Origin of the sequence: Paenarthrobacter nicotinovorans, from assembly GCF_021919345.1 — a bacterium.
GTDB classification, from domain to species: Bacteria; Actinomycetota; Actinomycetes; order Actinomycetales; family Micrococcaceae; genus Arthrobacter; species Arthrobacter nicotinovorans.
Genome location: NZ_CP089293.1, coordinates 448,401 through 505,666, shown reverse-complemented (window position 1 = coordinate 505,666; position 57,266 = coordinate 448,401). Strand labels below are relative to the sequence as shown.

Genomic DNA, 57,266 nt, shown 5'->3' with positions numbered 1-57,266 from the left:
GCGGCCCAGTCAGGTGACAACGCGGCCCCACGCGGCGGCGTCGTCAAGAGATCCGGCTGGCGCGTCACCTTTTTGGTCGCGGCGGCCGCAATCCTTCTCGGTGCCGTCGTGCTAAGCCTGGGTGTCGGTGCGAAGCTCATCCCGGCGTCCACCATTTTCCAGGCCTTCACCAACCCGCAGGACACCGCCGATCACGCGATCATCCTTGAAAGCCGGTTGCCGCGCACTTTGATGGGGATCGCTGTGGGAGTCGCCTTGGGCATGGCTGGCGCGCTGATCCAGGCCATTACCCGGAATCCACTGGCCGATCCCGGCATCCTCGGGGTCAACGCGGGTGCCTCGTTTGCGATCGTGGTGGCAATTGGTGTCTTCGGGGTAGCTACCCTGAGCGGCTACATCTGGTTCGCGTTTGGCGGGGCCATCCTCACCACCGCCGCGGTCTACCTGATCGGAACCTCAGGACGGAACGTGGTGAATCCCATCCGGCTGACACTGGCCGGTGTTGCCCTGGGCGCCGTCCTCACCGGCATTGGCTCCGGACTCACACTCCTGAACCCCAAGGCCTTTGACCACCTGCGCTCGTGGAGCATCGGCTCACTGGACACCCGCAGCATGGAGTCCGTTGCCACGGTGGCACCGTTCATGGGCGTGGGATTGCTCGTGGCGTTGTTCTGCGTCCGCGGCCTCAACGCTCTGGCACTGGGAGACGACCTCGCCACTTCCCTTGGCGCCAACGTCAACCGCACCCGCATCCTGGGCGTCGTGGCCATCACCCTCCTCAGCGGCGCAGCCACAGCAGGAGCTGGCGCCATCGGCTTTGTGGGACTCATGGTTCCCCATGTGGCCCGGTGGATCGTGGGCCCGGACCAGCGGTGGATCATGGCCACGACAGTCCTGCTCTCCCCCATCCTGCTGCTGGTATCGGATGTTGTTGGCAGGGTTGCCGCACCCGGTGAGCTACAGGTAGGCGTAGTGACAGCGTTCATCGGCGCGCCTGTACTCATCGCCTTGGCACGGCGCCGGAAAGTGAGCGGGCTATGAGCCGCCTGGACCCAGGGAAGAGGGTCGACTTCGGCCGGCCTGTTGCTGTGGTCCGCAACCGTTCGCTGAGCCTCCGGCTGGATATCCGCAGCATGCTCGTCTGCGTTCCGCTGCTTCTGGCCGCGCTTGCAGTAGCCGTGGTTTCGCTGGCGACGGGTGACTACGAGGTCCCGGTACAACAAGTACTGCAAGCCTTCACCGGCGATGCCCCGGGGCTCGCCCAAACAATCGTCATGGAATGGCGCCTTCCCCGGGTCCTGGCGGCGCTGGTGTTCGGTGCGGCGCTTGGCATGAGCGGCGGCATCTTCCAGTCCATGACGCGCAACCCGCTGGGCAGCCCTGACATCATCGGCTTCAATACGGGTGCCTACACCGGGGCGCTCATTGTGATGCTCACGGTGGGTGGCAGTTATGCGGGAGTTGCGGCCGGCGCCTTGGTGGGCGGAGTCCTCACAGCCCTGGCCGTCTATTTGCTGGCCTACCGCCGTGGTTCCCAGGGCTTCCGACTCATCATCGTGGGCATCGGCATCAGCGCCATGCTTGCTGCGCTGAACCACTGGCTCATCCTGCAAGCCGAACTCGAGGCCGCCCTGGCGGCCGCCGTCTGGGGAGCCGGGTCCCTCAACGGCATCACGTGGGAGCAAGCGGCGCCGGCCGCCGTCGTGGTTGTTGTGGTTGGTTTGGCCACGCTGGCCGTGGCGCGTCGCATGCAGCTCCTGGAAATGGGCGACGACGCCGCCCGCGCATTGGGCGTCCGGGCCGAACCCACCCGTTTGCTGCTGCTCATCCTGGGCGTTGCCCTGACGGCTGCCGTCACTGCAGTGGCCGGTCCCATCGCCTTCGTGGCCCTCGCCGCTCCCCAGCTTGCCCGGCGGCTAACCCGGAGTGCCGGCATCACATTGCTGCCTTCCGCGGTGATGGGTGCCTTCCTGCTGGTGTCCAGCGACCTCGCAGCGCAGCGTCTCTTCGCTCCGATCCAACTGCCAGTCGGGGTTGTGACGGTGTGCATCGGCGGTATCTACCTCGTTTGGCTGCTGGCCAGGGAAGCAAGGAAATCATGAGCCTCACCACTGCTGCACCGCAGCTCCACGCAGAAGCCCTGACCATTGGCTATGAGCAGCGCGTCATCTCCGAGAACCTCAATGTGCGCATCCCCGAGGGGAAGTTCACGGTGATCGTCGGGCCCAACGCCTGCGGCAAGTCCACGCTGCTGCGGGCGCTCGCCCGGCTCATCAAGCCCCGCAGCGGACAGGTGCTGTTGGACGGAAAATCCGTGACGTCGCTGCCCGCAAAGGAACTGGCGCGCCGGCTCGGGTTGCTCCCCCAGTCCTCCATCGCCCCCGACGGCATCACGGTCGCTGATCTCGTGGCCCGCGGCCGGTACCCGCACCAGAAACTCCTGCGGCAGTGGAGTGTGGAGGACGAGTCCGCGGTAGCGGAGGCCATGGAAGCCACTGGAGTCTCGGCCCTGTCCGGGCGACTGGTGGACGAGCTCTCCGGCGGTCAGCGGCAGCGCGTGTGGGTGGCCATGGTGCTCGCCCAGCAGACGCCGCTGATGCTCCTGGACGAACCCACCACCTTCCTCGATATTGCTCACCAGATCGAGCTGCTGGAACTCTTCCGCGAGCTCAACCTGGACAAGGGCCACACACTGGTTGCCGTGCTCCACGACCTCAACCACGCCAGCCGCTACGCGGACCACATCATCGCCATGAAGGACGGCGTGGTGGTGGCCGAAGGCGCCCCCGCCGACGTCATCACCGGGTCCTTGGTGGAGGAAGTGTTCGGGATGGCCTGCAAAATCATCGATGACCCCGTGACGCACACGCCGCTGGTGGTCCCGCTGGGACGCCCGCGGCACTCAGCCGTCACGGACTGACGCCCTTAACGACGACGGCGACCCTCGCCTTTTGGTGAGGGTCGCCGTCGTCGTTTGCTTGGCTTTAGCGGGCTTCGAGCGCTGCCTTGGCCTTCGGGTCCGAGTCGTTCAGGAACTTCTCGATCCGCTCAGGTTCTTCAGCTTCACCGATCGCCGAAGCGGCCCGGCCCAGTGCGTAAAGCGCGCGCAGGAAGCCCTGGTTGGGCTCGTGCTCCCACGGGATGGGTCCGACGCCGCGCCAACCGTTGCGGCGCAGCGAATCGAGGCCGCGGTGGTAGCCGACGCGGGCGTAGGCGTAGGACTCGATGGTCCGGCCCTCCGCCCAGGCTTCCTCGGCGAGGATGGCCCACAGCAGTGACGATGTGGGGTTCTGCGCCACGAGGTCCAGTGCTTCCTTGCCGAGGGCCAGGTGCTGGTAGATCTCGTTCTCGGCGGGCAGGAGCGTGGGCTCCGGCCCCATCAGGTTCTTCCGGAATTCGTCGGACATCAGAAGGTCTTGCCCACCGATCCGAGCTGCTGGGCGGCTTCGACGATGCGCGCGGCCATGCCGGCTTCAGCGGAAGCACCCCAGACCCGGGGGTCATAGGTCTTCTTGTTGCCCATTTCGCCGTCGACCTTCAGGACGCCGTCGTAGTTGGAGAACATGTGGCCGGCAACCGGGCGGGTGAACGCGTACTGGGTGTCGGTGTCGATGTTCATCTTGATGACACCGTAGGAAACGGCGTCAGCGATTTCCTGTTCCGTGGAGCCGGAGCCGCCATGGAACACGAGGTCGAACGGGTTTTCCTTGCCGATCTTGGCGCCAACCTCAGCCTGGATCTGCTTGAGCAGTTCGGGGCGGAGCTTCACGTTGCCCGGCTTGTACACGCCGTGCACGTTGCCGAAGGTCAGGGCGGTCAGGTAGCGGCCGTTTTCGCCGGCACCCAGGGCCTCGATGGTGGCGAGGGCATCCTCGGTGGTGGTGTAGAGCTTCTCGTTGATTTCGTTCTCAACGCCGTCTTCTTCGCCACCAACGGTGCCGATTTCGACCTCGAGGATGATCTTGGCAGCAGCGGCGCGCTCCAGCAGTTCACGGCCGATGCGCAGGTTCTCGGAGAGGGTCTCGTGCGAGCCGTCCCACATGTGCGAGTTGAAGATCGGGTCCTTGCCGGCCTTGACGGCTTCCTCGGAAGCGGCCAGCAGCGGCAGAACGAAGTCCGCCAGCTTGTCCTGCGGGCAGTGGTCCGTGTGCAGGGCGATGTTGACGTTGTAGTTCTTGGCAACTTCGCGGGCGAACGCGGCGAAGCCGAGGGAACCGGCAACCATGTCCTTGACCGAAGCGCCGGACCAGTAGGCTGCGCCACCGGTGGAAACCTGGATGATGCCGTCCGATTCGGCCTCGGCGAAACCGCGGATCGCAGCGTTCAGAGTCTGCGACGACGTCACGTTGACCGCAGGGAAAGCGAATCCGCCAGCCTTTGCGCGGTCGATCATCTCGGAGTAAATCTCTGGGGTTGCAATGGGCATGGTGACTCCTATGCTGAATTCGTCTGTGGGTTGGTAACCCTGGAGTAGACCGCTTACGGCTAGCACCCATCCTAGCGATATCCGCGGGGGCGCCGTGTTTCGGGTCACTGGGGCTCTTAACACTTCCGCCGAGTTGGCATTTAATGACAATCCCGCGCGGGCAAAGTCATAGGGTCGTTGCAACGCTCTGATTGATGGAGCGTTTTATGGTCAAGTTGTTCCCCAAGGCTGCGCGTACTGAGTTTCTTGATTTGGTGTGTGCGGGGATGCCTGTTCGTACTGCTGCCCGGCGTGTCGGGGCGGTGCACGCTACCGGGCACAATTGGTGGGTTCAGTCTGGCCTAATGATGACCGTGAACCGGGGTGCTACCGGAGGTCTTGCCGATCCTGCTCCTTCAGTCGGGGGCCCTGGCCGTGCGTTGGGTCTGGAAGAGCGAGGCATGATCCAGATGGGTGTGCGGATGGGCCTCAGTTACGCGAAGATCGGCGCATTGATCGGGCGGGATAAGTCCGTAGTTTGGCGGGAGGTCAAACGCCACACGAGCGCGGACGGGAAGTACTACGCCTCGGTCGCTCACGCCAAAGCGCATCAGGACAGGCGCCGTCCCAAACCCTTCAGGCTGGCCAAGGACGAGGGTTTGTGCCGGCTGGTCGGCGTCTGGATGGATGACGGGTGGAGTCCGAAGCTGATCTCCTCGATGTTGGCGTATTACTTCGGTGACGATCAGACTATGCAGGTGAGCCACGAGACGATCTACCAGGCCCTTTACGTCCAAACCCGCGGGAACCTGCGGGCGGACCTGGCCGAAAAGCTCAGCCTGAAACGCAAACAACGCATCCCCCACGGCACTGACCGGCGCGCCAACAGCCCCTATAAAGAGGCCTTCAAGATCAGCCAACGTCCCGCCGAGGTCCAGGACCGGGCAGTGCCCGGGCATTGGGAAGGTGACCTCATCATCGGCGCCAACGGGACAGCGATCGGAACCTTGGTGGAACGCTCAACCCGGTTCACGATCCTGCTGCACCTGCCAGGGGACCACACCGCGGAAACCGTTGCCGCCGCGATGATCCGGGAGATGGCCTCCCTCCCGGATCACCTGCGCCGGTCGATCACCTGGGACCGCGGCACCGAACTGGCCGACTACGCAAAAATCCAGACCGCTCTCGATACGACGATGTACTTCTGCGACCCGCACTCGCCCTGGCAGCGCGGCACCAACGAAAACACCAACCGGCTCCTGCGGTTCTGGTTCGAGAAAGGCACTGACTTTTCAGTGCACACCCCCGAGGACATCCGCCTGGTCGCAGCGAAACTCAACCGCCGCCCCAGACCAACACTGAACCTCGAGACCCCAGCCAACCGGCTAAACCAGCTGCTACAAGCGGCCTAACCCCCAGCGTTGCTCCCACCAATTGACTTTGCCGCGCTGCGATTGTCATTAAATGTCACCTCGCGCGCCAGCCGCGGCTCTGGAGGGCACGGCGGACTTTATGGACGACGGCGGGCCGCTCACCTTCGAGGTCATGCTTGGAAATCCGGACTTCCAGCCAGCCAAGGGCGAGCGACTTCTCCTGGCGCTCGATATCCCGCAAGTGTTGCTCCGCGCCGCCATGGTGTTGGCCGTCGTATTGGAGGGAGACCAGGTACTCAAGGTAGGCGGCATCCGGCCACAGCACGGCCTGGCCGAACTGATTGCGGATCGCGTGGTTGAGCACGGGTTCGGGCAGGTTGGCGTTGACCAGGGCCAGGCGCATCCGCGATTCGGGGGCGGAGTCGGCGCCGACACGGATGAGTTCCAGTGCCGCCCGAGCAGTCCGCACTCCCCGCATGCCCGGATGGCTTCCCACGGCATCTTGCAACTCTGCGATACTGCACAACGCTTCCTTGGGCACCGGGAAATCGGGGCCATGAGAGGACACGAGGTAGTCGCCGGCTGCAACCAGGTCCTCCACGGTGGACAACGCGGCCAAGTCCAGCCACGTCCGCGCAGGCGAGGTGACTCGGACGCCGTCGTACTCCACCGTTTCCTCCGGAAGGAGCGTGAGGAGGTGTCCCGCCACGTTGACCCTGCGGGGAAAACTGAATCCCCGGCGTCGTGCAAGGTAGATGCGCCAATCCCCGCTGAGCCGGGCAGGCACCGGAATACCCCAGAGCCGCGCCGCCGACAGCGAGACGAGGATGGAGGAGTCATCCAGATCCGTGTAGGCGCGCAAGGCGGCGGCTCCGGAAGCATCGGACGCAGCCGGGACACGAATTCCCCTGGAAACCAGCACCAAGTCCTTGGCACGTGTCCGTGACCGGGTTACCCCGGCCTTGTCCGATGCGTGCACAGAGAAGGAACCCGTGGCCAGATGATCCGGAAGTGGTGCCCTGCGCATGCCCCATTCTTGCTGGTCCGCCGGGTGCGCATCGGGTTATCCACAGCCTTAGCCGCACGCACCCCGCCGAGGTGGCATTTAACGACAATCCCGAGCAGGCGGTTTCAGCTTGCTAGTGCAACACCATCGATTAGTTTGGTCAGTCTTTCAGTTGGGGTGTCCCATTGGAGTGTTTGACGCGGTCGGATGTTGAGCAGGTGCTGGGTGTGGGCGAGTTCTTCGTCGCTGACCTGGTTGAAGTTCGTGCCTTTGGGGTGGATATCGCGGACCAGTCCGTTGGTGTTCTCGTTCGTGCCGCGTTGCCAGGGTGAGTGCGGGTCACAGAAGAACAGCTGGCAGCCGGTCGCTACTGTGAACTTGGCGTGTTGAGCCATTTCCGTGCCTTGGTCCCAGGTGATCGTTTTAAGGATCGCCTGGGGCAGGGTGTGGATCATTTTCTGCATGACCTCGATGACCGTCGCGCTGTCCCTGGCTCCCGGCAGCCGGCCCAGCAAAGTGAACCGTGAGGAGCGCTCGACCAAGGTGACGATCCCGGAGTTACCGGGACCCACGACCAAATCACCTTCCCAATGGCCGGGCACGGCCCGGTCCTGGACTTCGGCGGGCCGGTCGCTCAGCCGGGCCCCTTCAAGCCAGGGCCTTACGTTCCTGGCAGGCAGCTTTGATTGGGGCTTACGACCGGTCCGGCCCGAACGTAGGGCCTTCTCCACGGCAAGTTCATGCCGCAAGGCACCCCGGCCCTGCACGTAAAGGGCTTGGTAAATTGACTCGTGGGACACGTGCATCTCCGGCTGCTCGGGGAACGTCTTCTTCAGGTCCGCAGCGCTCTGTTGAGGTGAGAAACGCTGGTTCAAGCGTGCCACGACCTCCTTCCACACCGCCGTTCCCGCAGAGAGCTTCACGGGCCGGTTCCGTCTACGGCGGACCAGTGCCCGGTGTTGGGCAACCCCGGCGTCGTAATAGCGCCGGGCCCAATGCTCGATACTGTGTCGGCGGATCTCCCGGGACACCGTTGATGGATGCACGCCCAACTCCTTGGCGATCTGTCGCATGGAACGCGGCTCCGGCAAGCCCAGACAGGCCTTGATATAAGCCCGGTCCTCCAAAGTCAGCCGCCGGTACCTTCGCTCCTTATCCCGCGAAAGCACCTCCGAAGCCATCGGAAGACGCACGCCACCACCAGGGCCGGAGATAAGTTCCATGCCCGCTAGTTTCGCCCATTGCGACACCGCTTGCCGGGACACCCCAGCCGCGGCAGCACTTCGTCCCGTGTCCTCACCCGCCAGCAAGTGCTCATACGCACACGCACGAACCGACCACGGCAACTTCTTGACCATGACACCCCTCCAACTACAGGGGTGTTGCACTAGCCACCTGAAGACGCCGCACCGGGACTGTCACTAAGTGCCAACTCGGGGAAGCTACGAAACCGGCTGTTGGAACACGTGGCGGCGCACCCACGCGTGCATGGCGATGGCCGCCGCGGAGGCCGCATTCATGGACCGGGTGGAGCCGAACTGCTCAATGGACAGGGTTGCGACGGCGGCATCGTGCACCTCAGGCGTGAGGCCGGGGCCTTCCTGCCCGAACACCAGGACGCAGTTCTTCGGGAGATCGTACGTTTCAAGCGGTACGGAATCCGGGAAGATGTCGATGCCGATCACGGCAAGCCCCTCCCCCTCGGCCCACTGGACGAAGTCCTCAACCGTGGGGTGGTGGCGGACGTGCTGGTAGCGATCGGTGACCATGGCCCCGCGACGGTTCCACCGCCGTCGGCCAATGATGTGGACCTCCTTGGCGAGGAAGGCGTTGGCGGTCCGCACCACGGTGCCGATGTTGAGGTCATGCTGCCAGTTCTCAATGGCGATGTGGAAATCGTGCCGCTTCGAATCGAGGTCGGCGACAATAGCTTCGTGCTTCCAGTAGCGGTACTGGTCAACCACGTTGCGCCGGTCGCCGTCACGCAGGAGGTCCGGATCCCAGTGCTCGCCAACGGGCCACTCGCCTTCCCAGGGCCCGACGCCGACCTCCGCCTTCGCTTCGGCCTCGCCTTCTGCGGTGGTCCCCTCCGGGGATGCGGCAGGGGCGGGCAGGGCTGTGTTGGGGGGAAGGTCAGTCACCCCTCAACTTTAGCCCTGCCGTTTCCCCGCTTGGGCCCGTGCCCCGATTGAGCCCCTGGCCCGCTGAAGTGCGGGTTCCTAGCCCATCTTCCACTTGTTGATGCGGTAAGAGTTACCCAGCTGCTCGAAGAGACCCGGGTGCGCGTCCCAGTAGGTCTTGTGTCCGCTGACACCGAGCATCTGCGGAGTGCCCCATGGCGTCACGGAGAACAGGTTCACTGCCTGGATGGCCTCGCCGCGGGCGTTGGTGCAGGTGAATCCGACAACCACAGCCGCACCACGACGGAACTCACGGATCTCCGGCCTGGAGGTCTTGAAGTCCGAGGCGCACTTGTGGCCTACCAGGTTCTGCGGCAGTTCAGTGGCTGTCATGCCCTTGTACCGGGCCTCGATATCTTCCAGGGCCTTCTTGATTTCCGCCGGATCCTTGCCGAACTTGCCTTCCTCGGATTCAGCGAAGAAGGCATAGGCGAGCGCGATCCCGTCGCCGTCGGTCTCCACCGTGCCTTGGGCCTTCTTCTGGATCTCTTCGCCCGTGGTGGGGTCCTTGGTGATGCCGAATGATTCGTCGTGGGTCCACTCGGCCAAGTACTGGAAGGACGATTCGCCCGTGACCCATTTGCTGAACAACGGGTCGCCGTCCGCTGGAACGTTGCTGGGGCCCGCGAAGTTCTCCCATGCTGACGGCAGCGGGATGGCCCCGGCCGGGATGTCGGTGGACGCCGACGCGTCACCGGAAGGCTCAGCCTCAGCGGACGGATCCGCAGACGGCTCAGCGGCCGCATCCGACGCCTCGTCCGAGGACGTCACCGAAGGCGAAGGCGAGTCAACGGCAGTCGGCTTGGTCAGGGACGGAATCAACCAGGTGAACGCAACTACCAGGGCAATGATCACGACGACGGCGACACCGCCGAGGATCAGGAACAGGGACTTCCTGTTGTGGTCACCCGGGTTCTGGCCGGGTCCAGTTGGCTGGCCCGGGTAGGGGCCGCCGGGCGGTGGGAAACCCGGCTGGTTGGGGTTGCCAGGGTGGCCCGGGTAACCCGGCTGGTTGGGGTTGCCGTGCTGGGCCTGCTGCAAGGGGAAGGCCTGGGTGGGATCGTGCTGTGCAGGAAAAGCCTGCGTCGGAAAAGCCTGCGTCGGCGCGTCCTGCGGCTGGGCTGGCTGCGGCTGTGCTGGCTGCGGCTGGGCTGGCTGCGGCTGGCCTTGCTGCTGGGCTTCCGGCTGGTACATGGGCTGCGCTTGCCCGGGCTGGTACTGGCGGTACTGCTCTTTGCCCGTGTCGTAGCGTGGCTGCGGTACGCCGTCCGGATTGTAGGGAGGCTGGGGTACCCCGTTGTTGTTGCTCATGGCAAGGCCCTTTCACATGCTGTGGGCACCGGAACATCCTTGCGGACACAACCGGTGGTCTATCCGGAACGAGGGACCTGCTGAAGCGGACGGCGTGGTGCTCACCGTGTCGATCCCCCGACCCACGGTGCCGGCGCGCAGCCACCAGCGTAGTGCAGGACGTCGAGGACGGCACAAGTCAAAGCCGATATCCGCATGGGCAGAACTACCCAAATAAGCAGAACTACGTGATGTCCGGCAGCCCGAATGATGAAAGACTGGGAAGCAGTGCATGAACAACCCCAGCCGGAGGCAAATATGGCAGAAGAAACCACGCCCCACCCGTCCACGTCGGTTTACCGTAATGGCCACGAGATCGAATGCTGGCTCACGGACATGGACGGCGTCCTCGTCCACGAAAACCAGGCCATCCCCGGCGCAGCCGAGCTCATCCAGCGCTGGGTGGATACGTCCAAGCGCTTCCTGGTGCTGACCAATAACTCCATCTTCACCCCGCGCGACCTCGCAGCCCGCCTTCGTGCGTCCGGCTTGGAAGTCCCCGAAGAGAACATCTGGACCTCCGCACTCGCCACAGCCCAGTTCCTCAAGGACCAGGTGCAGTCCTCCGATTCGGGCAACCGCGCGTACACCATCGGCGAGGCCGGCCTCACCACCGCCCTGCACGAAGCCGGATTCATCCTCACGGACACCGACCCCGATTTCGTGGTCCTCGGCGAAACCCGCACCTATTCCTTCGAAGCGATCACCATGGCCGTCCGCCACATCCTGGCCGGCGCCCGCTTCATCGCCACCAACCCGGACGCCACCGGCCCTTCCAAGGACGGTCCCATGCCCGCTACAGGTGCCATCGCGGCCATGATCACCAAGGCCACGGGCCGCGAACCGTACATCGTGGGCAAGCCGAACCCCATGATGTTCCGCTCCGCCATGAACCAGATCGATGCCCACTCGGAGACCACGGCCATGATCGGCGACCGCATGGACACGGACATCGTGGCCGGCATGGAAGCGGGCCTGCACACGGTCCTGGTGCTCAGCGGAATCACGCAGCGCGAGGAAATCGTGTCCTTCCCCTTCCGGCCCAACCAGATCCTGAATTCAGTGGCCGACCTGAAGAGCCAGATCTAAGAAGGAACCACCATGGCTGTGCTCAATCTGCGTCCCCTGGCCGGGGGACGGATTCTCAGGGGGAGCCAGCCGTTCGGCTTGGATGCCGCGGCAACGTCAGGGTTCCTGGTGGAACACGGCATCCAAGCCATCGTTGACCTGCGCAGCGAGCTGGAGCGCTCGCTGGTTCCGTGGTTGGTTCACGACGGCGGCGGCGGGCCGGCCGCTGCAGCCCCACCCGCCGTCGAACTCATCCATAACCCACTGGACCCCAACGCCATCGCGGGGTCGCTCCAAGCCGTGGAGACGGCCGAGGACCTGGGCGAGCTGTACCTCGGCTGGATCCGGCTGCGGCCCGAATGGGTGGCCGACGCCCTGCGACCCGTGGCGCGTGGCAAACGCACGCTGGTGCATTGCTCACTGGGCAAGGACCGGACCGGCGTGGTTTCCGCGGTCGGGCTCCTGGCAGCAGGCGGGACCGAGGACGACGTAGTAGCCGACTATGTGGCGACCACCGCCAACCTGCCGGACGTCCTGGAGGTCATGGCCGAAACATGGCGGCTCAGCGTCCCATCAACTCCGGCAGAGTATTTCAGCCCCGACCTCATGATCCTGCAGAGCCCGGAAGCTGCCATGCGGCACTTCCTGGCCGGATTCTCCAAGGAATTCGGCGATGTCGGCGGCTTCCTGCGTGAAGCGGGCCTCACCGCCGTCGAGGTTGAAGCGTTGCGCTGAACGCTCCAGCCACCTTACGCAGGCCTGATGATCTTCCCATTGGGCTCCTGGTACGACGGTTCCTCCGGTTCGGGCGGCAGGGGCAGGAGCTCATCCTGTACCTTTTCCAGCAATGGCCGGTATACGCCGGCGTTCCACTGCGGACTCGCGTGCGCCGGCCGTGCGCCCTCGGTACTCAGGGTGGGCAGGGCCATGTTGGCGCCGAAAACCTTGCTCCATCCCGCACGCGCCGATTCGTAGTCCACGGTGCCGTCCTTGGAGTTGCCCATGAACGCCATCTTGGCGCCGCCGATCTTGCCCGCGAACCGCAGCCCGTCAAAGTGGTAGATGTAGGCCGACTCTGTCTGGATCAGCACGCTGGAAGGCGCGATAGGCGAAAGCTGTTCCATCGTCTGATCGAGGATCTGCCGCCACGTGCGCTCGTCCTTGTGAACCACGCGCTCCCCCAGCTCATAGCCCCCGCGCAGCACCGAAGGAATGCGGAAGCCGTTCTCATAAAGGAACACAACGCCGTCGAACCAGCTCTGGTCAAGGACGTCTGCGCGGCTGAACGGACTCGAATCCAGGACGATCACCTGCGTTTCCACGCCATGGAGTTCCAGCAGGCGTGCAGCAACCTGGGTCGCGAGCATTCCGCCAAAGCTGTGACCGTAGAAGTACAGCTTCTCCAGTTCCAGCTCGCGGACATGCAGGATGATTGCGCGGACTACTTCATCGACGTCCAGGCCCAGATTGGAATATCCGACGGCGGCCAGGCGGCCGCGCTGGTGCAGTGCAGGACGCAGCGAGTTGAGGATCCACTGTGCTTCTTCCCAACTGGTTTTGTACCCGGGAAAGAGGATCCAACTGGCTTTGGGAAAGTACAGGTCCGAGTACGGATCCGGAACCCGAAGGATCTTGGTGGCCCGGCGCTCCGCCTGGACGCGCCTGGTGAATAGCATGTCCCCGGCCAGGGCTGCGGAAATGCCGGCGTAGGTCAGGAAATTACGGCGGGACGTCTTCTTGAGCCGGGCAGCGTAAGGCAGGATCCGGGCCCAGGAGCCCGGATCCCCCGCCGTTTCAGGTTCCGGAGTTACCGGCGCGGGAGGGTTTTCAGTCACCTCCGGCGGCGCCGGCAGCTTCCCTACTTGAACGTCCACGCAGCAAGCATAGGCTTCGGCGGCACTGCCTTACATCCCCGCAGTTTGCGCACAGCCGGTGCCCTTAGGATGTGCTCTTGCAATCAGTAACCGGACGGAATCTGTTTAGTCCAGGCCCAGTTCGTCCTTGCCGAAAGCGAAGAGGTACGGAACGCCGGTTTCGGCTTCGATCTTCTCTTTGGCACCGGTGTTGCGGTCCACGATCACAGCCACGGCCACCACGTTGCCGCCCGCCTTGCGGACACCTTCGACGGCGGTCAGCGCGGATCCGCCGGTGGTGGACGTGTCCTCGAGGACCACCACGTTGCGGCCTTCGACTGAGGGACCTTCCACCTGGCGGCCCATGCCGTAGGACTTCTGGGCTTTGCGGACGACGAAGGCGTCCACGGCACGGCCGGCATCGGCAGCAGCGTGCATGACAGCGGTACCGACGGGGTCGGCACCCATGGTGAGTCCGCCTGCGCACTCAACCGCAACGCCGGCGTCGTCGATCATTGCCAGCATGACCTGGCCTACCAGCTTGGAGGCCTCGTGGTGCAAGGTGATGCGGCGCAGGTCGATGTAGTAGTCCGCTTCCTTGCCGCTGGAGAGGATAACCTTGCCGCGGACCACCGCCAGCTCTTTGATGAGTTCAAGAAGGCGGGCACGGGCAGCAGCAGTGTCGACTGCAGGGAAACTGGTGGAAGTCATGGCTCCTAGTTTAGTGTGCCGGTGCAGCCGTGGTTGCCCTGATGACCAGGCGCGGATCCACGATCTGGTCCCGGGTTCCCGCTTTCCCCTCCAGCTGGTGCAGCATCTCTTCCATGGTTTTTCGCCCGAGTTCTTCGAAGTCCTGCTTGATGGTGGTCAAGGGAGGCATGAAGAACCCGGCCTCCGGCTGGTCGTCGTATCCCACCACGCTGATATCGCCTGGTACGTGGCGGCCGGCTTCCTGGAGGGCGCGGAGGACGCCGACGGCCATCTGGTCATTCGCTACGAATACAGCGGTTACGGAGTCGTGGTCGATGAGTTCCCGTCCGGCCTGGTATCCGGATGCGGCATCCCAGGCACCCTGGAGCAGGACGCTCGCCTCGAGTCCGGCCGTGTCCATCGCCTCCCGCCAGCCCTCAATGCGCTCCGCCGCGTCAATCCAGTGCGTGGGCCCGGAAATGTGGGCGATGCTGCGATGCCCCAGCCCGATCAGGTGTTCCACGGCCAGCCTGGCTCCCAACCGCTGGTTGAGGGACGCTCCGGTGAGCTGGTTTCCCGCACCGGCGCCTACGGCCACGATCGGCACAGGGACTGAAACGTCATGCAAGGCCGCAAGGACATCGGGATGCGGAACCAGGATGACGATGCCGTCCACGGATTGGCTGCGGAAGTGGCCCATGGCGTCGTTGATACTGTCACTGGTCACTTCGCGAAGATTCGCGATGCTGACGAAGTACCCGGCTTCCCTGCCCGCCTGCTCGACTCCAAGCAACGTGTTCGCGGGCCCGAACTGCCCCGTTTCGCAGGCAAGGACACCAATGGTCCGCGACCTCCGCGTCACCAGGCTCCGTGCTGCGGTGTTCCGGCGATAGCCGAGGCGGGCTATCGCCGCTTCCACCCGTTGCCTGGTGTTGTGGCTGACGTTCGGGTGGTTGTTCAGGACACGGGAAACCGTTTGGTGGGAAACCCCGGCCATTTTCGCCACATCCCCCATCACCGGGGGCCGGCTCGGTGAGTCGGGGGCGGCCCCGGGCAATACCCGGGGCCGCAGTGTTGGCGGTTGCTCACCGCGTGGCATCAGATGCTACTTCGCGTCGACGCCCACAGGCTCCGCCGTGGAAGCGGGTGCCGCTTCGGCAGCTGGAGGCGTGGTCTTCCACTTGAACCGGCGGCCCATGGAGGAACCTCCGCCGGCACCGGTCCGGTTCTTGTTGAAGATGTCGAAGCCGACAGCCAGCAGGAGCACCAGGCCCTTGATGAGCTGCTGGTAATCAGTGCCCAGGCCGAGAATGGACATGCCGTTGTTCAGGACGCCCATGATCAGGCCACCGATCATGGCTCCTGCCACGGTGCCGATGCCGCCCTGGACAGCTGCGCCGCCGATGAACGCTGCAGCGATGGAGTCCAGCTCGAACCCGGTACCGCCAGCAGGCTGTGCCGAGTTCAGGCGGGCCGTGAAGACCAGGCCCGCCAGCGCGGCCAGGACGCCCATGTTGACGAAGAGCCGGAAGGTGACCTTCTTGGTCTTGATGCCGGACAGCTCGGCGGCGTGGAGGTTGCCGCCAATGGCATAGGTGTGGCGGCCAAAGATGCTGTTGCTCATCAGCGCCGAGTACAGGATCACAAGGACTGCCAAGACAACCAGGACAATCGGGGTTCCACGGTAGCTGGCCAGCAGGAAGGTGATGATGAGCATCAGGAGTGCGATGAAACCGTTCTTGACGGCGAACCACGCCATCGGTTCGTTCTCCAGGTTGAACTTGCGGCGCACCCGGCGTTCCTTCAAAGCTTGGAAAAGGATGGCTGCCGTACCGCCGACACCCAGGATCACGGTCAGCCACTCAAGAACGGACGTGCCACCGGAGATGTCCGGCAGGAAGCCGCCGCCCAGGGCGCGCAATTCGTTCGGGAACGGGGTGATCTGCTGGTTCTTGAGGGTAATCAGGGTCAGGCCACGGAAGATCAGCATGCCGGCAAGGGTGACGATGAATGCGGGGATACCAACGTAGGCAATCCAGTAACCCTGCCAGGCACCCACGAGGGCACCCACCAGGAGGCACGCCGGGATGGCGAGCCACCAGGCCCAGCCCCAGTGCACGATCATCACACCGGCCACGGCGCCGATGAAGCCGGCAATCGAGCCCACGGAGAGGTCGATATGACCGGCAATAATGACCATCACCATGCCGATGGCAAGGATCAGGATATAGCTGTTCTGGACCACCAGGTTGGTGACGTTCTGGGGCTGAAGGAGGATGCCGTCGGTGAGGACCTGGAAGAGGATGACAATCAGGATCAGGGCGACGAAGATGCCAACCTGGCGGAGGCGGCTTGTGAGGAAGCCAAGGGATTCTCGTAGGGCGGACATGGTGGCTATTCCTTCTCTTGAGTCATGTAGTGCATGAGGGTTTCCTGGGTGGCTTCGGCGATGGGGACCTCGCCGGTGATGCGGCCCGCTGAGAGCGTGTAGATCCTGTCGCAGATGCCCAGGAGTTCCGGCAGTTCGGAGGAGATCACAATGACCGCTTTCCCCGAGGCCGCCAGCTCGGCGATGATCGTGTAGATCTCAAACTTGGCGCCCACATCGATCCCACGCGTGGGTTCGTCCAGGATGAGGACGTCGGGGTCGGAGAACATCCACTTGCTGAGCACCACTTTTTGCTGGTTCCCGCCGGAGAGCTTGCCCGTGATCGCAGCGACCGAAGGCGCTTTGATGTTCATGCTCTTGCGGTAATGGTTGGCCACCGTGGTTTCCTGGTTGCCGTCCACCCAACCGCGTTTGGCCAGCTTGTTCAGGGCAGCCATGGAGATGTTCCGCTTGATGTCTTCAATCAGGTTCAGGCCGTAGTGCTTCCGGTCCTCGGTGGCGTACGCAATTCCGTGCTCGATTGCATCCGAAACCGTGGACGTGTTGATCTCCTGGCCGTACTTGTAAACCTTGCCGGAGACCGCACGGCCGTAGGTACGGCCGAAAACGCTCATCGCGAGCTCGGTCCTGCCCGCACCCATGAGGCCGGCCAACCCAACAACCTCACCCTTACGGACCGTCAGGTTGGCGTTGCTGACCACCATCCGTGAATGGTCCTGTGGATGCTGGACCGTCCAATCCTCGATGCGGAGGACTTCTTCACCGATGTTTGGGGTCCGGTCCGGATACAGGCTTTCGAGATCGCGTCCCACCATGCCCCGGATGATGCGTTCCTGGGTGATCTGTCCCTGGTCCAGGCGCAGTGTCTCGATGGATTTGCCATCGCGGATGATGGTGACGGCGTCGGCCACTTTGCGGATCTCGTTGAGTTTGTGGCTGATGATGATGCTGGTGACGCCCTGGCCTTTGAGGTGCAGGATGAGGTCCAGCAGGTGGTCCGAGTCTTCGTCGTTCAGCGCCGCCGTGGGCTCATCGAGGATGAGCAGCTTCACCTCCTTGGAGAGCGCCTTCGCGATCTCCACCAACTGCTGCTTACCCACGCTGATGTGCTGGATGGGCGTTACGGGATTCTCGCTGAGACCCACCCGGGCCAGCAGTTTGGCGGCCTCCAGGTTGGTCTTCCGCCAGTCCACCCAGCCGTTCTTGGCAAGCTCATTGCCCAGGTAGATGTTCTCGGCGATCGACAGATACGGGCTCAGTGCCAATTCCTGGTGGATGATCACGATGCCGCGCTTCTCGCTGTCCGTGATGCTGGAAAATTCGCAGGGTTCGTTCTCGAACAGGATGTCGCCGTCGAAGGTGTTGTGCGCGTAGACGCCGGACAACACTTTCATGAGGGTGGATTTCCCGGCTCCGTTCTCACCACAAATGGCGTGAACCTCACCTCGGTTGACGTCCAGGGTGACGTCCTGAAGGGCTTTTACACCGGGGAAGGTCTTGGTGATTCCTCGCATTTGAAGAATGGGTACGTTCATCGTCAATTCCCGCTGACTGGTTGAAACTGGGCCGGGTCGAGGACTCGACAGGCACTGGGATGCTGTGGCCCCACCGCTGCGCGCTGCAACACAGGGCGGTGGGGCCACAGATTGGGGAGGTGGTTACTTGACGTCGGCTTCGGTGTAGTAGCCCGAGTCGATGAGTTCCTTCTTGTAGTTGTCCTTGGTGATGATGACTGACTTCAGAAGGTATGCCGGAACAACCTTGACCTTGTTGTTGTAGGTCTTGGTGTCGTTGGTTTCGGGCTCACTGCCCTTGAGTACGGCGTCTACCATTTTCACGGCTTGGGCGCCGAGCTGACGGGTGTCCTTGAAGATGGTGGAGTACTGCTCGCCGGCAATGATGGACTTCACGGAACCCTTTTCAGCGTCCTGACCGGTCACGACCGGGAGCTTGCCGGTGGAGTAACCGCCGGTGCTGGTAAGAGCGGAAATGATGCCGATGGACAGGCCGTCATACGGGGACAGCACGCCGTCGAGCTTGGTGCCGGAGCTGTAGGCGGAGGTGAGGATGTCTTCCATGCGCTTCTGGGCAACGGGTGCCTGCCAGCGGAGGATGGCTGCCTGCTCGAACTTGGTCTGGCCGCTGGGGACCTTCAAGGTGCCTGCATCCAGGTACGGCTTGAGGGTATCCATTGCGCCGGTCCAGAAGAAGTTGGCGTTGTTGTCATCCGGGCTGCCCGCGAACAATTCGACGTTGAACGGGCCCTTGCCCTCTACCTTCTTGCCGCTGGCATCAACGAGTCCCAGACCCGTCAGCAACGACGTGGCCTGCTGGACGCCCACGGTGTAGTTGTCGAACGTGGTGTAGTAGTCCACGTTCGGCGTTCCGTTGATGAGGCGGTCGTAAGCGATGACCTTGACGTTCTGTTCCTTGGCCTTAGCCAGGACGTCCGTCAGCGTGGTGCCATCGATGGCTGCGATGATGAGTGCCTTCGCACCCTTGGTCAGCATGTTCTCGATCTGGGAAACCTGCGTGGGGATGTCATCGTTGGCGAACTGCAGGTCCGTCTTGTAGCCGAGGTCCTTCAGGGATTTCTCAACATTGGCACCGTCTGCGATCCAACGCTCCGATGTCTGCGTCGGCATCGAGATGCCTACCAGCGAATCGCTGGGCTTTGCGGTGCTGGAAGACTCCGCCGCGCCTCCACGGCTGCCGCAGCCTGTGGCTCCGACGGTCAAGGTTAGGACGACCGCTACGGCGCCCAGGAGTTTTTTCAATCTCACGATGCTCTCCTTCCGCGGCAGCAGTGCCGCGAACTCTGATGCAGCCGGAGCATCTGCGCGTCCGGCACGGTGAAGCTGGATGTGGCCTGCGTGCTGGGGGCTGCACAAGCCATTGAAAAGGTATTGCGAATGCCATTGTGAACGCTAACAATACCCGGGGTCAAGTGCTGTAGATCACGAATTGGTTGCAGGCGGCGCCCCTTCGTCAAAGTCTTGATTTACAACGTTGTTAGCGTTCACAATGACCCGCGTCACTCTCCGGAACAACAAAACCCGGCACCGCCTGGTGGGCGATGCCGGGTTTGAGGTGTTGCTCCGCGATGGCAGGGAAGGACAATGGCGCTTCAGACGCGCTCCGTTGTTGGGGTATCCAGGCCAGCCAGCGCTGAGTCCACCTCATTCACGATGTCCTCGACGGGCTGTGCGATGTCCACCACTACCCCGGCTTCGTCATTCTGCAAGATTTCCAGTGTGGCAAGTTGGGAGTCCAGCAACGAAGGCGGAATGAAGTGCCCGGGCCGCGCCTTCATGCGTGCGTCCAGCAGTTCGCGCGTCCCTTGCAGGTGCACGAAGACCACGGACGGGTCGGCGCTGCGGATGATGTCCCGATAGGAGCGCTTTAGCGCGCTGCACGCGATGACAAGAGAAGATTCCGACGCCGGGAATCGCCTGCCGATCTCGGCCAGCCATGGTGCGCGGTCGTCGTCGTTCAGCGGGGTACCCGCTGCCATCTTGTCGATGTTCGCCTGCGGGTGCAGCGAATCGCCGTCGAGGAATCCAGCGCCGAGGCGTTCGGCGAGGGCCGCACCCACGGTGCTCTTTCCGCAGCCTGCGACGCCCATCACCACGATGTGGTGATGGGCGCTCGCACGGGTCAGAGGTTTACCAGTCATGAACGGTGCCGTCCACGAGGCGGTTGTAGGGCAGGTAGGCCTGCTGGTACGGGAACGCGGCAGCGGCTTCCTCGTTGAATTCGACGCCGATGCCGGGGTTGTCGCCCGGGTGCAGGTAGCCGTCCTTGAAGGTCATGGACTGCTGGAAGACCTCGTTGGTCTTGTCCGAGTGCTGCATGTATTCCTGGATGCCGTAGTTGTGGATGGCCAGGCCCACATGCAGCTGCGCGGCGAAGCCCACCGGGGAAATGTCCGTGGGGCCGTGGAAGCCGGACTTGATCTGGTACTGCGCAGCGAAGTCCATGACCTTCTTCAGCGGTGAGATGCCACCGAAGTGGGTGGAGGCCGCCCGCACGTAGTCGATCAGCTGTTCCTTGATGAGGGTCTGGTAGTCCCACACGGTATTGAAGATTTCGCCAATGGCCAGCGGGGTGGTGGTGTGCTGCCGGACCAGGCGCAGGCCTTCCTGGTTCTCGGCAGGAGTGCAGTCCTCCAGCCAGAAAAGGTCGTAAGGCTCCAGGGCCTTGCCGAGTTTGGCGGCCTGGATGGGGGTCATGCGGTGGTGGCCGTCGTGCAGCAGCGGGATTTCCGGACCGAACTCGTTGCGCACCGCTTCAAAAACGGTGGGCAGGTGGCGGAGGTACGCGCGGGTGTCCCAGTCCTCTTCCTGCGGGAAGGCACCGCGTCCGGCGGGCTCGTAGTCGTAACGCTCGCCAGAGGCTTGCGCCTGCGCGGCCACACCGTAGACGGCCTTGATACCGGGGATCGCGGTCTGGATACGGATGGACTTGTAGCCCAACTCCAAGTGCTCCCGGACCGAGTCGAACAGCGACGGAATGTCCGCCCCCGAAGCATGGCCGTAAGCGCGCAGCCCATTACGGGAAGCCCCGCCCAGCAGTTGGTAGACCGGCATCCCGGCGACCTTGCCCTTGATGTCCCACAGAGCCATGTCGACGGCGGCAATCGCCGCCATGGTGACGGGGCCACGGCGCCAGTAGGAGCTGCGGTACAGGAACTGCCAGGTGTCCTCGATCCGGTGCGGGTCCTTACCGATCAGAAGCTGCGCGACGTGTTCCTTCAGGTACGCGGCAACGGCGAGTTCACGGCCGTTGAGCGTCGCGTCCCCGATGCCCGTCACACCGTCCTCGGTGGTGATGCGCAGGGTGACGAAGTTGCGGGACGGGCTGGTCACGAAGACTTCAGCGGCAACGATTTTCATGGTGTGGCATTCCTTCCAATGGCTATGCGTGGGTGCGGGCAGCGGCGATGGCGTCTTGCTGCCGGTGAACATGGGAAACCAAGGCACTGTCCCCGGCCAGCCCTGGGCTGAGGAGTGCCAGCAGCGCAGCGGTGCGTTGTTCGCCGTCGAGCGTCTTTGCGGTTTTGATGTCGTCTGCCAGGGGGTCCTGGAAGTCTTCAGCCGCGGACAAGTACGCGGCCCAGGCCGCGATCATGCGGGCAGCGCCGTCTCCTGAACGGCCAAGGGCACGTTCAGCGGCCAGGACAGGCAGGGCGCGCATACGCAATTTGGTGGTTCCGTCCATGGCAATCTGCGCCAGATGATGGGCAATCCGCGAGTTGCCAAAGCGGTCCAGGAGGGCCCTGCGGTATCCGGGAATATCCAGGCCTTCGCCGGGCAGATGGCGGGATGCTTCATCCCAAAATGCCTCCACGGCGGCCCTGCAGGTCCCGTCGGACAGCGCTTCTGCCACGGTTGTGTGGCCCCGGACCAAGCCAGCATAGGCAAGGATTGAGTGCGCTCCGTTGAGGAGCCAGAGCTTACGGTTTTCGTAGGGCTCAATGTCGTCCACGAAAACCGCGCCGGCATCCTCCCACCGAGGACGGCCGCCCGGAAAGTCACCGCTGAGGATCCAGTTGTGGAAGGGTTCAGCCACCACGGCGGCCTCATCCCGGTAGCCGCACTGTTCGGCCACTTCCGCAAGGTCCTCCGGAGTGGTGCGCGGCGTGATCCGGTCCACGGAGGTACCGACAAAGCTCACGTTGGCATTGATCCATTCGCCCAGGGCCGGGTCAGTCGCCTCTGCAAGGGCCCGCACCGCCTTCCCGGCAACCAGGCCGTTTTCCGCAAGGTTGTCGCAGCTGACCACGGCGATCGGACCGGCGTCGGCGTCCTTGCGGGCAGCGAGCGCCGTGACCAGACGGGCCAGCGGCGTTTCCGCGCCAACCGCCGCATACGCCGCTTCCGTGATGGTCAGCGTGACCACAACCGTGGCGGGTGCGGCCAGAAGCCCGGCCAGCCGCCCGATGTCGGAACCATCCACGGCTTCCACAATGCTGCCGATGACCTCGAAGGTGTCGCCCGCGCCCGAGCGCTCCACCACAGTGAATACACCGTCCTGCCCGGCCAGCAGGTCAGCCGCGTCGGGCCTGCGTCCGGTGAAGGCCGCGATGCCCCAGTCAGCGGCATCGCCGGCGTGATGGGTGTACCAGGCCTGGTGGGAGCGGTGAAACGCCCCCAGGCCAAGGTGCACTATCCGGACCGGCGGTGTGGCTTGCCCCGGAAACGCGCTGGCGCGGCTGAGCCGCGGGGTCGTCTGGGCACTCACAGTTTGAAGACCCTTCGCGGGGAAGAATCGACGACGTCGACAATCAACTCGTGTGCGCGGTCCTCACTGATGCGGTGCTCGGCAACGAGCCGTGCCAGGAACGAGGCCTCGATCCGTCGTGAGGCGTCGTGCCGGGCGGGGATGGAGCAGAAGGCGCGGGTGTCATCGATGAACCCGGATGACCTGGAGAAACCTGCTGTTTCCGTGACGGCTGAGCGGAACCGGAGCATGGCATCCGGGGCGTCAAGGAACCACCAGGGCGCCCCGATGTAGACCGAGGGGTAAAAGCCTGCCAGTGGTGCGAGTTCGCGGGAGAAGACGGTCTCATCGAGCGTGAACAACACCAAATGGAAGTCCTTGGCAGTGCCGAAGTCCTGCAGCAACGGCCGGACCGCTTCGGTGTAATTGACGGCGAACGGGATGTCGTGGCCCGTGTCGGCGCCGAAGGCTTCGAACGTGGGCTGGTGGTGGTTCCGGAAGGAGCCTGGATGGATGGTCATCACCAGCCCGTCCTCCACCGACATCCTTGCCATCTGGTACATCATGTGGGCTTCGAAGGCATCACGATCCAAGGCCGTGGCGAGGCCGGCACGGGCCTTGTCGAACAGGGCCTCCGCTTCGGCCTCGTCCAGTTTCAGGGTTGCCGGTGTCCTCACGCCATGATCTGCGGACACTGCCCCGTGATCCACGAAATAACGACGGCGATTCTCCAAGGCGGTGACGTATCCCCGGTAACCTGTGCCGCCGTCGGACGCTTCGGCAACGAGCCGATCGACGTTGGCCGCCCACGCCGGGTGCGCGATGTTGATATACGCGTCCGGGCGGAAAGTCGGCAGCACGCGGCCGTGGAAGGACGGATCAGCGGCCAAGGCGGCATGGCTGTCCAACGAGTCAAGGGGATCATCGGTGGTGGCGAGGACCTCAATATTGAAGTCCTTGAACAATTCCCGGGGACGGAACCCAGGCTCCACCAGCTTGGCGGAAATGGCATCGAAGCTCGCGTCCGCGGTCTCCGCGGACAACTCCCCCCGCCACCCAAAAACCGACTCGAACTGCGTCCGCAGCCAGTACCCGGAGGCGGTGCCATCGAACAAGGGCCACGCCTCACAGAAGGACCGCCAGATACTGCGCGCCCCCGCCTGCGGCTGCAGCTTTTCCAGCGGAACACCGGAAGCATGAATCAGTCGCGTCACGTAGTGGTCCGGGGTGACCAGCAATGCCGCGGGATCCGGGAACGGCGTGTTCTGTTCGATCACTGCCGCGTCCACGTGGCCATGCGGGGAAATGATGGGCAGGTCCTGGACACGCCCCAGCAAGGAACGCGCGATGCTGCGCGTCCCCGGATCCGCTGGAAGGAGGCGGTCGGGATGGGTGGCAAGGGAATGGGACATGGTCAGCCTTTCGGGATGGAACCGGCGGAGAGATCGGCGCTGGCAGGAACTGACAGTCCGGCCAGCTCTGCTACCCGGCGCAGGTACTGCAGGTTTCCGGCGGTGCGTGCAGTGAGCGGGACGTCCGTGGAGAAGTCCTCTACTGTTACCCATTCGTCGTAGCCCACCTCGGCCAAGGCTTTGAAGTAGCCAAGGACGCTCCCCTGCCCCTCGGCCAGCGGCGCCCACTCATTCACCCAAACAGCAGCTCCGGCTTCGTCACGTTCCTCCGTACGGATCCACCGGGCATTCTTGACGTGGATGTGGGCAAGATACGGGCCGAGCAACTGCAGGGCGGGCAAAGGTGATTCCCAGCCTTCGATCAACAGGTTGCCCAGGTCATGAATGACTCCAACGTGCTGCGGGTCCAGGCCTTCCAGGAGCCTGCGGGCCGATGATGCCGAGGCCGTCACCGTGCCGTGGTGCAGTTCCACGAGTGCCTTGACGCCATGGTGCGCGGCGCGTTCGGCCACCCACTCGTAGTGTTCCCGGGTGGCCGCAAACAGCTCAGGGTAGGACAGGCCGCTGGGCTCGCCGCCCCCCATGGTGGAGTTCCCGAGCGGCAGGACGTTGCCCCGGACCTGGCGTGCGCCCAAAGCGGCGGTGGCGGCAAGAACGCGCTCCACGCCGTCGTGATTGTCGCAGCGGGCGTAACCGCCCAGGCCGGAGTACTCCAATCCGGCATCCGTGGTGACCCGGGCAATCTCCGGCAGCGAATCCTCAAGGCCGGTCATGGGCCAGGTGGCCATGTTCCCTGCCCAGAAGCCGGGTTCGGGCGAATCAGCCTGGTCGGTGACCCGCCATTCGATGCCGTGCCAGCCCTGGGCCGCCAGCTCCGTCGCAGCTTCCTGCGGTGACCATTCCGGTGTGGAGGCCGTGAAGACCGAGAATTTCATGCCGTGACCTCCTCAAAGTGGCCGTTGCCGGTCCGAACCTCAACGTCGTTGTACTTGCCTGCAACCACGTCGGCGATGAGCACGGGGCGGCCAAGTGTGGCCGAAACGTACAGCGCGCGTACCGTGGCCAATGCCGTGACGGCATCCTGGATGGTGACGCCTGCCGGCCGGCCGTTCCTGATGGCGTCCACCACGTCCCGGTATTGGCGGATGTGGCCGGCGGGATAGAGGGTAGGGTCCAGCTTTGCCTGCGGTGCCGGGTCCGCGAACCTGGCCAGTTCCGCCTCAGCCTGGTTGCTGGCGCCGGGCATCCCCATCGGTCCGCTCTGTGTCTCTTCTTCTGAGGCCGCAGTGTGGAAGAACTGGAGGTTGTCGCTGTCGATGACGGCTGATCCCATGCTGCCCATGACCTGCAGCCTGACGCTCAGCCCCGGGTAGGCGGCGGTGGTGGCGTGAAGTACTGCGAGGGCACCCGATTCAAAGGTCACGGTGGCCACCGCGGTGTCCTCGACTTCAACGCCGGTGTGTGCCAGGAGGGCCGTTTTGGCACTGATTTCGACCGGGGTGCCCAGGAACCACAGCAGGAGATCGACGGTGTGGACGCCCTGGTTCATCACTGCCCCTCCCCCGTCCATGGCCCAGGTGCCACGCCAGGCGCCGGAGTCGTAGTAGCCCTGGCTGCGGTACCAGCTCACGGAGGCGATGGCCGATGTCAGCCGGCCGAAGCGCCCCGCACGATTGGCTTCGTCCACCACGATGCTCGCGGGATCAAAGCGGTGCTGGCTGATGACGCTGGCTACAAGTCCCTTCTCTTCCGCTGCTTTCGCTGCAGCGAGGATTTCGTCGGCGCGGTTGAGGTTCACGTCCAGGGGCTTTTCGATCACCACGTGCTTGCCGGCGTTGAGTACCTCCAGAGCCTGCTCGATGTGCAGTCCGCTGGGGGTAGCAATGATGACGAGATCGACGTCGGCACCTGCGAAAGCTTCGTCCAGACTCCGGAACGTGGCCGGCCGTGCCGCCCCCTGGTCTTCTATGTGCTGGGCCAGCGCGTCTGCAGCTTCCGCGATCTCATCCACCAGGGCCGTGACCTGCAGATCACCGATTTCGGCGACGGATGCCGCATGGGTGCGCCCGATAGTGCCGCAGCCGGCAATGGCGACGTTGAGGATGGGGTTGGACGTTTCGGTGCTCACTTGGTTTCCACTCCTGCTTCGTTAACGACTTTGGCAAAGGCCCGGGCGGCCATCCCGAAAGCGGTCGGTCCCGAAAAACCGCCCAGGCCATGGGCTCCGGCCAGATGTGGTTCAAGGCTCGCGAATCCCTCGAAGCCGTCCGCTTTCAACGCCTCCACGGTGCGGAGCAGATCGCCGTCGCCCTCACCGGCAGGAACCACGACGCCGTCCGCGAACCGTGCGTCCTTGACCTGCAGGTACTCGAGGTGGGGGCGGAGTTTGGCATAGCCCTCGTCGAAGGGCTTGACGCCCACCTGGACGAAGTTGGCCGGATCCCACGCGACTTTCAATGCCGGCGAGTTCACGGACTCGATGATGTCGAGCACACGTTCGGGGGTGTCTCCGAAAATGTCCTTCTCGTTCTCGTGCAGGAGTACCACTCCGGAGTGTTCAGCGACGTCCGCCAGAGCACGCATCCGCTCGATGACATCGTCCCGGATGCTGTCCACGTCCACGCCTTCTCCGTAGTAGAAGGAGAAGATGCGGATGTAGCGGGAGCCGAGAACTTGCGCTGCGTTGGCTGCACGGCGAAGGCGTTCAACCTCGTGTTCCACCGGCAGCGTCACGTCCACCTTGCCGATGGGGGAAGCAATCGCCGAAACTCCCATGCCTGCCGCATCCAGGAGCCTCTTTAGTTCCGCCAACTGTTCGGGATCAAGGTCCACGATGTTGGTCCCCCAAGCACTGCGGACTTCGATGTGGTTCGCACCCAAAGCCTGGAGCACCGCGATCTGCAGGACCGGGTCGTCGTCGATCTCGTCTCCGAAGCCCGAAAGCGTCCACTGGACTGTTGCTGGACCGGTCATTGCTACTTAACTCCTCCGGCGGTGAGACCGCCCACTAGGTAACGTTGGAAAATCAGGTAGAGAATCACGACAGGCGCCGCACAAACGAGCGAGGCCGCCATCATTTGCCCGTACAGGGGAATCGCTCCACCCTCCTGCGAGGCTCCGAAGACCTGGAGGGCCACTGCTGCCGTCTGGCTGTCGGGCCGGGTCATCACCGAGGCGAAAAGGACATCGTTCCAGCCGAGCAGGAAGGCAAAGATCCCCGAGACCACAATTCCGGGCCAGCTGAGTGGAAGGATGATCCGGACCAGGACGCCCAGGTTGCTGGCGCCGTCGATCCTTGCAGCCTCTTCAAGTTCGCGTGGCAGCCCACGCAGATAGGTGACCATCACCCAGGTGGAGAAAGGCATCGCGAACGTCAGGTAGGTGATGAACAGTCCCCACTGCGTACCGATCACCTGTACGCCAAGGTAGCTGGCGGCCGAGGAAAAGAGCACGAAGACCGGAAGGACCATCAGGGTTCCCGGGACCGACTGCAGGGCAAGAAGTCCGCGGAGGATGGAGAGCCGGCCACGGAACTGGTAGCGGACCAGGACATAGGCAATGGAGACGGACATCGCAGCCGAAACCACCGCAGTGGCTCCCGCGACCAGGACACTGTTGCCGAGGCCCTTCGCCAGGCCCACACTGGACCAGATCTTGGTGTAGTTCTCCAGGGAGAACGTGGAAGGCCAGAACTCACCATTTGCCACGCCGATGTCAGAGTTGACCGAGGCCAGGAAGATATAGGCCACGGGGATCAGGACGATGGCACTCAGGACTGTCAGGATGATCGCCAGCATGGGGCCGGGCAGGAGACGGGTTACTTCGTGCTGCCGCCTGGAACCGGGGCGGAACGTGGTTCCGGCCGGGACTCCGCGCGACGTGCCGCGGACCGAGGTGGTTGATGCGCTCACTTCTTGCCTCCCGGCGTCTCTGCGTCGTCCAGTTTGACGGCGCGCAGGTAGATGAACAGCGGAATGGCGATCAGCACCAAGGACACGAACGCCATGGCGGCGCTGAGGCCGAAGCGGAAGCTCTGGAAGCTGGTGACGTAGGTGAGGATCGGAAGCACTTCGACGTCGGACGGCGCCGGGACCCCGAACAGCACGAACGGGAGCGTGAAGTTGTTGATGTGATGGAGCATGCCGATCAGGAAAGCGAGTGCCAACGGCCCCTTGAGATAGGGGAAGATGACGTACCGCAGCTTCTTCCACCACAGCGCTCCGTCCAAGGCGGAGGCCTCGTGTACCTCGTGGTCCACGGATTGCAGGCCGGAAAGGGCCAGCAGGTAGATGAACGGCCAGGAAGCCCAGATCTGGACCAGGATCAGCGTCCAATACGTTTGCGGTCCGTTGAGCCACAATCCACCGTCCATGCCAAAGACACCCAGCGCCGAGTTGACCACTCCGTCCGGCTGGAACATGGTCCGCCACACCGTTGCCACCACGAAGGAGGGCAACACGTACGGGATCAGGAAGATCGAACGGACCAGCGCGCGGCCCTTGAAGGCATTCTGCGTGGCTACAGCCGCGGCGATCCCCAACGGCAACGTGACCACCATGGCGATCAGGGAGTAGCTGACGCTCAACCACACCGAGTGGAGCAGCGGTGAATCAGTCAGGGCCTCCACAAAGTTGTCGACACCAATGAACGGTGCGCTGACCCATTTGCGCAGTGAGTATTGGTCGAGGTTGAGCGCCGACATGTAGATGCCCAGGAACAGCGGGACCACGATGATGACGAACATCAGGACGCCGCCGGGGATCAGCATCCACAGTGGACGGTTGCGCTCACTCAAGCCCTTGCGACGGGCGGGTTTCCGGCCATTGCCGGCCGGCTGGGTGGCTCCTGTGCCTGCGTTTGGTGAGGCACCGGCGTCGAGCGCTGGTTCTGTCGGCCCGGACCGGGCCAGCTGCCCGCGGGCAGCCGGACCAGCCACGGTTTTCATTTCCCTGAAGGAATCAGTGGACATGGGAAACCCTGCCTAGGACTTCGCGGCCCGGTCGAGGGAGGCCTGGCCCTTGGACTGTGCATCCTTCAGCCGTGTCTCCAGTGCGCCGTTATCTACAGAGCCCTTGGCCAGGTCCGGAATGGACTGGACGGTGACGTTCAGGAGTCCCAGCTGGATATCGCCCCAGGCGCCTGTGAAGGGGGTTGCCTTCGACTTGCTCGCGGCATCGGCGATGGGCTGCAGTTTGGGATCAGTCAGTGACGCGAGTGCCTCGGCATTCGCAGGGAGCTCACCGAAGATCTTCTGGTAGTTCAGCTGCTCTTCCTTGGAGGTGATCAGCTCGATGTAGGCGAACGCAAGGTCCTTCTGCTGGGAGTAGTCGGCAACCACTACGTTGTCGCCGGAGAGGATGCTCGCGGCCTTGTCGCCGTCGCCCTTGGGGGAAGATTCCCCGGGAGCCGTAGTGGGCATGATGGAGTAGGCGTACTTACCGGCGATGGCTGACTTGTCCAGGGTGGGGATCGAACTGGATGTGGTCATCATCAGGTATCCGGCCTTGCCGGACGCGAAGGCCGCTACGGCGTTGCTGTTGCTCCAACCGATGGCTGCCGGATCCACTACCTTGTCCTTGGTGAGCCAGCCGAAGTAGGTCTCGTACGCTTTCTTGACGGTGGGGTCATCCATCTTCAGCTTGTCGCCGTCCACCAGGGGGTTTCCTGCCTGCACGGACATGGCCCAGATGAACTTCCACGGGTCGAAGTTGTCCTTGTACCCGGTTGCCAGGCCATAGGTTCCGGTGCCTGCGTTGGTCATCTTCTTGGCCTGTTCGGCAAGCTCATCCCAAGTGGTTGCGGGCTTTTCGATTCCTGCGGCGGCGAGGAGGTCCTTGTTGTACGCCATGACAAACGGGCGGCTGACGAAGGGGATGCCGGCCTGGTGCTCGGAGTCAGGACCTGAAATGCCCAGTGCGGCCGGGTTGAAGCGGTCCTTACCGCCGACCTTCTTCCAGTCATCCTCCGACAACGTCACGAAGGCCTTGGTGGCGTAGGCGGTGGGCGTGAAGGTGGTGCCCAGGCTGTAGACGTCCGGGCCCTGGCCGGAAACAACGGAAGTCTGGATGCGGGTCAGCTCATCGTTGGCTGAAGCAAAGGTCTCGAACTCGACGTCGGCTCCGGTCTTCGCCTTGAACTTTGCGGCGATGTCCTTGAACCATTCCTTCTGCTGCTCGGGGTACTGGTTGTTGACGCCGGTCAGGATGTTCAGTTTCTTGCCCGTTCCGTCAACGGCGCCCCCGGAGCTGTTGGACGTGCTGCTGTTGTCGCTCCCCCCACACGCTGTCAGTGCCAGGGCCGCCGTCAGAGCGACGGCGGCAAGTTTGGCTGATGGTGCAAACCTCATTGTTTCCTCCTTGGATACACAGCCCGTTAGTGGTCTACGTCACAGGGGCTTCGGCATCGAGTCTATGAGTCCGGCAATGGTGCGGCAAGCGGTTGCCAAAAGTTGCCATGAATGGTGCAATCTTCCTATGGCTGAGACAAACGCGCGGGGATCCGCACCCACCATCCGGGACGTCGCCGCATTGGCGGGAGTGGCCACGTCCACTGTCTCCCGGGCCCTGTCCAACCCCGACCGCGTCAACAGGGCCACCCGCGAACGCATCGAAAAGGTGGCTGCCGAGCTCAACTACGTCCCCAGTTCACAAGCCCGTGGACTCAGCTCGGGGCGCACCAACGCCATCGCGCTCCTTGTTCCCGACGTCACCAACCCGTTCTACTTCGACATCATCCGGGGCACCCAGAACCAGCTCAAGGCAGCGGGTTACACGCAGCTGCTGGTTGACACCGAAGAGTCTGCGGAAATGGAGGCCGATACGCTCCAGAAGATGCAGCGGACAGCTGACGGGTTCATCCTGGCCGCCTCCCGCCTCACCGACGCCCAGATACTCGAAGCGGCAACGTCGCAGGCAATCGTCACCATCAACCGGTCATCAGCCAATGCCCCCACGGTCGTCATCGATACCCCGGGCGCCGTCGTCCAGGCGCTTGAGCACCTGACATCTCTGGGCCACACCAGGATCTGTTACGTCGGTGGCCCGGCGTCGTCATGGTCGAACGCCAAGCGTTGGAAGACCTTCGAAGACGAAAGCCGCGACAGGGGACTGACGACGTCCCGCGTCGGGCCGTTCACGCCTAAGACGACCTCCGGGGCAGCAGCAGCCGACGCTGCGGCGCGCACCGGGGCAACGGCGTGCATCGTGTTCAACGACCTGCTGGCCATCGGCATGTTGCAGCGCCTCAGGGAACGCGGGATCCGCGTGCCGGAAGACATGAGCATTGTGGGTTGCGACGATATCTTTGGCGCCGACTTCTGCAATCCGCCGCTCACCACCATGGCTTCACCGATTGAACAGGCAGGGCGGGTGGCTGTTTCGATGCTCCTGGCGCAACTCGACCCCCTGCACGCAGGCTCAAGCCGGCGCCTTGCGGTCATGCCCACCCATCTCACCGTGCGGGGGTCAACGGGGCCGGTGTCCCCCAACTAGCTGACACGTGGGCTGGATGTGTGCAATATGGTTGAGCGTCCGCAGCCATGCTGACTAGTGTGGAACACATGCGCGAACTCCAGGCCAAGATCATTGAGGAAATGGGCGTCCAGCCCCGGATCGATCCTGCGGAGGAGATCCGCAAGCGGGTCACCTTCCTGAAGGATTACTTGAAGGCAACAGGAACCAAAGGCTTTGTCCTGGGCATTTCGGGCGGCATCGATTCGTCGTTGGCCGGCCGCCTCGCCCAGCTCGCGGTGGAGGAACTGGAGGCCGAAGGTGTCGAGGCGAACTTCGTAGCGGTCCGCCTTCCGTACGGCGTGCAGCACGACGAGGACGACGCCCAGGCAGCACTGGACTTCATTAAGGCCAAGACCGAGTGGACCTACAACATTTCCCGGGCCGTTGACGGTTTCGAGGATGAGTTCGAGAAGACCACCGGCGCTCCGATCTCCGACTTCCACAAGGGCAACACCAAGGCGCGCGCACGGATGATCGCCCAGTACGCACTGGCCGGCGAACACAATTACCTGGTGATCGGAACCGACCACGGCGCCGAGTCCGTGACGGGCTTCTTCACTAAATTCGGCGACGGCGGCGCGGACATCCTGCCGCTGTTCGGCCTCAACAAACGCCAGAACCGCGCACTCCTTGCCGAGCTCGGAGCTCCATCGCGCGTCTGGGAGAAGGTCCCCACGGCCGACCTCCTGGATAACAAGCCCGGCCGCACCGATGAGGACGAGCTCGGCATTACCTACGACCAGATCGACGACTACCTTGAAGGCCGCGACATCGACCAGGCGTCAGCGGAACTGATCGAGCAGAAATATCTCCGGACCCGCCACAAGCGGACGGTGCCGGTCACGATCTTCGATACCTGGTGGAAGTAGGCGCAGCCTTCCAGGGACGCCACTAAAGACATCCACGACGGCGGGTGCGGACTTAGCGATAAGTCCGCACCCGCCGTCGTGCTTTAACCCTCCCTCACCTCCCGCGCCCTTCAACCAAACCCTCCCTCACCTCCATTGACACTGCGATAGATATCGATATATCGTTAACTATCGCCGATACTCCTTCGGTGACAACTATCGAAAGGACGATGCTGTTATGAAAGGCATCCACAATCACGAAGAAAACTCTTTCCCGGAACACGGCGAAGGTCCCCACGGCCGCAGCCGCTTCAACCGCAGTAAGGGCCGTCGCGGTCCGGGCGGGCACGGCGGAGGCGGCTTCGGGCCAGGGCGCGGACCAGGCTTTGGCCCGGGATTCGGCCCCGGCGGATTCGGTCCCGGCGGATTCGGGCCGAGAGGGTTCGGCCCGGGCGGCCCCCGCCGTAACCGCGGCGATGTCCGCGCGGCAATCCTCTCCCTGCTCGCTGAGGCTCCGTCCAACGGCTACGGCCTGATCAAGACCATTGCCGAGAAGACGTCCGGAGCGTGGCGCCCGAGCCCCGGCTCCGTCTACCCCACCCTCCAGCAGCTGGTTGATGAAGAGCTCATCACGGCAGTGGGCGAGGGTCGCCGGACGGAATTCACCCTCACCGATGACGGCCGCGCCTACGTTGCCGAGCATGAGGAAGAACTCGCCAACGCTTGGAATACCGAGGCCGACGGAAACATGCAGGAATTCCACCAGAGCATCGGCAAGCTGATGGGGGTCATCCATCAGTTCCGCGGCGCGGCCACGGAGGAACAGCGCCGGGCCGCAATCGAGAAGCTGGACGAAACCCGCCGGGCGCTCTACCTGATCCTGGCCGACTAGTGCCAGGCACAATCCCCTTGACCTTGACGTAACGTCAACCTCTAATGTCGAAGCACAAGGAGGAGACGGAGGACAGATGGACTGGTCAATCCAGGAAATCGCAAGGATCGCAGGGACTACCAGCCGCACACTGCGTCACTACGACGACATCGGGCTGCTCAAGCCAAGCCGGACCGGCCATAACGGCTACCGCTACTATGACGGTCCGGCCTTGGTCCAGCTCCAGCGCATCCTCCTGCTCCGGGAACTGGGGCTCGGCCTGCCGGCCATCGCCGAAGTGCTCCATCGCGAGACGGACACGGTCAAAGCACTGAGCAGCCATCTGGAATGGCTCGGCCAGGAGCGGGACCGGCTTGCCCGGCAAATCGCCTCAGTCCGGCAAACAATCGACACGATGCAAGGGGATGGAAAGTACATGGCACAGGACATGTTTGATGGTTTCGACCACACACAGTACAAGGACGAAGTCGAGGAACGCTGGGGCAAGGATGCCTACGCCGCCGGCGATTCCTGGTGGCGCGGCATGAGCGCCGAAGAAAAGCAGCAATGGAAGGACCGTGTCCGGAAGCTCGGCTCGGACTGGATTGCGGCCGCCGAATCCGGCGTCGAACCGGACAGCGCTGAAGCGCAGGACCTCGCGAAACGGCACGTCGAGTGGTTGCGCGGCATCCCGGGAACCCCGACGGCGGCACCTGGCGGAGACGTCAAAGGTTACGTCACGGGCCTGGGCGAAATGTATGTGGCAGATCCGCGTTTTGCCGCCAATTACGGCGGGGAATCAGGGGCCGCTTTTGTGCGGGATGCCCTGCGTATCTACGCCGAAAGAAACCTCTAGGCGGTCGGGATGCGCTGATCCGGGTTTGGCAATAGTCTGGCCGAATGGGTACAAGCACCGTAAAAACCGGCGAACAGGCTGACAGGCAGACACGCATCCTCGAAGCAGCCCTGGAGTTGCTGTCCCGCCACGGCATTTCGGGCATCAACATGCGTGCGGTGGCGCGCGAAGCCGGCGTCGCCCTGGGGCTTGTGAACTACTACTACGAGGACAAGTCGAGCCTGATCCGTGCGGTGCTGCACCAGATTGAGGAACACGACCTTCTGTTGGTGGAGCCTGAACCGGCTTCAAATCCCGAGGAGCAGCTGCGGGAGGCTCTTCGGCGCGTTGCCGACCCCGGACTCCTGACAACGAGGTATCTGTCCCTTCGCCTTCACTTGTGGGCCCTCGCCCAGGCCGATGAGGAGTTCGCACAAATCAACGCCGCAGCCTTTGACCGGTACCTGCAGGGGCTGGCTGCACTGATCGGAAACGCAGTTCCCGGGCTCTCCGCCGATGAATGCAAGGCCCGGGCGGACGACGTCGTCGTCGTGCAAAACGGCATGTGGCTCACCACGCTTCTGGGCATCGACAAGGCGGCCATCGAAAGGGGAATTGCGCGCACGGAAGAGATTGCGTTTGGCTCTGCCCTTCAGGGCGAGCACCGCTAGGTAGCCGGAAGGCAGTCAGGGACGTTCGCGGAGGACCGTGCTTGCCGTCTCGATGGCCCTGACCCAGCCGGCGGTGGCAGCGCAGCGCATGTCCACTAGTTCGACCACTCTCTTCAGATCGTCGGCGAGGTGTCGTTTGAAGATTGGTTCATGGTGGGCGATACGGTTCCGGAGCAGACGAATTGCATCCAAGTCTGCATAGATCTGTCCACGCAAGGCCTCTGCGGTCTTGGCTGATGCATGAGGGAACAGGGATAAAATGGCTTGATCCCAAAGGCGTTCGTCATGACGCGCGGTGAACATCTTCTGCCAGAAGACGAACTTCAATTCAGCGATGACTTTGCCCGTTGTAGGTTGGCTAGTACGGGTCGAGACCAAATCCCACCGAGGACTGTAACGTCCACGAGGCCCCCCTGGGAGGCTGCCCTCGAACGTTGGGTTCCATGGCCAGTCCGGACCGTAAAGTCCGGTCAAGGCATCAGACACAGCGTTCCGAACGATAACTTCGGCGAAATGCGCTGGCAGCATCAGGGCTGCCGACGCCCGAGCATTCCATCCGTAGAGGTCCAACGCTCTTTTCGAGTCTCCAGAGGTGGCCTGAAGGTAGGTGGACATGCGGGGTCCGGACAGGGACGCGTGAATCGCGGCCTGTGCAGCTGAATTGGCATATGGCACATATTTATCCTAAAGTGATTAGCACGAGTCGCGTGTTTCGTGGGCTTAGGCCTCCCCTCGCGGACAAAAGATTACGAAAGAGCCCGCTGTCCAGCGGGCTCTTTCTCTTTCCGAAACCATCTCTTGGTTCCCGGCCGCATCGTCACGGATGAGCAGACACTCCGAATAGCTCGTTGACGAGTACCCGCACCTACTCCACCGTCACCATCACCGACGGCCAGCCCGAGGCGCCGTCAGGTACAGGATCTGCGCGCTTTTCCGTTTGGACTTCTCCGGTACCGTCGGTGGCGCGGGCCTTCACATAGTGGATGCCCGGTGTGGCGTCCCACTCATAAGACCACTGGCGCCAGGTAATGGTGGATGCCTCGTCGGAGAGGGTTGCTTCGACCCACTCGCCGTCGTCGATCTGCACTTCAACCTTGGTGATTCCCCGCGTCTGCGCCCATGCACTGCCACCCACGGCGACCTTGCCTGCCGGGAACTTCGCAAAGGACTTGGGTACGTCCACACGTGCCATGGTCTTGATGGGGCCGCGCTCCGACCAGCCACGCTCAGTCCAGTACGCCTTACTGTCTGCGAAGCGGGTGACTTCCAGGTCCACCACCCATTTAGTGGCTGAAACGAACCCGTACAGCCCCGGAACCACCATCCGCACAGGGTATCCGTGCTCCACCGGAAGCGGCTCCCCGTTCATGCCGATCGCCAGCATGGCATCGCGGTCATCCTGAAGGACCTCGAGCGGGGTGGAAGCACTGAAGCCGTCGATGGATTTCGAAAGCACCATGTCCGCGCCTTCCTTGGGTTTGGCCCTGGCCAGGACCTCACGGATGGGAAGGCCCAGCCACTTGGCGTTGCCCGCCAGCTTTCCGCCCACAGGGTTGGACACGCAGGTCAGCGTTACATGCGATTCGATCAGTTCGGCATCGAGCAGGTCCTGGAAGCTGAGGGTGACCTCTTCCTCGACCATTCCGTGCACCCGCAACTGCCAGTCATCAACGTTGATTTCCGGGACACTCAGGGCGGTATCAATACGGTAGAACTCGCTGTTGGGTGTCAGCCATGGAAAGACTCCCTCAACCGGGGATTGGACGCCGGCCGGCACGGGAGGCGCGGCCTTGACCGGCGCGGGGAGCTTCAGCGCGTTCCGGGCCTCGGCTATGTTGTTGCGCGCGGCTCCGAGCAACCGCCCACCGGTTGCGGCGATGCCGGCAGCCACCGCGGTGATTCCGGCAGCGGCAAAGAAACGACGGCGGCTGGTCCCGGCGGTGCCAACGCCGGCACTGCCGTTGCGGACTTCGGCGTCGGCAGCCATGTCCGCGGGAGCTTCCGGCCACGCCTTCATCCCCCACAACGGCACCATGAGGCGCCGCAGGACCAGAAGCCCGGCGATGGTTCCCAGGATCGAGGGGATGGCGTCGGCGAAACCCACCCCTGCACGGGTCAGGACGCAGGCCACGATCACTGCGCCCATGAACAGCACGCCCAGGACGCCGAGGGCCCACTTACGGTAGGCCACCACACCCAGCACGCAGGCAAGCACGGCGATGGTTACGCCCATGCCCACGAACAGGGCGGCCTTGTCGTTGGTGCCGAACGTGGCGATCGCAAAGTCCTTCATCCAGGGCGGCGTGAAGTCGATGAAGGTGGATCCCAGTGCAAACACCGGGGTTGCCCTGGCAGTGAAGAATGCGCCGATCAGTTCCGCTACGGCGAGCACGACGCCGGCCGACACCACGCCTGCCAGCGCCGCCATGCTGTCGGTACCTCTGGTCCGGGATCCAAGCTTTTTCATGCAACTGATTCGTAGCGGCCCGGGTCTTGGATGGGTTGACGAATGCCGCGTCACCGGAAGGACGAGACAGCTACCACTTTGAACATCCGTTCATGATTTTCCTTGAACAGATGTTCAAAGTGAACTAACCTGCTTCGTATGACCCAAGCCACATTTTCTGATTCCGCATCCACTCTTTTCATCAACGGATCGTGGGAGCCGGCTGCGTCCGGCGCGGTCCGCGACATTCACAACCCAGCCGACGGCGAGTTGGTCGCCACGGTATCCGAGGGCGGCCGCGAAGACGCCGAGCGCGCTATTGCCGCAGCCCGCGCGGCCTTCGACTCCGGAGTCTGGTCCTCCGTCCCGGCCCCCGAGCGGGGCGCCTTCCTGCTCAAAGTCGCCGCGGAACTGCGCGAACGCCGCGAGAAGTTCGCCCGCGCAGAATCCCTGGACACCGGCAAGCGCATTATCGAGAGCCGGATCGACATGGACGACATCGCGGCCTGCTTCGAATACTTCGGCAGGCTCGCGGGCCAGCAGCCGGGCCGCGTTGTGGACGCCGGAAATCCCGACGTCGTCAGCCGGATCGTCTACGAACCCGTGGGCGTCTGCGGCCTGATCACACCGTGGAACTACCCCCTGCTGCAAGCAGCCTGGAAGATCGCCCCGGCACTGGCCGCCGGCTGCTCTTTCGTCCTCAAGCCCGCCGAGCTGACGCCGTCCACCGCCATTCTCACCATGCAGCTGCTGAAGGATCTTGGCCTGCCCGACGGCGTCGCGAACCTTCTCACCGGCCCCGGCCGCAAGGTGGGCGCACCGCTGACGGAACATCCCGACGTCGACCTCGTTTCCTTCACCGGCGGCCTGGAAACCGGCAAGAGCATCGCCGCGGCCGCAGCCGCCACCGTCAAGAAGGTGGCGCTGGAACTCGGTGGCAAGAACCCCAACGTCGTCTTCGCCGACGCCGACTTCGATGCCGCCGTCGACAACGCCCTCAACGGAGCCTTCGTCCACTCCGGGCAGGTTTGCTCCGCAGGTGCCCGCCTGGTGGTGGAGGAGTCCATCGCAGAGCGTTTTGTCGACGAGCTTGTCCGCCGCGCCGAAACCATCCGCCTGGGCGGGCCGTTCGATGAGGACGCCGAAACCGGCCCGCTGATCTCCGCCGAACACCGCGACAAAGTCCACGAGTACGTCCAGCGCGGCATCGCGGAAGGCGCCCGGCTGCGGACCGGCGGCTCGGCGCCTGAAGGACAGAAGTACGACGCCGGGTTCTACTACCAGCCGACCATCCTGGACCGCGTTACCCGGGGAATGTCTGTGGTGGTCGACGAGGCGTTCGGCCCGGTAGTAACCGTGGAGACCTTCCGGACCGAGGACGAAGCCGTGGCCATCGCCAACGACACCATCTACGGACTGGCTGGAGCCGTCTGGACGCAGGACGCCGGCAAGGCACAGCGCGTGGCCGGCCGGTTGCGTCACGGCACCATCTGGATCAACGACTACCACCCCTACCTCCCCCAGGCGGAGTGGGGCGGCTTTGGCCAATCGGGAGTAGGCCGCGAGCTCGGCCCCACCGGCCTGGCTGAGTACCAGGAAGCCAAGCACATCTACCAGAACACCAGCCCCCAGGTGACCGGCTGGTTCGCTGACCACGGCAAGGAGAACTAGATGCACAGCGACAACATCGAAACCCTCGGCGAGCGCGCGTTCGACTACGTCGTCATCGGCGGCGGGTCCGCAGGGGCCGCGGTGGCCGCCCGGTTGAGCGAGGATCCGGACGTGACGGTGGCCCTCGTTGAAGCGGGTCCGGATGACCGCAACCTGCCCGAAATCCTGCAGCTGGACCGCTGGATGGAACTGCTGGAGTCAGGGTACGACTGGGACTACCCGGTGGAACCACAGGAGAACGGCAACTCCTTCATGCGTCACGCCCGCGCCAAGGTCATGGGCGGCTGCTCCAGCCACAACTCCTGCATAGCTTTCTGGGCTCCCCGCGAGGACCTGGACGAATGGGAATCCAAGTACGGGGCCACGGGATGGAACGCCGACGCCGCCTGGCCGCTGTACAAAAGGCTCGAAACGAACGAGGACGCCGGCCCGGACGCTCCCCACCACGGCGATTCCGGCCCGGTCCACTTGATGAATGTCCCCCCGGCGGACCCTGCCGGAGTGGCCTTGCTTGATGCCTGCGAGCAGACAGGGATCCCCCGGGCCAAGTTCAATACGGGCACCACTGTTGTGAACGGAGCCAATTTCTTCCAGATCAACCGCCGCTCGGACGGAACCCGCTCGTCCAGCTCGGTGTCCTACATCCACCCGATCATTGACCGCCCCAACTTCACGCTCCTCACGGGCCTCCGGGCCCGCCAACTGGTGTTCGACGCGGACAAGCGCTGCACCGGCGTCGACGTGGTTGATTCAGCCTTCGGCCGCACCCACCGCCTCTCGGCACATCGCGAGGTAATCCTCTCCACCGGCGCCATTGATTCCCCGAAGCTCCTCATGCTCTCCGGCATCGGCCCCGCCGACCACCTGGCGGCCCATGGCATCGAGGTGCTGGTGGATTCGCCCGGCGTGGGCGAGCACCTGCAGGACCACCCGGAAGGCGTCGTACAGTTCGAAGCCAAGCAGCCGATGGTGCAAACCTCCACCCAATGGTGGGAAATCGGGATCTTCACCCCCACCGAGGAGGGATTGGACCGTCCGGACCTGATGATGCACTACGGCTCGGTCCCCTTCGACATGAACACCCTGCGCTACGGCTACCCCACCACGGAGAACGGCTTCAGCCTCACCCCGAACGTCACCCATGCCCGTTCCCGCGGGACTGTGCGGCTCCGCAGCCGGGACTTCCGGGACAAGCCCATGGTGGATCCCCGGTACTTCACCGATCCGGAAGGCCATGACATGCGCGTCATGGTGGCCGGGATCCGCAAAGCCCGGGAAATCGCGGCCCAGCCGGCCATGGCCGAATGGGCCGGCCGGGAGCTCTCCCCCGGCATCGAAGCGCAGACCGACGAGGAACTGCAGGATTACATCCGCAAGACGCACAACACTGTCTACCATCCCGTCGGGACAGTCCGCATGGGCCCGGTGAGCGACGACATGTCGCCCCTGGATCCCGAGCTGCGCGTCAAGGGCGTAACGGGCCTTCGCGTGGCCGACGCCTCCGTTATGCCCGAACACGTCACGGTAAACCCCAACATCACCGTGATGATGATTGGCGAGCGGTGCGCAGACCTCATCCGCGCCGGCCGGTTGGGCGAAACGACGACGGCGGAGGCGGACTTCAGCTTGTCCCTTGCCTGAGCGGGCACGGGACATCATCCGAAACCAGCGGTGAAGCGGGCGCGCCTTCACCGGCGCTTCCGCGCACCCCCAGGGGCGCGGCGGTGAACGGAAAGGCGCGCGCATTATTCTTGAACATTTGTTCATTCACAAGTCTTGAACGCATGTTCAAACTGAACTAACCTGCTTCTTATGACCCACGCCACACTTAAACGGAAGTGGCTTGGCGGACCGGCCCGGACATCGACCACCTCGAACGTCCCGGCCAGCCACGCAACATCAACGGGGGAAACAGCCTGAGGCACGCAGATGTGCCCGGCCTTTTGATTTCGACTGCGACCAATGGCGGCCGCAGGTCATCACCATTCGTGCATGTCTGAGTTAGGAGTTCGAATGTCAGAACCCAGCAAATTAGGACCCTGCAAGAGCGATGCAAGCGGTATGGACGAGTTTGGCTATGCCCAAACCCTGGACCGCAGCATCGGAAAGTTTGCCAGCTTCGCAGCCGGCGTCAGTTACATCTCCATCCTCACCGGCGTTTTCCAACTGTTCTACTTCGGCTTCTCCACGGCCGGTCCCGCGTACGCGTGGTCATGGCCCATTGTGTTCGTCGGCCAACTCATGGTTGCCCTGTGCTTTGCGGAATTGGCCGGACGCTACCCCGTGGCCGGCTCGGTCTACAACTGGGCCAAGCGGCTCTCAACAGGAACCTGGGCGTGGCTGGCCGGATGGCTGCTGCTGCTCTCGTCCATCATGGCGCTGGGATCTGTTGCCCTGGCCCTTCAAATCACCCTGCCGCAGATCTGGAGCGGTTTCCAACTGGTCGGCGACGGTACCGGCCCGTACGACTTCGCCGTCAACGGGGTCATCCTTGCCAGCATCATGATCGGCATCTCCACGCTCATCAATGCGTTCGGCGTAAAGCTCATGACCATGATCAACAGCGTGGGCGTGTTCGTGGAACTGGTGGCGGCCGTCCTGCTCATCGTGGCCCTCATCTGGCACTCCGTGCGCGGACCGGAAGTTCTCCTGGACACCGCCGGGTTCGGCGAGGAACACCCCTTGGGCTTCTTCGGCGTGTTCCTCATCGCCGCAATGGCTTCCGGCTACGTCATGTACGGATTCGATACCGCCAGTTCACTCGGTGAAGAAACCAAGGACCCCAAGCGCACGGCCCCCAAAGCGATCCTGCGTGCCGTCACAGCATCCTTCCTGCTGGGCGGGCTGCTCCTCCTGGGCGGAATCCTGGCAGCCCCGGACCTTTCCGATCCCAAAATCGGAGCGGCCGATGGCGGTTTGCAGTACATCGTGCTTTCGGTGCTGGGCGGCCCCTTCGGCAAGGCCTTCCTTGTCTGCATCGTCGTGGCCGTCGTCGTCTGCACCCTGGCCGTCCACGCAGCCGCCATCCGGATGATGTTCGCCATGGCGAGGGACAACAACCTTCCCTTCAGCCGCCAGCTCAGCAAAGTGCATCCCACCCGGAAAACCCCCACGGTGGCCGCCATCGTCATCGGCGTCGTGGCAGTGATCCCGCTGATCGTCAACATCTCGCAGCCTGCAATCTTCACCATTCTCTCCAGCATCAGCATCGTCCTGATCTACCTCTCCTACCTGCTGGTCACCGTGCCGATGCTGCGGCGCCGGTTCCTCAAGAAGTGGCCATTGAAGGACGACGGATCAGAACCCGGGTTCAGCCTCGGCAAGTGGGGGCTGCCCGTGAACATCCTGGCAGTCCTGTGGGGCGGCGCGATGACGCTGAACCTGGTGTGGCCGCGACCGGAGATCTACAACTCAGTCCCGCCCTTCGAGTGGTACCTGCAATGGGGCGGTGTGATGTTCGTTGCCGCAGTGGTGGTGGGCGGAGCCCTCCTCTACCGCCTCCGCATCAGGCACAAGACAGGGGTCCTGGCCGAACACGCTGCCGTGCCGGCTGCCGCGCCGGAAGACCAGGCAGACCCGGCAAAGGCCGACCCCTCCCTCGCCGCGGCCCGCAATTCCTAGCAAGCACACCCCTGGCAATCACACCCCATAGCAAGCACGATAAGGGCATCCCTTCGCTGGTTCCGCACCAGCGAAAGGGATGCCCTTTCCACTTTTAGACGAACGCCGACTTCCCCGTCACCGCGCGGGCCACGATCATCGAGTTGATCTCGTAGCTGCCCTCGTAGGTGTAGAGGATTTCGGCGTCACCGAACAGCTTTCCCATCTCGTAATCGGTGGTGATTCCGTTCCCGCCCAGGAGGGACCGGCCCATGGCCACCGATGAACGCGCCAGGCGTGTGGTGGTGGCCTTGCACATGGCGGCCTGCACCATCTGGAGCTTTCCCGCCTGCTGGATCCGCGCCAGTTCAACCATCATGGACAGGGAAGCATTGGCGTTGCCCAGGATGTCGGCGAGCTGCTGTTGCACCAGCTGGAAGCGGGCGAGTTCCTTGCCGAACTGCTTCCGCTCCAAGGCGTAGGACCGCGCAATATCAAAAGCGGCCAACTGGATGCCCGCAGCCTGCCAGCCCACCCACGCACGGGAATCCCGCAGGAGATCGTTCGCCCGGGAGAACTCTGTTGCGCCCGGCAGGAGGTTCGACGCCGGGATCCGGACCTCCTCCAGGACAATATCGGCGTTCTGCATGATGCGCAGGCCGATTTTGTTGGAGATTTTCGTCGCGGAATAGCCCGGCCGGTCCGTTTCAACAATGAAGCCCTTGACGTGGCCGTCGGAAACATCACGCGCCCAGACCAAAGCGAAGTCGGCGATGGTGCCGGCCCCGATCCAGCGCTTGGCACCGCTGATGACCCATTCGCCGCCGTCGCGCCGCGCCGTCGTCGAGAGTCCGCCGGCGATATCCGAACCGTGGTCCGGTTCCGTCAACGCGAAGGCGCCCAGCTGGGTGAAAGCCTGCAGGCCGGGCAGCCACTTGCGCTTCTGCTCCGGTGAGCCGAGCTCGTTGATCATGCCGACGATGAGTTCATTGTGGATGCCCACCAACGCGGAAAGGGACACGTCGGCGCGTGCAACTTCGGTGTACATGAGCCCCTTGTACAGCTGCGAGGAGCCGTCCGTTTGCAGCCCGCCCAGCCCGAACCCCGCCATCTCCGCGAGCAGTCCGAAGGGAAATTCTTCCCGGTTCCAGTAGTCGATACTGGCTGCACGGATGTGTGACTGCAGGAACTCCCTGATCTGCACGTACCGCTCCCGTTCCCCGTCGGGGAGCAGGTCGACCACATGCATGAGGTCCGCCTCCGGGTAAGGAGGGAGGACGCGTTCTGAAGCTGGACCGCTGGTAACGGTGCCGGCAGCTTTTTGCTCGAGCATTAGACCCCTTCGTCATGTCCCGGAAGGCTCTTCCAAACCCTTGGATGTCCTAGTATATTGCAAGGTGATGTGGATCACTAGGCGGGATGCCAGGCAAGGGTGCCCTGGCAATCCCACAGCGAAAGGCGGACTATGACAGTCACAGAAGACTTCCGTGCGGCCCGCGACCGGCTGCTGGCATTGCGCGAGGACTACGCGACCGCACACGCAGAATTCCAGTGGCCCCGCTTCGATGAGTTCAATTTCGCCTTGGATTGGTTCGACCAACTCGCAGCGGACGGGGAACGGGGCAACAAGCCCGCGCTCATCATCGTGGAGCAGGACGGCAGCTCCACGCGGCGCACGTTCAAGGAACTGTCGGACAGGTCGTCACAGCTCGCCACTTGGCTCCGTGGCCAGGGGGTACGGCGCGGCGACCACATGATCATCATGCTCGGCAACCAGGTGGAGCTCTGGGAACTCATGCTGGCGGGCATCAAGCTGGGCATCGTCATGATCCCCACCACCACGCTCATGGGAGCCAGGGACCTCCAGGACCGTGTCGAGCGGGGCGGCGCAGCCTGGGTGGCGGTCGGCAGTGCCAACATCGGCAAGTTCGCCGACGTCGAGGGCAACTACCAACTCATTGAGGTCGGCGCGGAACGCACCAACGCGGACGCCAAACAGTACACGGATTCCTACGACGCCGGCACGGACTTCACTCCCGACGCACCCACCAAGGCGGACGAGACCCTTCTGCTCTACTTCACGTCCGGCACCACATCCCGCGCCAAGCTGGTGGAGCACACCCACACTTCCTACCCAGTGGGCCACCTTTCCACCATGTACTGGATCGGCCTGGAACCGGGCGACGTGCACCTGAACGTCGCGTCCCCGGGCTGGGCAAAGCACGCCTGGTCCAACGTCTTCACACCATGGATCGCCGAGGCTACGGTCTTCATCTACAACTACGAACGCTTCGACGCAGCAGCCCTCATGGAACAGATGGGCCGGGAGGGCGTCACCAGCTTCTGCGCACCTCCCACCGTTTGGCGGATGCTCATCCAGGCCGACCTCACCCAGCTGGCCACCCCGCCACGGAAGGTAGTCTCGGCAGGCGAACCGCTCAACGCGGAGGTCATCGGCCAGGTGGAGCAAGCCTGGGGCGTCACCATCCGCGACGGCTTCGGCCAAACCGAATCGACAGTCCAGATCGCCAACACCCCCGCCCAGCCGGTCAAGATCGGTTCCATGGGCCGGCCGCTGCCCGGGTACGACGTCGTCCTGGTGGACCCGGTCACCGGAGAGGAAGCCGACGACGGCGAACTTTGCCTGCGCTTGGACCCCAGACCCGTGGGGCTGATGAAAGGCTACTTCGGCGATGCAGCCAAGACGGCCGATGCCTTCCGCAACGGCTATTACCACACCGGCGATATGGCCAGCCGGGACGCCGACGGGGTGATCACCTACGTCGGCCGGGATGATGACGTCTTCAAGTCCTCCGACTACCGGTTGTCTCCCTTCGAGCTCGAAAGCGTCCTGATCGAGCATCCCGCAGTGGCGGAGGCCGCCGTCGTGCCTTCGCCTGATGCCGTGAAATTGTCGGTGCCGAAAGCTTTTGTGGTGCTGGCCGCGGGCTACGAGCCCGGCCCTGCCGTGGCGGAGGACATCCTTAGATACTGCAGGGAACAACTTGCACCCTTCAAGCGGATCAGGCGCCTGGAGTTCGGCGAATTGCCCAAAACGATTTCAGGCAAGATCCGGCGGGTGGAGCTCCGGGGAACGGAAGTTGCCCGGCATGGAGACGGTCCGCTTCCCACAGGTTTAGGGGTGGAATACACCGAAGAAGAGTTCCCGAATCTGAAAGACTAAGCACCCGAGCAACCAAGGAGGCCCATGGGCACCCCACTCCCCCGCGATCCCATCGCCGATGCCCAGCGCAACTGGGAACGGCATGGTTGGGGCGACGTCGCCGCGCCCATGGCAGCCATCACCGCGATCATGCGCACGCAACAGATCCTGCTCGCGCGGATCGAAACCGTTCTCAAACCGTTCGGGCTGACGTTCGCAAGGTACGAGCTCCTGGCGCTGCTGAGTTTCGCCCGCAGCGGCGCGCTGCCCATGAACAAAGCCAGTGCGCTCCTGCAAGTGCACCCCACCTCGGTGACCAACGCCGTCGACCGCTTGGAAAAGGCCGCCCTGGTGGCGCGTTCACCGCACCCCACTGACGGCCGCACCACGCTCATTGAGCTGACTGCTGAGGGCCGCACCCTCGCGAAAAAGGCGACGGCGGCTCTCAACTCGGAGGTGTTTGGCAAGTCGGGTTTCGGGGACGACGACGTCGACCACCTCATCCGCGTACTCGGCGCCTTCCGAAGGGATGCCGGAGACTTCACGGAAGAATAACGCCCACGTCAACGCCGAGGGCAATGAGGGCCCTACGTTCTGGATGGTCGGTATCCAGGTAGTGGCGGGGCCTTTGACCGGTAGCTGTGTCCTGTGGGGGTTCTGATTTCGAGCGTATGCACGTCACCGTGGATGGCTCTGGCGGACCAGCCGGGGTTTTCCTTGGTGTGATTGCAGGCTTCGCACAGTCCTGCGCCGTTGGCGAGGTTGGTCTCGCCTCCGGAACGCCAAGGCACAATGTGGTCGATATGCCGGATGGGTGCATCGCAATACGGTGTCCGGCAGGTATCGTCGCGGGTTCCGATGAATCGCCGAAGTCGACCAGTAAAGAGCCGCGCTTTGGAATCGGTGGCAAGCAGCTCTCCCGTGGACGGCGCGGTGTATAGCCGGCGAAGCCAGACAGTGAGCTCGTTGGCATGGTTCTGATCAGGTTGATCCTGCTCAACTTGGCCCTCGGCGACCATTGATCTGGCCCACTCGGCAGGGACGATTCCGTAGCCGTTGAGGCGTGCTGGTTCGCTATCGCCCTGAAAAAGGGTCCGGTCGGTCATGACGAGGTCCAGATTGATCCCGGAGATTCCGCCCGGGGTACCAGTGACGCGCTCAACCAGAGTATCGGCCATGAGCTGGCCGCGTGTCGGGACGACCCCGGCAGATACGGCATCCCCACCAGCCAGTTCACTGTGGCAGCGGGCCGAATCAGCAGCCCTGTTCAGGGCTGCGTAGACCGCCACTCCTTGGGCGACGGGAAGCAGCGCGGTCAGGTACGTCATGGTGTCCGGCGCAGGACGCAGGCTCACGGTTCGTTCGGCCGCGGCACGGCTGGCACGCCCGACCACCGACCTCGGATCCCGTCGATACGCCGCCGCCTTCGCAGCTGCAATGATCGCCCGGTCGCCCTTGCCCGCAAAGGTCCCGGTATCGGGCGCGAGTTCCTCATCCACTGCGCACCGATCCTCAACAGACAGACACGCAGTCTCCTTCACCAGCAGTGTGGCCCGCCACTCATTCAGCTGCCCGGACTGCAGCGCTGCCAAAGTCCGCGGCATCTCCATAACAAGGGCTTTCGCCAAACCAAGCAGCCGGGAACCACGGTTCGGTGACTCCCGCCGGGCCAACGCAACCTGGGCACCTACTCCTTGGCCACGCTTCGATGCGGGGACGTTGGCCTCGGCTTGTTCGGCGCGCTGGGCAAGGTCAAAGGCGACGGCAACCCGCGCCTGCAATCCGCAGATGGCTGACTTCATCTCCTCCAGGACACGCAACTGCTCGATCAAGTCCGCGCTGACGGTGCTGGCCGGAAGTACGCCGACACCGGGCGGAAGGAAGCCCGGTTGACCAGCATCCGGCGCGGAGCGACCACGCCCAAGCGCCACTGCTGCGCCCGGTCCACTCTCCCCAATCAGCCCCATGTCCCAACTCTGGCAGCAGGCACCGACAATATAACGAAGGAAGTCGCAGGGGCCTTGGACCTCCATAGAGGAGGGGGCAGAGCCCCGCTGCTAAGCTCCGAGGGCCGACAACTCAGGAGGAAACAGCGTGAGCTTTGCCAATGAACTCAGGAACCAGCACGCCGAGGACTGGGACGCCGCCGTCAACCATCCGTTCGTGGACCAGTTGTTGGACGGTTCCCTCCCCGATGAAAACCTGCGCCACTACCTCGTGCAGGACTATCAGTTCTGTGATGCCTTCACAGCCCTGCTGGGCCAAGCGGTGGCCTCAGCGCCGTCGTTGCCCTCCCGGTTGGTCTTCGCCGGTGTACTGGGAGGCTTTGCCTCCGATGAGAACACCTACTTCCAGGATTGCTTTGCCGAGCTCGACGTTCCCGAGGCAGATCGCGCGGCGCCCGCACTCCACAGGGTGACCCGCGACTTCGATGCCCTCATGCGCAGCGCCCTCGGCACTCGCTCCTACCCCGAGGTCCTGGCGGTCCTTCTGGTGGCAGAGTGGCTGTACGGCGATTGGGCAGCCCGCGCCGGCGACCCCGCTCAGTGGCCCACCTCGGCAAAGCACGCCGAGTGGATCCGTCTCCACAACAACCCGGAGTACAACGCATGGGTGACCTGGCTACGCGACGAGTTCGACGCCGTCGAGCCTTCAGACGCCGCGGCACGGGCGCGGGTCGCCGCCACTTTCGGGGAGGCCGTGCGGCTGGAGCGGGCGTTCTTCGACGCAGCGCTGGTCCCGGCGGAGGTCCGGGGGATGGAACGTGAGCCGGGCCCCGCTGCATTGCGGAAGTAAACGCGGAGAACAGCCGCTGCGTGTCGGCCGGCCCGGTTTGAGCGATCTCCTACCGGTGCTTGAACTCCGGCTCCCGTTTTCCGCTGAACGCGGCCATGCCTTCCTTCTGGTCTTCGGTGGCGAAGAGCGAGTGGAAGATCCTGCGCTCGAAAAGTACCCCTTGCGCCAGCCCGGTTTCGAAGGCCGCGTTGACGGCTTCCTTTGCCATCATCGCCACGGGCTTGGACTTGGACGCGATGACTTCGGCTGCTTTGACGGCTTCCTCAATGACCTCCGCGGCCGGCACCACCCGGGACACCAGCCCGGAACGCTCAGCCTCTTCAGCATCCATGTACCGTCCGGTCAGCACCATGTCCATCGCTTTGGCCTTGCCGACGGCGCGTGTCAGCCGCTGCGAACCGCCCATGCCCGGAATGACGCCCAGGTTGATTTCGGGCTGGCCGAACCGTGCGTTGTCACCGGCGATGATGAAGTCAGCCATCATGGCGAGCTCGCACCCTCCACCCAGGGCAAAACCGGAAACGGCCGCGATGACGGGGATCCTCAATCGGGTGAGGTCCTCCCAGTGCCGGAACCAGTCCGCCGCGTACATTTCCATATAGCTGTTGGAAGACATTTCCTTGATGTCGGCGCCGGCCGCGAAGGCCTTGGCGGATCCCGTGATCACTACCGCCCCAACATCGGGATCGGTGTCCATGGCGGACACGGCTTCCACGAGTTCGTTCATGAGAGCAGTGTTCAGCGCGTTCAGCGCCGACGGCCGGTCCAACGTCACCAAGCCAACCCTGCCCCGCCGTTCCACCACAATGTTCTGGTACTGCTCCGTCATGCTCTCCCTCTCATCAAAACCCTCATGGACACAGCTCAAACTCTCACACGGATTTGTCCCGGATCTCGGTGATGATTCCGGAGAAGTCCCTCCCCGCGCCCTCGCCTGCCGCGAAAGCATCGTAGATCCGGGAGGCCAGCGGACCCATCTCGGCGGCAACGCCTGTGCTTTCCAAGGCGTTCACGGCCAGCCGCAGGTCCTTGGCCATCAAAGCGCCGGCGAACCCGGGCTGGTAGTCACGGTTGGCGGGGCTGGTGGGAACCGGCCCGGGGACCGGGCAGTTGGTGGTCAGTGCCCAGCACTGGCCGGAGGCATTGGAGGCGACGTCGAACAGCGCCTGGTGCGTGAGGCCCAGCTTCTCGCCGAGTACGAAGGCTTCCGCAACTGCGATCATGGACACCCCCAGGATCATGTTGTTGCACACCTTTGCGGCCTGCCCGGCACCGTGGTCACCGCAATGGACAATCCTCTTCCCCATCAGTTCAAGGATCGGTTTCACGGTTTCGAAGTCCTCCGGCAAAGCACCCACCATGAAGGTCAGCGTGCCTGCCTCGGCGCCCACCACACCGCCGGAAACCGGCGCGTCCACGGACCGGTGGCCTGCCTCCAAGGCAATGACGGCGGCCTGCCGGGCCTCGTCAACGTTGATGGTGGAACAATCCAGGAACAAGGTGTCCGGCTTGGCGACGGAAAGCAGTCCCGGCCCGTCCACACCGCGGTACGCATCCAGCACGTGCTTGCTGCTGGGCAGCATGGTCAACACCACCGCGGCTTCAGCTGCAGCCTCGTGTGCCGAGGCGGCCATGGGAATCCCGTGCGCTTCCGCAGCCTCAACGGCCGCGGGGACGGGGTCATAGCCAATCACCTGGTGGCCGGCCTTGATCAGGTTGGCGGCCATGGGTCCGCCCATATGACCCAGGCCGAGGAAAGCGATGAGTCCCGTTGCGGATGCTGCGTTCTCTGTCATGTCGTCTCCTTCGACTGGCTGCTGAATAGCTGCTGACTGCAGGTCATGTGGTTTTCGCGCCCAAAGCGGCGAGGCCCAACTCCCGTTCGCCGAGCGGCGCAAAGTAGCCCTCGACGTCGGATGCCTGGACGTCCGCGAGGGTTGCCGGCTTCCATTGCGGATTGCGGTCCTTGTCCACCACCTGGGCCCGGATGCCCTCCCGGAAATCGGGCCCGGCCAGGCAACGCAGCCCCACACGGTATTCCTGGTCCAGCGCTTCCTCCAGCGTCACTCCCCGGACGCGGCGCAAGGACTCCAAGGCCACCTTCACGGACGTGGGCGATTTTGCCTCGATCGTGTCCGCCGCGGACGCTGCCTCTCCCCCAGCTTCGCGCAGGCTCCGCACGATTTCCTCCGCGTCGTCATACGCGTAGGCGGGATCGATCCACCCCCGCTGTGCCGCAAGCGCCGAGTCCGGCGCGGCTTGCGCAAAGCGCTCGACGGCGGCCTCCGCCGTCGAGCTTTCCAGCGCTGCTGCCAGCGCGGGGAGGCTGTCGGACGGCACAAAGTGATCGGCGAGCCCAAGGAACAGGGCATCCCCACCGGATAGGTGGGCGCCGGTGAGTGCAGCGTGGGTGCCCGCTTCACCAGGTGCGCGGGACAGCAGGAGCGTGCCACCGACGTCGGGCACGAAACCGATGGTGGTTTCCGGCATCCCGGTGCGGGTCCGTTCGGTGACCACACGGACCGAGCCATGGGCCGAAACGCCAACGCCCCCGCCCAAAACCAGCCCATCCATGAAAGCCACATAGGGCTTGGGGTATTGCGAAATGAGCAGGTTCAGCCGGTACTCGTCAGCCCAGAACGCAGCCGTTTCCGTGCCGCCGTGCAGCATGTCCTTGTAGATGGCCACGATGTCGCCGCCGGCGCACAGCCCACGGTCTCCGGCACCGCGCACCAAGACAGTTTGCACCGAATCGTCATCAGCCCAGGCAACCAGTTGTTGAAGCATGGCTTTGACCATGCCGTGATTCAGGGCGTTGACCGCTTTGGGACGGTTGAGCGTGACAACCCCCAAGTGCCCGCGACGGTCAAACAGGACTTCGTCTTCCTCCTGCGGATCTCCCATCAGCTGCCTGCCGGCATCACGAAGCTGGCGCCCTGGCGGATGCCGGAGGGCCACCGCGAGGTGACGGTCTTGGTCTTGGTGTAGAAGCGGAAAGCGTCGGCGCCGTGCTGGTTCAGGTCGCCAAACCCGGAGGCCTTCCAGCCACCGAAGGTGTAGTAGGCAATCGGGACGGGAATCGGCACATTGATCCCCACCATGCCCACCTCGACGCGGCTGGCGAAGTCGCGTGCGGAGTCGCCGTCGCGGGTGAAGATTGCGACGCCGTTGCCAAACTCGTGCTCGCTGCAGAGCCTCAGCGCTTCGTCGTAGTCAGCTGCCCGCAGCACGCTGAGGACGGGGCCGAAGATCTCTTCCTTGTAGATCTTCATGTCCTTGGTGACGTTGTCGAAGAGTGTGGGGCCAACCCAGAACCCGCCGTCGTAGCCTTCCACGGTGAGGCCGCGACCATCAGTGACCAACGTTGCGCCTTCATCCACGCCGGACTGGATGTAGCCCTCGATCCGTTCCTTCGCGGAGGCTGCCACCACAGGCCCGAAGTCGGAGTCCTTGTCCAGGCTGTGACCCACCTTCAGGTCCTTGACGCGCTCGGTCAGTTTGGCCACCAAAGCATCGGCGGTTTCCTGACCCACCGGCACGGCAACGGAAATCGCCATGCAGCGCTCGCCCGCGGAACCGTATCCGGCACCAATCAGGGCGTCGGCTGCCATGTCCAGATCGGCGTCGGGCATGATCACCATGTGGTTCTTCGCCCCACCAAAGCACTGTGCGCGCTTGCCATGCGCCGCTGCGGTGGCGTAGATGTACTGGGCGATCGGCGTGGAGCCCACGAAGCCGATGGCCTTGACACGCGGATCTTCAATCAGTGCGTCCACGGCTTCCTTGTCACCGTTGATCACGTTGAAGACGCCGTTCGGAACCCCTGCTTCGCTGTACAGCTCGGCCAGTCGCAGCGGAACAGACGGGTCCCGCTCCGAAGGCTTCAGGATGAAGGCGTTGCCTGCTGCGAGCGCAGGGCCCGACTTCCACAACGGGATCATGGCCGGGAAGTTGAACGGCGTGATGCCTGCGACGACGCCCAACGGCTGGCGCAGCGAGTGGACGTCGATCCCCTGTCCGGCGTTGTCCGAGAACTCGCCCTTGAGCAGATGCGGGGCACCCGCGGAGAATTCAACGACTTCGATGCCGCGCTGGATGTCTCCTTTGGCATCGGCAAAGGTTTTGCCGTGTTCGGAGGACAGGAGCCTGGCGAGCTCGTCCATGTTCTCGTTGACGAGGTCCACGAACTTGAGCAGGATGCGTCCCCGGCGCTGCGGGTTCATGGCTGCCCATTCGAGCTGGCCCTTTTCGGCATTTGCGACGGCGTTGCGAACCTCGTCGGCGCTGGCCAGCGGCAGCCTGGCCTGGACTTCGCCCGTGCAGGGATCGTAGACGTCGCTGAACCGGCCCGATGTGCCGTCAACCCTCTGGCCGTCTACGTAGTGTGAAAGCTCGCGCACCATAGTGGAATGCTCCTTTGCATCGTGAATGACTACCGTGCCGCTCAGTGCTGGGAACACGGCGGGAACACGTGACCAACTGTGATCCAGGTCATCTCTGAATCCGAATATACTCGGACTTCCTACTAATTTCCAGAGGGCTGTTTTTCGGATCCGGCAGCGCCGCCCACCGCCTCCGTCCGGGCGGGCCAGTGCCCGGTGACCTGATGAAAGTCGATGGCGCGCAAGAGCGGTGTCATGTCGTAGGCCCTGATATTCAGGCTGAGCTTGACGCCGTTTACCGACTTGACCGTCAGGTACGGCTGCCCCTTCAAGGTCTGGAAGCTGTAGTGCGCAATGTCGCTGTAGTGAAGAATGTGCTCTTTGCCGAGAACACTGCGGAAAGCCACCTCAAACTCGCGGGGTGCCACATAGAAGTTGCGGTACATGAGTACGAATACCACTCCACCCACCACGATCGCCACCGAAGCGATACGGAAGGCCAGAGGGTCCCGTGCATGGTCGGAAGTGAAGGCGACGAGTCCCATCAGGAGGCCCACAACAAGGAAAAGCCAACCAACTCCCGGCACAACCTTTGGCATGCGAACCCGCTCCGGGTACTCCTTGGACCGGTTGGGATGCTTACGGGCCCACCAGGCAACCGCAGCGATGAACATGGCCGCGAACGCCATGATGAGGACCTTCAGGATGGACTCCGTCGACATGGACCCAGCCTATAGCCGGGCCTGCGGGACCTGCGGGACCCCCTTAGTGGACTTCCCTCATCTCCTTGTAAGCCTCCAGCGCTTCGGCCCGGGTGGTCTTCAGATCAACGATCTCCTCCGGATATTCGGGAGTGCCGAACTCGGGAATCCAATGGGCAATGTACTTCCCCTGGGGATCGAACTTCACGCGTTGGGCCTCCGGGTTGAAAATCCTGAAGAACGGCGAGGCGTCAGCCCCGGACCCTGCCACCCACTGCCAGTTGGCGGGGTTCGACGCCGGATCGGCGTCCACCAGGGTGTCCCAGAACCACTGCTCACCGAGCTGCCAATGGATACCAAGGTTCTTCACCAGGAAACTGGCAGCGACCATGCGGACACGGTTGTGCATCCAGCCTGAGTGCCACAGCTGGCGCTGGCCCGCGTCCACCATGGGGAAGCCGGTGCGGCCCTGCTGCCAGGCGCGGAACTCCTCGGGTGCCGACTCATGGCCGGGATGTTTGCCGTTGCCGTTATTGCTGCCCGGCCACGCCCAGGGAAAACGGTCAAACTCGGAACGAAGGTTGGCTGTGGCCAGGTGCGGATTGTGGAAGTACTGGTGCCAGCAAAACTCCCGCCACCCCAGCTCCGAGGCGAAAATGCCGGCACTTTCGGAGCGCTTGGACCCCAGCGCGTGCCACACCTCGAACGGGCTGAGCTCACCCCAGCGCAGGTAGGGCGAGAGGCAGCTGCTGCCATCGGTGTCCGGACGGTTTCGGCCCTCGCTGTAGTTGGAGAGACCGTCAGCCACGAAAGCGGCCAACCGCTTGTGCCCCGCGGCAGCACCAGGAGTCCACATCTCCGCCAGCCCGCCCGACCAGTCAGGCTTGCCGGGCAGGAGGTTCCAGGAATCCAGCTCGTCATAAGCCGGAAGCTTGCCGGTGAATCCGTGGCCCTTTTCCGGTACGGCCAACGGCTCCCGGAAGTCCTGCGCGGACACCGTCCGCCAGAAAGGCGTGAAGACCTTGTACTGGCCACCGGTCTTGGTGGTGACCTCCCAGGGTTCATGAAGGAGGGAGGCCTGGAAGCTGGCAACATGCAGGCCGGCCTCACCCGCCCAGGCCTTGATCCCGGCGTCGACGGTGCGCTCGGCCGCACCATAGCGCCGGTTCCAGTACAAACCGCAGGCACCGAGCGCCGTCGTGGTTTTTTGGACAACGGAGGCAGCGTCGCCGCGCCGCAGAAGCAGGGGGATGCCAAGTGCCGCGAGGTCCTCGCGAAGGGACACCAGCGAATGGTGCAGCCACCAGCGGGAAGCGCCACCGTGAGGTCTGAGGCCTTCCGATTCCTCGTCAAGGACGTACAGGGCCACCGCAGCACCGTCGTCGACGGCGGCCCGCAAGGCCGGGTTGTCGGCAACCCTGAGGTCATCCCGGAACCACACGATGGAAGGCTTCACGTATTTCCCTTCAGAAGACAGCCCGGACATGGAAACAGCCCATGCCCCTATCAAATCCTAGGTGCATGGGCTGTAGAAGCGACGTGATATCAGGCGATGGACGGAACCGCATCCTCCACAGCCTCGGAAAGTGCATAGGCGCTGGCTGCGGAGTCGTTCCACATGGGAACGCTGTTGACTACGTAGTCCCTTGCGGCCGGGCCGACCATGCTCATGCCAGGGTAGATCCGCTGGCCATTCAGCTTGATGGTTTTGAGGCCCTCCCGCTCAAGGGCGGTCTTGAAGGCGGAGTCGGGGATGGGGATTTTTCGTCCGAGAACGCACCAGCTGATGTACAGGCCGTAGAAAGTGTCAAATTCCAAGCCGTTCTCAGTGTCGTCCTCAAACACCACACAGTCGCGGATAAAGCTACTAATTTGGGTGTCGGTCATTACGGGGCCTCCGGCGTCGGAAGAAAAAGCGGGCCGCCGGGCTGCATCAGCGAATGTCCTGTTCTCTCACTATAGACCCCTTCTGGTTTCCCGGACGAGGAAATGAGATTAACTCTGGATGACGGGCCGGCACTTCCTTGCGCCGGGAAGGCATATAGAGGGTGTGGAGAGCGGCCGGGATCTGGCGCCGATCCTCCCGTCGGCGTAGCGTCGACTTCATCTCCACAAGCGGCCGGACAGGCGGCATCGGCTGCAGCTCAAGCGGATCGATAAGGAGCGTCTCGTGGCTGGATGGAACGCTGATACAGCAGCCGGACCCCTTGGTGCCGGGACAGTGACCCTGGTGGAAGGCTCATCCTTCTGCATCTCCTCCGCCAACGGAGACATCCACCCCGAATTGCCCCAGGGCGTCTTCCATCTGGACACCCGGATCCTCTCCAAATGGGAGCTCACTGTCAACGGACAAGTCATCGAACCCTTGGCAGCAGAAACCAGGGAACCGTACCGGGCGTCGTTCGTCGGCAGGGTTCCCCGCCCGGATGGGTACGCCGACAGCCCCTTGTTGGTGGAGCGGCTTCGGGAGGTAGGAAACGGAATCCGCGAAGAAATCACCGTTAGGAATTATTCAAACCAGGCAACACAATGCCGCATCCTGCTTTCTGCCGAATCGGATTTCGCTGATCTTTTCGAAGTGAAGGAAGCACGGATCACGCGGCAATGGACCGAAACCCACCTGCCGGATGGTGATTCCCTGGAAATCCGCGGAAAATGGGAGGACATTCGGAAAAGCGTCCTGATACGGGCCGACGGCGCCGGTGCTGGTGCCAGGGCATTGGGTTTCACGGCCAAAATTCCCGCGTTCGGGAGCTGGAGTACGCGGGCCAGCGTGGTGCCAAAGCAACCAAGTGCCGGGGCCGCTTTCACCCACCAGGACCCGGTCGGGCTCTCACCCAGCGATCAGCGCAGGCAGGATTGGGTAGCCCGGATCCCCGTTGTGCAGCTCAGCAACCGGTCAATCGAAGACACCCTCCGCCGCAGCTACGAGGACCTTGGCGCGCTCCGCATCCAGGATCCGGACCACCCCGAAAGGGTGGTGGTGGCCGCCGGCGCCCCGTGGTTCATGACGCTGTTCGGCCGGGATTCCCTGTGGGCGTCCGAAATGGCCCTTCCCGTGGACCCCTCCCTGGCCCTGGGCACCCTGCGAACGCTGGCCGACCGCCAGGGCACGGTGGTGGATCCCGCCACCGAAGAAGAACCCGGGAAGATCCTGCATGAGGTCCGGCTGGGCGTCTCCGGCGGCCTGGCGTTGGGCGGAAAGTCCGCTTATTACGGAAGCGTGGACGCCACCCCGCTGTTTGTGGTGGTCCTTGGCTCGGTGAGCCGCTGGGGTTTCGGCAAAGACGCGATCTCGGGCCTGCTCCCCCACGCGGACCGCGCCTTGGAATGGATCCGGACCTACGGCGACCGTGACGGCGACGGTTTCGTGGAGTACGGGCGGCCCAACGAGCACGGACTCATCAACCAGGGCTGGAAAGACTCCTGGGACGGCATCAATTTTGCGGACGGCACCCTCGCTGAACCGCCCCTGGCGCTGTGTGAGGTCCAGGCGTATGTGCACGGCGCCTATGTGGCGCGCGCCTGGATGGCCTACGACGACGGCGACCTCACTTTGGCGGAAAGCCTGCGGGAACGTGCCGAGGACCTGAAGAAGCGGTTCAACGAACAGTTCTGGATGCCGGACAAGGGTTACTACGCTGTGGCGCTGGACCGCAACAAGCGGCCCGTGGACGCTTGTGCTTCCAACATGGGCCATTGTCTGTGGTTTGGTCTGATTGACGAAGACAAGGCCCCTGCGGTGGTGGAGCGGTTGATGTCCCCCGAAATGTTCAGTGGATGGGGTGTCCGGACGCTGGCCAGGAACATGGGCGCCTACAAC

At 63.6% G+C, this 57,266-nt stretch carries 51 protein-coding genes (2 of these 51 cut by a window edge); 18 read left to right on the top strand and 33 right to left on the bottom strand.

What is annotated here, in order from left to right; translation table 11 throughout:
* The 3 genes in view from JMY29_RS02525 to JMY29_RS02515 are tightly spaced (each overlapping or abutting the next) and all read left to right on the top strand, a layout consistent with a single transcriptional unit that may run on beyond the window.
* Nucleotides 1–1,041, top strand: the 3' portion of a protein-coding gene (locus JMY29_RS02525) for an iron chelate uptake ABC transporter family permease subunit (protein WP_189076894.1). 66 nt of this gene lie to the left of the window's left edge; the window shows 1,041 of its 1,107 coding nt (coding positions 67–1,107); its start codon lies off the left edge, out of view; its stop codon occupies nt 1,039–1,041.
* Nucleotides 1,038–2,102, top strand: coding sequence for an iron-enterobactin ABC transporter permease (fepG, locus tag JMY29_RS02520; RefSeq protein WP_189076884.1), 1,065 nt, complete (start codon nt 1,038–1,040; stop codon nt 2,100–2,102). The genes JMY29_RS02525 and fepG overlap by 4 nt, the downstream gene beginning before the upstream one ends.
* Nucleotides 2,099–2,920, top strand: a complete 822-nt coding sequence (locus JMY29_RS02515) for an ABC transporter ATP-binding protein (RefSeq protein WP_039239502.1) — start codon at nt 2,099–2,101, stop codon at nt 2,918–2,920. The genes fepG and JMY29_RS02515 overlap by 4 nt, the downstream gene beginning before the upstream one ends.
* Nucleotides 2,921–2,984: 64 nt before the next feature.
* Here the strand turns inward: JMY29_RS02515 and JMY29_RS02510 are convergent, their stop codons facing one another.
* Together JMY29_RS02510 and fbaA are read right to left on the bottom strand one after the other, a co-directional pair.
* Nucleotides 2,985–3,407: a DUF3151 domain-containing protein gene (locus tag JMY29_RS02510; protein ID WP_039239501.1), complete on the bottom strand. Its 423-nt coding sequence runs from the start codon at nt 3,405–3,407 to the stop codon at nt 2,985–2,987.
* Nucleotides 3,407–4,426 carry a class II fructose-bisphosphate aldolase gene (gene fbaA, locus JMY29_RS02505; protein ID WP_018780061.1) on the bottom strand — a complete coding sequence of 340 codons (1,020 nt, stop codon included), beginning with the start codon at nt 4,424–4,426 and terminating at the stop codon, nt 3,407–3,409. The genes JMY29_RS02510 and fbaA overlap by 1 nt, the downstream gene beginning before the upstream one ends.
* Nucleotides 4,427–4,632: 206 nt before the next feature.
* Here fbaA and JMY29_RS02500 point away from each other — a divergent pair, with 206 nt between their 5' ends.
* Nucleotides 4,633–5,817, top strand: coding sequence for an IS30 family transposase (locus tag JMY29_RS02500; RefSeq protein WP_374757942.1), 1,185 nt, complete (start codon nt 4,633–4,635; stop codon nt 5,815–5,817).
* A 55-nt stretch (nt 5,818–5,872) separates the two neighbouring features.
* Here JMY29_RS02500 and JMY29_RS02495 read toward each other — a convergent pair whose 3' ends face one another.
* The 4 genes from JMY29_RS02495 to JMY29_RS02480 form a co-directional block, all read right to left on the bottom strand.
* Nucleotides 5,873–6,805 carry an endonuclease domain-containing protein gene (locus JMY29_RS02495; protein ID WP_189076931.1) on the bottom strand — a complete coding sequence of 311 codons (933 nt, stop codon included), beginning with the start codon at nt 6,803–6,805 and terminating at the stop codon, nt 5,873–5,875.
* A 104-nt stretch (nt 6,806–6,909) separates the two neighbouring features.
* Nucleotides 6,910–8,142, bottom strand: coding sequence for an IS30 family transposase (locus JMY29_RS02490; RefSeq protein WP_307730309.1), 1,233 nt, complete (start codon nt 8,140–8,142; stop codon nt 6,910–6,912).
* Between the two features lie 84 nt (nt 8,143–8,226).
* Nucleotides 8,227–8,925: a TrmH family RNA methyltransferase gene (locus tag JMY29_RS02485; RefSeq protein ID WP_039239489.1), complete on the bottom strand. Its 699-nt coding sequence runs from the start codon at nt 8,923–8,925 to the stop codon at nt 8,227–8,229.
* 78 nt (nt 8,926–9,003) lie between these two features.
* Complete coding sequence (locus JMY29_RS02480; protein WP_189076697.1) at nt 9,004–10,275, bottom strand: hypothetical protein; 1,272 nt, start codon at nt 10,273–10,275, stop codon at nt 9,004–9,006.
* A gap of 297 nt (nt 10,276–10,572) precedes the next feature.
* Between JMY29_RS02480 and JMY29_RS02475 the strand changes: the two genes are divergently transcribed.
* Together JMY29_RS02475 and JMY29_RS02470 are read left to right on the top strand one after the other, a co-directional pair.
* Complete coding sequence (locus JMY29_RS02475) at nt 10,573–11,403, top strand: HAD-IIA family hydrolase (protein ID WP_110505386.1); 831 nt, start codon at nt 10,573–10,575, stop codon at nt 11,401–11,403.
* A 12-nt stretch (nt 11,404–11,415) separates the two neighbouring features.
* Nucleotides 11,416–12,117 carry a tyrosine-protein phosphatase gene (locus JMY29_RS02470; protein ID WP_189076698.1) on the top strand — a complete coding sequence of 234 codons (702 nt, stop codon included), beginning with the start codon at nt 11,416–11,418 and terminating at the stop codon, nt 12,115–12,117.
* Between the two features lie 14 nt (nt 12,118–12,131).
* Here JMY29_RS02470 and JMY29_RS02465 read toward each other — a convergent pair whose 3' ends face one another.
* From JMY29_RS02465 to JMY29_RS02390, 16 genes are all read right to left on the bottom strand, one after another.
* Nucleotides 12,132–13,256, bottom strand: a complete 1,125-nt coding sequence (locus JMY29_RS02465; protein WP_039239485.1) for a thioesterase domain-containing protein — start codon at nt 13,254–13,256, stop codon at nt 12,132–12,134.
* Between the two features lie 105 nt (nt 13,257–13,361).
* The gene (gene pyrE, locus JMY29_RS02460) at nt 13,362–13,946 is read right to left on the bottom strand and encodes an orotate phosphoribosyltransferase (protein WP_018779451.1); all 585 of its coding nucleotides are present in this window, start codon (nt 13,944–13,946) and stop codon (nt 13,362–13,364) included.
* 10 nt (nt 13,947–13,956) lie between these two features.
* Nucleotides 13,957–14,940, bottom strand: a complete 984-nt coding sequence (locus tag JMY29_RS02455; RefSeq protein ID WP_039239484.1) for a LacI family DNA-binding transcriptional regulator — start codon at nt 14,938–14,940, stop codon at nt 13,957–13,959.
* A 90-nt stretch (nt 14,941–15,030) separates the two neighbouring features.
* Complete coding sequence (gene mmsB / locus JMY29_RS02450; protein WP_018779453.1) at nt 15,031–16,314, bottom strand: multiple monosaccharide ABC transporter permease; 1,284 nt, start codon at nt 16,312–16,314, stop codon at nt 15,031–15,033.
* A 5-nt stretch (nt 16,315–16,319) separates the two neighbouring features.
* A complete protein-coding gene (gene mmsA / locus JMY29_RS02445; protein WP_020608553.1) occupies nt 16,320–17,849 on the bottom strand; it encodes a multiple monosaccharide ABC transporter ATP-binding protein in 1,530 nt (509 codons plus the stop codon).
* A gap of 123 nt (nt 17,850–17,972) precedes the next feature.
* A complete protein-coding gene (gene chvE / locus JMY29_RS02440) occupies nt 17,973–19,097 on the bottom strand; it encodes a multiple monosaccharide ABC transporter substrate-binding protein (protein WP_026267409.1) in 1,125 nt (374 codons plus the stop codon).
* A 344-nt stretch (nt 19,098–19,441) separates the two neighbouring features.
* Entirely contained in the window at nt 19,442–19,990 is a 549-nt protein-coding gene (locus JMY29_RS02435) for a gluconokinase (RefSeq protein ID WP_229778696.1), read from the bottom strand.
* Nucleotides 19,980–21,209 carry a D-mannonate dehydratase ManD gene (gene manD / locus JMY29_RS02430; RefSeq protein WP_039239482.1) on the bottom strand — a complete coding sequence of 410 codons (1,230 nt, stop codon included), beginning with the start codon at nt 21,207–21,209 and terminating at the stop codon, nt 19,980–19,982. The genes JMY29_RS02435 and manD overlap by 11 nt, the downstream gene beginning before the upstream one ends.
* 22 nt (nt 21,210–21,231) lie before the next feature.
* Nucleotides 21,232–22,557, bottom strand: a complete 1,326-nt coding sequence (locus tag JMY29_RS02425) for a mannitol dehydrogenase family protein (protein WP_189076699.1) — start codon at nt 22,555–22,557, stop codon at nt 21,232–21,234.
* Nucleotides 22,554–23,948 (bottom strand): glucuronate isomerase, encoded by a 1,395-nt coding sequence (gene uxaC, locus JMY29_RS02420; RefSeq protein ID WP_189076700.1) that lies wholly within the window; start codon nt 23,946–23,948, stop codon nt 22,554–22,556. The genes JMY29_RS02425 and uxaC overlap by 4 nt, the downstream gene beginning before the upstream one ends.
* Nucleotides 23,949–23,950: 2 nt before the next feature.
* The gene (locus JMY29_RS02415) at nt 23,951–24,883 is read right to left on the bottom strand and encodes a sugar phosphate isomerase/epimerase family protein (protein ID WP_189076701.1); all 933 of its coding nucleotides are present in this window, start codon (nt 24,881–24,883) and stop codon (nt 23,951–23,953) included.
* A complete protein-coding gene (locus tag JMY29_RS02410; RefSeq protein ID WP_018779461.1) occupies nt 24,880–26,076 on the bottom strand; it encodes a Gfo/Idh/MocA family protein in 1,197 nt (398 codons plus the stop codon). The genes JMY29_RS02415 and JMY29_RS02410 overlap by 4 nt, the downstream gene beginning before the upstream one ends.
* A complete protein-coding gene (locus JMY29_RS02405) occupies nt 26,073–26,921 on the bottom strand; it encodes a sugar phosphate isomerase/epimerase family protein (RefSeq protein ID WP_189076702.1) in 849 nt (282 codons plus the stop codon). Before JMY29_RS02405 ends, JMY29_RS02410 begins: the two co-directional genes overlap by 4 nt.
* 2 nt (nt 26,922–26,923) lie before the next feature.
* Nucleotides 26,924–27,859 (bottom strand): carbohydrate ABC transporter permease, encoded by a 936-nt coding sequence (locus JMY29_RS02400; protein WP_018779463.1) that lies wholly within the window; start codon nt 27,857–27,859, stop codon nt 26,924–26,926.
* A complete protein-coding gene (locus JMY29_RS02395; protein WP_039239471.1) occupies nt 27,856–28,917 on the bottom strand; it encodes a carbohydrate ABC transporter permease in 1,062 nt (353 codons plus the stop codon). The genes JMY29_RS02400 and JMY29_RS02395 overlap by 4 nt, the downstream gene beginning before the upstream one ends.
* A gap of 12 nt (nt 28,918–28,929) precedes the next feature.
* Nucleotides 28,930–30,294, bottom strand: coding sequence for an ABC transporter substrate-binding protein (locus JMY29_RS02390; protein WP_055973789.1), 1,365 nt, complete (start codon nt 30,292–30,294; stop codon nt 28,930–28,932).
* Between the two features lie 127 nt (nt 30,295–30,421).
* Between JMY29_RS02390 and JMY29_RS02385 the strand changes: the two genes are divergently transcribed.
* The 5 genes from JMY29_RS02385 to JMY29_RS02365 all read left to right on the top strand — a co-directional run bounded on the left by JMY29_RS02385 (nt 30,422) and on the right by JMY29_RS02365 (nt 34,684).
* Nucleotides 30,422–31,438 carry a LacI family DNA-binding transcriptional regulator gene (locus tag JMY29_RS02385; protein WP_018779466.1) on the top strand — a complete coding sequence of 339 codons (1,017 nt, stop codon included), beginning with the start codon at nt 30,422–30,424 and terminating at the stop codon, nt 31,436–31,438.
* 68 nt (nt 31,439–31,506) lie between these two features.
* Complete coding sequence (gene nadE, locus JMY29_RS02380; protein WP_189076703.1) at nt 31,507–32,328, top strand: ammonia-dependent NAD(+) synthetase; 822 nt, start codon at nt 31,507–31,509, stop codon at nt 32,326–32,328.
* A 217-nt stretch (nt 32,329–32,545) separates the two neighbouring features.
* Nucleotides 32,546–33,199, top strand: coding sequence for a PadR family transcriptional regulator (locus tag JMY29_RS02375; RefSeq protein ID WP_018779468.1), 654 nt, complete (start codon nt 32,546–32,548; stop codon nt 33,197–33,199).
* A gap of 76 nt (nt 33,200–33,275) precedes the next feature.
* On the top strand, nt 33,276–34,034 hold the full coding sequence (locus tag JMY29_RS02370) for a MerR family transcriptional regulator (RefSeq protein ID WP_039239465.1): 759 nt from the start codon (nt 33,276–33,278) through the stop codon (nt 34,032–34,034).
* 44 nt (nt 34,035–34,078) lie between these two features.
* On the top strand, nt 34,079–34,684 hold the full coding sequence (locus JMY29_RS02365) for a TetR/AcrR family transcriptional regulator (RefSeq protein ID WP_039239464.1): 606 nt from the start codon (nt 34,079–34,081) through the stop codon (nt 34,682–34,684).
* A 15-nt stretch (nt 34,685–34,699) separates the two neighbouring features.
* Here JMY29_RS02365 and JMY29_RS02360 read toward each other — a convergent pair whose 3' ends face one another.
* Both JMY29_RS02360 and JMY29_RS02355 read right to left on the bottom strand, forming a co-directional pair.
* The gene (locus JMY29_RS02360; protein ID WP_200888217.1) at nt 34,700–35,011 is read right to left on the bottom strand and encodes a hypothetical protein; all 312 of its coding nucleotides are present in this window, start codon (nt 35,009–35,011) and stop codon (nt 34,700–34,702) included.
* Nucleotides 35,012–35,549: 538 nt separating this feature from the next.
* Entirely contained in the window at nt 35,550–37,151 is a 1,602-nt protein-coding gene (locus tag JMY29_RS02355; RefSeq protein ID WP_026267410.1) for a molybdopterin-dependent oxidoreductase, read from the bottom strand.
* A 138-nt stretch (nt 37,152–37,289) separates the two neighbouring features.
* On the opposite strand from JMY29_RS02355, the gene JMY29_RS02350 reads away from it, so the two are divergent.
* From JMY29_RS02350 to JMY29_RS02340, 3 genes are all read left to right on the top strand, one after another.
* Entirely contained in the window at nt 37,290–38,801 is a 1,512-nt protein-coding gene (locus JMY29_RS02350; protein ID WP_018779473.1) for an aldehyde dehydrogenase family protein, read from the top strand.
* On the top strand, nt 38,802–40,442 hold the full coding sequence (locus JMY29_RS02345; RefSeq protein ID WP_189076704.1) for a GMC family oxidoreductase: 1,641 nt from the start codon (nt 38,802–38,804) through the stop codon (nt 40,440–40,442).
* Between the two features lie 372 nt (nt 40,443–40,814).
* Nucleotides 40,815–42,422, top strand: a complete 1,608-nt coding sequence (locus JMY29_RS02340) for an APC family permease (RefSeq protein WP_052247096.1) — start codon at nt 40,815–40,817, stop codon at nt 42,420–42,422.
* A gap of 94 nt (nt 42,423–42,516) precedes the next feature.
* Here the strand turns inward: JMY29_RS02340 and JMY29_RS02335 are convergent, their stop codons facing one another.
* Nucleotides 42,517–43,734, bottom strand: a complete 1,218-nt coding sequence (locus JMY29_RS02335) for an acyl-CoA dehydrogenase family protein (protein WP_189076705.1) — start codon at nt 43,732–43,734, stop codon at nt 42,517–42,519.
* Between the two features lie 132 nt (nt 43,735–43,866).
* Between JMY29_RS02335 and JMY29_RS02330 the strand changes: the two genes are divergently transcribed.
* Both JMY29_RS02330 and JMY29_RS02325 read left to right on the top strand, forming a co-directional pair.
* Entirely contained in the window at nt 43,867–45,585 is a 1,719-nt protein-coding gene (locus JMY29_RS02330; protein WP_189076706.1) for an AMP-binding protein, read from the top strand.
* 24 nt (nt 45,586–45,609) lie between these two features.
* Nucleotides 45,610–46,119 carry a MarR family winged helix-turn-helix transcriptional regulator gene (locus tag JMY29_RS02325; protein ID WP_018779478.1) on the top strand — a complete coding sequence of 170 codons (510 nt, stop codon included), beginning with the start codon at nt 45,610–45,612 and terminating at the stop codon, nt 46,117–46,119.
* A gap of 32 nt (nt 46,120–46,151) precedes the next feature.
* On the opposite strand, the gene JMY29_RS02320 is transcribed toward JMY29_RS02325, so the two are convergent.
* Entirely contained in the window at nt 46,152–47,531 is a 1,380-nt protein-coding gene (locus JMY29_RS02320) for an HNH endonuclease (protein WP_229778697.1), read from the bottom strand.
* A 127-nt stretch (nt 47,532–47,658) separates the two neighbouring features.
* Here JMY29_RS02320 and JMY29_RS02315 point away from each other — a divergent pair, with 127 nt between their 5' ends.
* Entirely contained in the window at nt 47,659–48,360 is a 702-nt protein-coding gene (locus JMY29_RS02315; RefSeq protein WP_189076707.1) for a TenA family protein, read from the top strand.
* A 49-nt stretch (nt 48,361–48,409) separates the two neighbouring features.
* On the opposite strand, the gene JMY29_RS02310 is transcribed toward JMY29_RS02315, so the two are convergent.
* The 7 genes from JMY29_RS02310 to JMY29_RS02280 form a co-directional block, all read right to left on the bottom strand.
* Nucleotides 48,410–49,189, bottom strand: coding sequence for an enoyl-CoA hydratase (locus JMY29_RS02310; RefSeq protein WP_018779481.1), 780 nt, complete (start codon nt 49,187–49,189; stop codon nt 48,410–48,412).
* Nucleotides 49,190–49,232: 43 nt separating this feature from the next.
* Entirely contained in the window at nt 49,233–50,156 is a 924-nt protein-coding gene (gene mmsB, locus JMY29_RS02305) for a 3-hydroxyisobutyrate dehydrogenase (RefSeq protein ID WP_189076708.1), read from the bottom strand.
* Nucleotides 50,157–50,199: 43 nt separating this feature from the next.
* On the bottom strand, nt 50,200–51,264 hold the full coding sequence (locus JMY29_RS02300; RefSeq protein WP_189076709.1) for an enoyl-CoA hydratase/isomerase family protein: 1,065 nt from the start codon (nt 51,262–51,264) through the stop codon (nt 50,200–50,202).
* Complete coding sequence (locus JMY29_RS02295) at nt 51,264–52,763, bottom strand: CoA-acylating methylmalonate-semialdehyde dehydrogenase (RefSeq protein WP_189076710.1); 1,500 nt, start codon at nt 52,761–52,763, stop codon at nt 51,264–51,266. The genes JMY29_RS02300 and JMY29_RS02295 overlap by 1 nt, the downstream gene beginning before the upstream one ends.
* Nucleotides 52,764–52,885: 122 nt before the next feature.
* Entirely contained in the window at nt 52,886–53,464 is a 579-nt protein-coding gene (locus JMY29_RS02290) for a hypothetical protein (RefSeq protein ID WP_229778698.1), read from the bottom strand.
* 43 nt (nt 53,465–53,507) lie between these two features.
* The gene (locus JMY29_RS02285; RefSeq protein WP_189076711.1) at nt 53,508–54,899 is read right to left on the bottom strand and encodes a cryptochrome/photolyase family protein; all 1,392 of its coding nucleotides are present in this window, start codon (nt 54,897–54,899) and stop codon (nt 53,508–53,510) included.
* A gap of 89 nt (nt 54,900–54,988) precedes the next feature.
* Nucleotides 54,989–55,330, bottom strand: coding sequence for a hypothetical protein (locus tag JMY29_RS02280; RefSeq protein ID WP_026267411.1), 342 nt, complete (start codon nt 55,328–55,330; stop codon nt 54,989–54,991).
* A 283-nt stretch (nt 55,331–55,613) separates the two neighbouring features.
* Here JMY29_RS02280 and JMY29_RS02275 point away from each other — a divergent pair, with 283 nt between their 5' ends.
* A protein-coding gene (locus JMY29_RS02275) for an amylo-alpha-1,6-glucosidase (RefSeq protein ID WP_018779488.1) crosses the window boundary here: on the top strand, nt 55,614–57,266 show its 5' portion. 504 nt of this gene lie beyond the right edge of the window; the window shows 1,653 of its 2,157 coding nt (coding positions 1–1,653); the start codon lies at nt 55,614–55,616; its stop codon lies beyond the right edge, outside the window.

What these genes read in the sequence shown, in the direction of transcription:
- fepG (WP_189076884.1), top strand. Translation starts at nt 1,038, where the DNA reads ATGAGCCGCCTGGACCCAGGGAAGAGGGTCGACTTCGGCCGGCCTGTT.
- JMY29_RS02515 (WP_039239502.1), top strand. Translation starts at nt 2,099, where the DNA reads ATGAGCCTCACCACTGCTGCACCGCAGCTCCACGCAGAAGCCCTGACC.
- JMY29_RS02510 (WP_039239501.1), bottom strand. Translation starts at nt 3,407, where the DNA reads ATGTCCGACGAATTCCGGAAGAACCTGATGGGGCCGGAGCCCACGCTC.
- fbaA (WP_018780061.1), bottom strand. Translation starts at nt 4,426, where the DNA reads ATGCCCATTGCAACCCCAGAGATTTACTCCGAGATGATCGACCGCGCA.
- JMY29_RS02500 (WP_374757942.1), top strand. Translation starts at nt 4,633, where the DNA reads ATGGTCAAGTTGTTCCCCAAGGCTGCGCGTACTGAGTTTCTTGATTTG.
- JMY29_RS02495 (WP_189076931.1), bottom strand. Translation starts at nt 6,805, where the DNA reads ATGCGCAGGGCACCACTTCCGGATCATCTGGCCACGGGTTCCTTCTCT.
- JMY29_RS02490 (WP_307730309.1), bottom strand. Translation starts at nt 8,142, where the DNA reads ATGGTCAAGAAGTTGCCGTGGTCGGTTCGTGCGTGTGCGTATGAGCAC.
- JMY29_RS02480 (WP_189076697.1), bottom strand. Translation starts at nt 10,275, where the DNA reads ATGAGCAACAACAACGGGGTACCCCAGCCTCCCTACAATCCGGACGGC.
- JMY29_RS02475 (WP_110505386.1), top strand. Translation starts at nt 10,573, where the DNA reads ATGGCAGAAGAAACCACGCCCCACCCGTCCACGTCGGTTTACCGTAAT.
- JMY29_RS02470 (WP_189076698.1), top strand. Translation starts at nt 11,416, where the DNA reads ATGGCTGTGCTCAATCTGCGTCCCCTGGCCGGGGGACGGATTCTCAGG.
- pyrE (WP_018779451.1), bottom strand. Translation starts at nt 13,946, where the DNA reads ATGACTTCCACCAGTTTCCCTGCAGTCGACACTGCTGCTGCCCGTGCC.
- JMY29_RS02455 (WP_039239484.1), bottom strand. Translation starts at nt 14,940, where the DNA reads ATGGGGGATGTGGCGAAAATGGCCGGGGTTTCCCACCAAACGGTTTCC.
- mmsB (WP_018779453.1), bottom strand. Translation starts at nt 16,314, where the DNA reads ATGTCCGCCCTACGAGAATCCCTTGGCTTCCTCACAAGCCGCCTCCGC.
- mmsA (WP_020608553.1), bottom strand. Translation starts at nt 17,849, where the DNA reads ATGAACGTACCCATTCTTCAAATGCGAGGAATCACCAAGACCTTCCCC.
- JMY29_RS02435 (WP_229778696.1), bottom strand. Translation starts at nt 19,990, where the DNA reads ATGACTGGTAAACCTCTGACCCGTGCGAGCGCCCATCACCACATCGTG.
- manD (WP_039239482.1), bottom strand. Translation starts at nt 21,209, where the DNA reads ATGAAAATCGTTGCCGCTGAAGTCTTCGTGACCAGCCCGTCCCGCAAC.
- uxaC (WP_189076700.1), bottom strand. Translation starts at nt 23,948, where the DNA reads ATGTCCCATTCCCTTGCCACCCATCCCGACCGCCTCCTTCCAGCGGAT.
- JMY29_RS02415 (WP_189076701.1), bottom strand. Translation starts at nt 24,883, where the DNA reads ATGAAATTCTCGGTCTTCACGGCCTCCACACCGGAATGGTCACCGCAG.
- JMY29_RS02405 (WP_189076702.1), bottom strand. Translation starts at nt 26,921, where the DNA reads ATGACCGGTCCAGCAACAGTCCAGTGGACGCTTTCGGGCTTCGGAGAC.
- JMY29_RS02395 (WP_039239471.1), bottom strand. Translation starts at nt 28,917, where the DNA reads ATGTCCACTGATTCCTTCAGGGAAATGAAAACCGTGGCTGGTCCGGCT.
- JMY29_RS02390 (WP_055973789.1), bottom strand. Translation starts at nt 30,294, where the DNA reads ATGAGGTTTGCACCATCAGCCAAACTTGCCGCCGTCGCTCTGACGGCG.
- JMY29_RS02385 (WP_018779466.1), top strand. Translation starts at nt 30,422, where the DNA reads ATGGCTGAGACAAACGCGCGGGGATCCGCACCCACCATCCGGGACGTC.
- nadE (WP_189076703.1), top strand. Translation starts at nt 31,507, where the DNA reads ATGCGCGAACTCCAGGCCAAGATCATTGAGGAAATGGGCGTCCAGCCC.
- JMY29_RS02375 (WP_018779468.1), top strand. Translation starts at nt 32,546, where the DNA reads ATGAAAGGCATCCACAATCACGAAGAAAACTCTTTCCCGGAACACGGC.
- JMY29_RS02370 (WP_039239465.1), top strand. Translation starts at nt 33,276, where the DNA reads ATGGACTGGTCAATCCAGGAAATCGCAAGGATCGCAGGGACTACCAGC.
- JMY29_RS02365 (WP_039239464.1), top strand. Translation starts at nt 34,079, where the DNA reads ATGGGTACAAGCACCGTAAAAACCGGCGAACAGGCTGACAGGCAGACA.
- JMY29_RS02355 (WP_026267410.1), bottom strand. Translation starts at nt 37,151, where the DNA reads ATGAAAAAGCTTGGATCCCGGACCAGAGGTACCGACAGCATGGCGGCG.
- JMY29_RS02350 (WP_018779473.1), top strand. Translation starts at nt 37,290, where the DNA reads ATGACCCAAGCCACATTTTCTGATTCCGCATCCACTCTTTTCATCAAC.
- JMY29_RS02345 (WP_189076704.1), top strand. Translation starts at nt 38,802, where the DNA reads ATGCACAGCGACAACATCGAAACCCTCGGCGAGCGCGCGTTCGACTAC.
- JMY29_RS02340 (WP_052247096.1), top strand. Translation starts at nt 40,815, where the DNA reads ATGTCAGAACCCAGCAAATTAGGACCCTGCAAGAGCGATGCAAGCGGT.
- JMY29_RS02335 (WP_189076705.1), bottom strand. Translation starts at nt 43,734, where the DNA reads ATGCTCGAGCAAAAAGCTGCCGGCACCGTTACCAGCGGTCCAGCTTCA.
- JMY29_RS02330 (WP_189076706.1), top strand. Translation starts at nt 43,867, where the DNA reads ATGACAGTCACAGAAGACTTCCGTGCGGCCCGCGACCGGCTGCTGGCA.
- JMY29_RS02325 (WP_018779478.1), top strand. Translation starts at nt 45,610, where the DNA reads ATGGGCACCCCACTCCCCCGCGATCCCATCGCCGATGCCCAGCGCAAC.
- JMY29_RS02320 (WP_229778697.1), bottom strand. Translation starts at nt 47,531, where the DNA reads ATGGGGCTGATTGGGGAGAGTGGACCGGGCGCAGCAGTGGCGCTTGGG.
- JMY29_RS02310 (WP_018779481.1), bottom strand. Translation starts at nt 49,189, where the DNA reads ATGACGGAGCAGTACCAGAACATTGTGGTGGAACGGCGGGGCAGGGTT.
- mmsB (WP_189076708.1), bottom strand. Translation starts at nt 50,156, where the DNA reads ATGACAGAGAACGCAGCATCCGCAACGGGACTCATCGCTTTCCTCGGC.
- JMY29_RS02300 (WP_189076709.1), bottom strand. Translation starts at nt 51,264, where the DNA reads ATGGGAGATCCGCAGGAGGAAGACGAAGTCCTGTTTGACCGTCGCGGG.
- JMY29_RS02295 (WP_189076710.1), bottom strand. Translation starts at nt 52,763, where the DNA reads ATGGTGCGCGAGCTTTCACACTACGTAGACGGCCAGAGGGTTGACGGC.
- JMY29_RS02290 (WP_229778698.1), bottom strand. Translation starts at nt 53,464, where the DNA reads ATGTCGACGGAGTCCATCCTGAAGGTCCTCATCATGGCGTTCGCGGCC.
- JMY29_RS02280 (WP_026267411.1), bottom strand. Translation starts at nt 55,330, where the DNA reads ATGACCGACACCCAAATTAGTAGCTTTATCCGCGACTGTGTGGTGTTT.